This is a genomic window from Actinomadura oligospora ATCC 43269, from assembly GCF_000518265.1.
Classification (GTDB): Bacteria; Actinomycetota; Actinomycetes; order Streptosporangiales; family Streptosporangiaceae; genus Spirillospora; species Spirillospora oligospora.
The window spans coordinates 170,193-226,137 of the sequence record NZ_JADG01000011.1 but is presented as its reverse complement, the minus strand read 5'-3'; the positions used below and the strand labels follow the sequence as shown (position 1 = coordinate 226,137).

54 protein-coding genes and 1 pseudogene (2 of these 55 only partly in view) are annotated in these 55,945 nt (G+C 72.3%); 31 read left to right on the top strand and 24 right to left on the bottom strand.

From position 1 onward, the window contains the following. The 5 genes from P696_RS0119225 to P696_RS52650 form a co-directional block, all read left to right on the top strand. Positions 1 to 80: the 3' portion of a DUF397 domain-containing protein gene (locus P696_RS0119225; RefSeq protein ID WP_026413590.1), read on the top strand. 103 nt of this gene lie to the left of the window's left edge; the window shows 80 of its 183 coding nt (coding positions 104-183); the start codon falls outside the window, past its left edge; the stop codon is at positions 78 to 80. Beyond that, positions 14 to 313: a DUF397 domain-containing protein gene (locus tag P696_RS59085; RefSeq protein WP_342669023.1), complete on the top strand. Its 300-nt coding sequence runs from the start codon at positions 14 to 16 to the stop codon at positions 311 to 313. The genes P696_RS0119225 and P696_RS59085 overlap by 67 nt, the downstream gene beginning before the upstream one ends. A 51-nt stretch (positions 314 to 364) precedes the next feature. Then, positions 365 to 553: a DUF397 domain-containing protein gene (locus tag P696_RS54585; RefSeq protein WP_084337837.1), complete on the top strand. Its 189-nt coding sequence runs from the start codon at positions 365 to 367 to the stop codon at positions 551 to 553. Positions 554 to 604: 51 nt separating this feature from the next. After that, positions 605 to 802 (top strand): DUF397 domain-containing protein, encoded by a 198-nt coding sequence (locus P696_RS54580; RefSeq protein ID WP_084337835.1) that lies wholly within the window; start codon positions 605 to 607, stop codon positions 800 to 802. 66 nt (positions 803 to 868) lie between these two features. Continuing rightward, the gene (locus P696_RS52650) at positions 869 to 1,702 is read left to right on the top strand and encodes a hypothetical protein (RefSeq protein WP_157429807.1); all 834 of its coding nucleotides are present in this window, start codon (positions 869 to 871) and stop codon (positions 1,700 to 1,702) included. A 76-nt stretch (positions 1,703 to 1,778) separates the two neighbouring features. Here P696_RS52650 and P696_RS0119210 read toward each other — a convergent pair whose 3' ends face one another. Beyond that, on the bottom strand, positions 1,779 to 2,237 hold the full coding sequence (locus P696_RS0119210) for a hypothetical protein (protein WP_026413588.1): 459 nt from the start codon (positions 2,235 to 2,237) through the stop codon (positions 1,779 to 1,781). Positions 2,238 to 2,373: 136 nt separating this feature from the next. Here P696_RS0119210 and P696_RS0119205 point away from each other — a divergent pair, with 136 nt between their 5' ends. Continuing rightward, the gene (locus P696_RS0119205) at positions 2,374 to 3,021 is read left to right on the top strand and encodes a TetR/AcrR family transcriptional regulator (RefSeq protein ID WP_026413587.1); all 648 of its coding nucleotides are present in this window, start codon (positions 2,374 to 2,376) and stop codon (positions 3,019 to 3,021) included. 28 nt (positions 3,022 to 3,049) lie between these two features. On the opposite strand, the gene P696_RS46705 is transcribed toward P696_RS0119205, so the two are convergent. Then, positions 3,050 to 4,153 (bottom strand): ATP-dependent DNA ligase, encoded by a 1,104-nt coding sequence (locus tag P696_RS46705; RefSeq protein ID WP_051467916.1) that lies wholly within the window; start codon positions 4,151 to 4,153, stop codon positions 3,050 to 3,052. A 280-nt stretch (positions 4,154 to 4,433) separates the two neighbouring features. Between P696_RS46705 and P696_RS0119195 the strand changes: the two genes are divergently transcribed. Further along, a complete protein-coding gene (locus P696_RS0119195; RefSeq protein ID WP_026413586.1) occupies positions 4,434 to 4,850 on the top strand; it encodes a hypothetical protein in 417 nt (138 codons plus the stop codon). A gap of 31 nt (positions 4,851 to 4,881) precedes the next feature. On the opposite strand, the gene P696_RS0119190 is transcribed toward P696_RS0119195, so the two are convergent. The 5 genes from P696_RS0119190 to P696_RS0119170 all read right to left on the bottom strand — a co-directional run bounded on the left by P696_RS0119190 (position 4,882) and on the right by P696_RS0119170 (position 10,725). After that, the gene (locus P696_RS0119190; protein ID WP_026413585.1) at positions 4,882 to 6,552 is read right to left on the bottom strand and encodes a WD40 repeat domain-containing protein; all 1,671 of its coding nucleotides are present in this window, start codon (positions 6,550 to 6,552) and stop codon (positions 4,882 to 4,884) included. A 34-nt stretch (positions 6,553 to 6,586) separates the two neighbouring features. Further along, the gene (glgX, locus tag P696_RS0119185; protein WP_026413584.1) at positions 6,587 to 8,698 is read right to left on the bottom strand and encodes a glycogen debranching protein GlgX; all 2,112 of its coding nucleotides are present in this window, start codon (positions 8,696 to 8,698) and stop codon (positions 6,587 to 6,589) included. 73 nt (positions 8,699 to 8,771) lie between these two features. Next, positions 8,772 to 9,428, bottom strand: coding sequence for a hypothetical protein (locus tag P696_RS0119180; protein WP_026413583.1), 657 nt, complete (start codon positions 9,426 to 9,428; stop codon positions 8,772 to 8,774). 196 nt (positions 9,429 to 9,624) lie between these two features. After that, on the bottom strand, positions 9,625 to 10,128 hold the full coding sequence (locus P696_RS0119175; protein ID WP_026413582.1) for a GNAT family N-acetyltransferase: 504 nt from the start codon (positions 10,126 to 10,128) through the stop codon (positions 9,625 to 9,627). A gap of 39 nt (positions 10,129 to 10,167) precedes the next feature. Beyond that, entirely contained in the window at positions 10,168 to 10,725 is a 558-nt protein-coding gene (locus P696_RS0119170) for a DUF4262 domain-containing protein (RefSeq protein WP_026413581.1), read from the bottom strand. Positions 10,726 to 10,910: 185 nt separating this feature from the next. On the opposite strand from P696_RS0119170, the gene P696_RS46700 reads away from it, so the two are divergent. The 6 genes from P696_RS46700 to P696_RS0119140 all read left to right on the top strand — a co-directional run bounded on the left by P696_RS46700 (position 10,911) and on the right by P696_RS0119140 (position 22,627). Then, on the top strand, positions 10,911 to 13,853 hold the full coding sequence (locus P696_RS46700) for an ATP-binding protein (RefSeq protein ID WP_051467880.1): 2,943 nt from the start codon (positions 10,911 to 10,913) through the stop codon (positions 13,851 to 13,853). A gap of 313 nt (positions 13,854 to 14,166) precedes the next feature. Next, positions 14,167 to 16,683 carry a hypothetical protein gene (locus tag P696_RS0119160; RefSeq protein ID WP_157429806.1) on the top strand — a complete coding sequence of 839 codons (2,517 nt, stop codon included), beginning with the start codon at positions 14,167 to 14,169 and terminating at the stop codon, positions 16,681 to 16,683. A 13-nt stretch (positions 16,684 to 16,696) separates the two neighbouring features. Next, on the top strand, positions 16,697 to 17,974 hold the full coding sequence (locus P696_RS0119155; protein WP_034485738.1) for a S8/S53 family peptidase: 1,278 nt from the start codon (positions 16,697 to 16,699) through the stop codon (positions 17,972 to 17,974). Between the two features lie 11 nt (positions 17,975 to 17,985). Then, positions 17,986 to 19,266: a hypothetical protein gene (locus tag P696_RS56970; protein ID WP_170026514.1), complete on the top strand. Its 1,281-nt coding sequence runs from the start codon at positions 17,986 to 17,988 to the stop codon at positions 19,264 to 19,266. Positions 19,267 to 19,268: 2 nt separating this feature from the next. Then, the gene (locus tag P696_RS46695) at positions 19,269 to 21,902 is read left to right on the top strand and encodes a S8 family serine peptidase (protein WP_051467879.1); all 2,634 of its coding nucleotides are present in this window, start codon (positions 19,269 to 19,271) and stop codon (positions 21,900 to 21,902) included. 140 nt (positions 21,903 to 22,042) lie between these two features. Further along, on the top strand, positions 22,043 to 22,627 hold the full coding sequence (locus P696_RS0119140; RefSeq protein ID WP_026413577.1) for a TetR/AcrR family transcriptional regulator: 585 nt from the start codon (positions 22,043 to 22,045) through the stop codon (positions 22,625 to 22,627). 75 nt (positions 22,628 to 22,702) lie between these two features. Here P696_RS0119140 and P696_RS0119135 read toward each other — a convergent pair whose 3' ends face one another. Continuing rightward, complete coding sequence (locus P696_RS0119135) at positions 22,703 to 25,663, bottom strand: AfsR/SARP family transcriptional regulator (protein WP_034485735.1); 2,961 nt, start codon at positions 25,661 to 25,663, stop codon at positions 22,703 to 22,705. A gap of 101 nt (positions 25,664 to 25,764) precedes the next feature. Here P696_RS0119135 and P696_RS59080 point away from each other — a divergent pair. The 4 genes and pseudogenes from P696_RS59080 to P696_RS0119120 form a co-directional block, all read left to right on the top strand. Further along, positions 25,765 to 26,217, top strand: a pseudogene (locus P696_RS59080) (NAD(P)-binding domain-containing protein); the annotation flags it as partial. Continuing rightward, entirely contained in the window at positions 26,215 to 26,646 is a 432-nt protein-coding gene (locus P696_RS59075; RefSeq protein WP_342669027.1) for an imine reductase family protein, read from the top strand. The pseudogene P696_RS59080 and the gene P696_RS59075, both read left to right, overlap by 3 nt. Before the next feature lie 235 nt (positions 26,647 to 26,881). Further along, the gene (locus P696_RS0119125; RefSeq protein WP_157429804.1) at positions 26,882 to 27,808 is read left to right on the top strand and encodes an aromatic prenyltransferase; all 927 of its coding nucleotides are present in this window, start codon (positions 26,882 to 26,884) and stop codon (positions 27,806 to 27,808) included. Positions 27,809 to 27,836: 28 nt separating this feature from the next. Next, positions 27,837 to 28,610 (top strand): SDR family NAD(P)-dependent oxidoreductase, encoded by a 774-nt coding sequence (locus tag P696_RS0119120; protein WP_026413573.1) that lies wholly within the window; start codon positions 27,837 to 27,839, stop codon positions 28,608 to 28,610. A 117-nt stretch (positions 28,611 to 28,727) separates the two neighbouring features. On the opposite strand, the gene P696_RS0119115 is transcribed toward P696_RS0119120, so the two are convergent. From P696_RS0119115 to P696_RS46690, 3 genes are read right to left on the bottom strand one after another with little or no spacing between them, the layout of a single operon-like run. Beyond that, the gene (locus tag P696_RS0119115) at positions 28,728 to 29,627 is read right to left on the bottom strand and encodes a hypothetical protein (protein ID WP_026413572.1); all 900 of its coding nucleotides are present in this window, start codon (positions 29,625 to 29,627) and stop codon (positions 28,728 to 28,730) included. Beyond that, positions 29,624 to 29,956: a PadR family transcriptional regulator gene (locus tag P696_RS0119110; RefSeq protein ID WP_026413571.1), complete on the bottom strand. Its 333-nt coding sequence runs from the start codon at positions 29,954 to 29,956 to the stop codon at positions 29,624 to 29,626. Before P696_RS0119110 ends, P696_RS0119115 begins: the two co-directional genes overlap by 4 nt. A 45-nt stretch (positions 29,957 to 30,001) precedes the next feature. Beyond that, the gene (locus P696_RS46690) at positions 30,002 to 31,492 is read right to left on the bottom strand and encodes a sensor histidine kinase (RefSeq protein WP_064744063.1); all 1,491 of its coding nucleotides are present in this window, start codon (positions 31,490 to 31,492) and stop codon (positions 30,002 to 30,004) included. A 210-nt stretch (positions 31,493 to 31,702) separates the two neighbouring features. Here P696_RS46690 and P696_RS46685 point away from each other — a divergent pair, with 210 nt between their 5' ends. Next, positions 31,703 to 32,731, top strand: coding sequence for a hypothetical protein (locus tag P696_RS46685; RefSeq protein ID WP_051467878.1), 1,029 nt, complete (start codon positions 31,703 to 31,705; stop codon positions 32,729 to 32,731). Between the two features lie 4 nt (positions 32,732 to 32,735). Here P696_RS46685 and P696_RS46680 read toward each other — a convergent pair whose 3' ends face one another. The 3 genes from P696_RS46680 to P696_RS0119085 form a co-directional block, all read right to left on the bottom strand. Further along, on the bottom strand, positions 32,736 to 33,137 hold the full coding sequence (locus P696_RS46680; RefSeq protein WP_051467877.1) for a YidH family protein: 402 nt from the start codon (positions 33,135 to 33,137) through the stop codon (positions 32,736 to 32,738). An 88-nt stretch (positions 33,138 to 33,225) separates the two neighbouring features. Continuing rightward, complete coding sequence (locus tag P696_RS0119090) at positions 33,226 to 33,933, bottom strand: hypothetical protein (protein WP_026413570.1); 708 nt, start codon at positions 33,931 to 33,933, stop codon at positions 33,226 to 33,228. 155 nt (positions 33,934 to 34,088) lie between these two features. Beyond that, a complete protein-coding gene (locus P696_RS0119085) occupies positions 34,089 to 34,598 on the bottom strand; it encodes a DUF2231 domain-containing protein (RefSeq protein ID WP_034485729.1) in 510 nt (169 codons plus the stop codon). Between the two features lie 162 nt (positions 34,599 to 34,760). Between P696_RS0119085 and P696_RS0119080 the strand changes: the two genes are divergently transcribed. Together P696_RS0119080 and P696_RS46675 are read left to right on the top strand one after the other, a co-directional pair. Further along, entirely contained in the window at positions 34,761 to 35,186 is a 426-nt protein-coding gene (locus P696_RS0119080) for a hypothetical protein (RefSeq protein WP_026413568.1), read from the top strand. Between the two features lie 178 nt (positions 35,187 to 35,364). Continuing rightward, positions 35,365 to 35,925, top strand: coding sequence for a DUF4142 domain-containing protein (locus tag P696_RS46675; protein WP_051467876.1), 561 nt, complete (start codon positions 35,365 to 35,367; stop codon positions 35,923 to 35,925). A gap of 15 nt (positions 35,926 to 35,940) precedes the next feature. On the opposite strand, the gene P696_RS0119070 is transcribed toward P696_RS46675, so the two are convergent. Then, positions 35,941 to 36,180, bottom strand: coding sequence for a hypothetical protein (locus tag P696_RS0119070; protein ID WP_157429803.1), 240 nt, complete (start codon positions 36,178 to 36,180; stop codon positions 35,941 to 35,943). A gap of 275 nt (positions 36,181 to 36,455) precedes the next feature. Between P696_RS0119070 and P696_RS46670 the strand changes: the two genes are divergently transcribed. After that, the gene (locus P696_RS46670; RefSeq protein WP_034485726.1) at positions 36,456 to 37,907 is read left to right on the top strand and encodes a sialidase family protein; all 1,452 of its coding nucleotides are present in this window, start codon (positions 36,456 to 36,458) and stop codon (positions 37,905 to 37,907) included. Positions 37,908 to 38,065: 158 nt separating this feature from the next. Here the strand turns inward: P696_RS46670 and P696_RS0119060 are convergent, their stop codons facing one another. Continuing rightward, positions 38,066 to 39,232 (bottom strand): MFS transporter, encoded by a 1,167-nt coding sequence (locus P696_RS0119060; protein ID WP_051467875.1) that lies wholly within the window; start codon positions 39,230 to 39,232, stop codon positions 38,066 to 38,068. Positions 39,233 to 39,314: 82 nt separating this feature from the next. Beyond that, on the bottom strand, positions 39,315 to 40,826 hold the full coding sequence (locus P696_RS46665; RefSeq protein WP_084337778.1) for a hypothetical protein: 1,512 nt from the start codon (positions 40,824 to 40,826) through the stop codon (positions 39,315 to 39,317). Positions 40,827 to 41,212: 386 nt separating this feature from the next. Between P696_RS46665 and P696_RS46660 the strand changes: the two genes are divergently transcribed. Continuing rightward, positions 41,213 to 41,797, top strand: a complete 585-nt coding sequence (locus tag P696_RS46660) for a hypothetical protein (RefSeq protein WP_211245798.1) — start codon at positions 41,213 to 41,215, stop codon at positions 41,795 to 41,797. 79 nt (positions 41,798 to 41,876) lie between these two features. Here P696_RS46660 and P696_RS0119045 read toward each other — a convergent pair whose 3' ends face one another. Further along, positions 41,877 to 42,203 (bottom strand): hypothetical protein, encoded by a 327-nt coding sequence (locus P696_RS0119045; protein WP_026413565.1) that lies wholly within the window; start codon positions 42,201 to 42,203, stop codon positions 41,877 to 41,879. A 196-nt stretch (positions 42,204 to 42,399) separates the two neighbouring features. On the opposite strand from P696_RS0119045, the gene P696_RS0119040 reads away from it, so the two are divergent. Then, complete coding sequence (locus tag P696_RS0119040) at positions 42,400 to 43,950, top strand: tyrosine-type recombinase/integrase (protein WP_170026512.1); 1,551 nt, start codon at positions 42,400 to 42,402, stop codon at positions 43,948 to 43,950. Here P696_RS0119040 and P696_RS59360 read toward each other — a convergent pair. After that, on the bottom strand, positions 43,899 to 44,132 hold the full coding sequence (locus tag P696_RS59360; RefSeq protein ID WP_425394158.1) for a helix-turn-helix domain-containing protein: 234 nt from the start codon (positions 44,130 to 44,132) through the stop codon (positions 43,899 to 43,901). The genes P696_RS0119040 and P696_RS59360 overlap by 52 nt on opposite strands. A 322-nt stretch (positions 44,133 to 44,454) precedes the next feature. Next, on the bottom strand, positions 44,455 to 44,757 hold the full coding sequence (locus tag P696_RS0119030; RefSeq protein WP_211245797.1) for an endonuclease domain-containing protein: 303 nt from the start codon (positions 44,755 to 44,757) through the stop codon (positions 44,455 to 44,457). A 388-nt stretch (positions 44,758 to 45,145) separates the two neighbouring features. Here P696_RS0119030 and P696_RS0119025 point away from each other — a divergent pair, with 388 nt between their 5' ends. Then, positions 45,146 to 45,691 carry a hypothetical protein gene (locus P696_RS0119025; protein ID WP_157429802.1) on the top strand — a complete coding sequence of 182 codons (546 nt, stop codon included), beginning with the start codon at positions 45,146 to 45,148 and terminating at the stop codon, positions 45,689 to 45,691. A gap of 50 nt (positions 45,692 to 45,741) precedes the next feature. Here P696_RS0119025 and P696_RS0119020 read toward each other — a convergent pair whose 3' ends face one another. From P696_RS0119020 to P696_RS0119005, 3 genes are all read right to left on the bottom strand, one after another. Further along, the gene (locus P696_RS0119020) at positions 45,742 to 45,933 is read right to left on the bottom strand and encodes a hypothetical protein (protein WP_026413561.1); all 192 of its coding nucleotides are present in this window, start codon (positions 45,931 to 45,933) and stop codon (positions 45,742 to 45,744) included. A 146-nt stretch (positions 45,934 to 46,079) separates the two neighbouring features. Continuing rightward, a protein-coding gene (locus P696_RS46650) for an IS5 family transposase (protein ID WP_425394157.1) occupies positions 46,080 to 46,939 on the bottom strand; the annotation gives its coding sequence in 2 pieces (ribosomal slippage) (positions 46,080 to 46,444 and positions 46,444 to 46,939; 861 coding nt in all). 431 nt (positions 46,940 to 47,370) lie between these two features. Continuing rightward, the gene (locus P696_RS0119005) at positions 47,371 to 47,673 is read right to left on the bottom strand and encodes a hypothetical protein (RefSeq protein ID WP_026413560.1); all 303 of its coding nucleotides are present in this window, start codon (positions 47,671 to 47,673) and stop codon (positions 47,371 to 47,373) included. A 71-nt stretch (positions 47,674 to 47,744) separates the two neighbouring features. Here P696_RS0119005 and P696_RS52645 point away from each other — a divergent pair, with 71 nt between their 5' ends. From P696_RS52645 to P696_RS56960, 3 genes are all read left to right on the top strand, one after another. Then, the gene (locus P696_RS52645; RefSeq protein WP_157429800.1) at positions 47,745 to 48,023 is read left to right on the top strand and encodes a hypothetical protein; all 279 of its coding nucleotides are present in this window, start codon (positions 47,745 to 47,747) and stop codon (positions 48,021 to 48,023) included. 509 nt (positions 48,024 to 48,532) lie between these two features. Continuing rightward, positions 48,533 to 49,582, top strand: a complete 1,050-nt coding sequence (locus P696_RS56965) for a helix-turn-helix domain-containing protein (protein WP_034485718.1) — start codon at positions 48,533 to 48,535, stop codon at positions 49,580 to 49,582. A 307-nt stretch (positions 49,583 to 49,889) separates the two neighbouring features. Next, positions 49,890 to 50,525, top strand: a complete 636-nt coding sequence (locus P696_RS56960) for a response regulator transcription factor (RefSeq protein ID WP_170026510.1) — start codon at positions 49,890 to 49,892, stop codon at positions 50,523 to 50,525. Positions 50,526 to 50,529: 4 nt separating this feature from the next. Here P696_RS56960 and P696_RS52640 read toward each other — a convergent pair whose 3' ends face one another. Further along, a complete protein-coding gene (locus P696_RS52640) occupies positions 50,530 to 51,720 on the bottom strand; it encodes a JmjC domain-containing protein (protein WP_084337776.1) in 1,191 nt (396 codons plus the stop codon). A gap of 251 nt (positions 51,721 to 51,971) precedes the next feature. Here P696_RS52640 and P696_RS0118980 point away from each other — a divergent pair, with 251 nt between their 5' ends. The 4 genes from P696_RS0118980 to P696_RS0118965 all read left to right on the top strand — a co-directional run. After that, positions 51,972 to 52,154, top strand: coding sequence for a thiomuracin/GE37468 family thiazolyl RiPP peptide (locus P696_RS0118980; RefSeq protein ID WP_026413557.1), 183 nt, complete (start codon positions 51,972 to 51,974; stop codon positions 52,152 to 52,154). A 62-nt stretch (positions 52,155 to 52,216) separates the two neighbouring features. Continuing rightward, a complete protein-coding gene (locus tag P696_RS58210) occupies positions 52,217 to 54,919 on the top strand; it encodes a lantibiotic dehydratase (protein WP_026413556.1) in 2,703 nt (900 codons plus the stop codon). 1 nt (position 54,920) lies between these two features. Then, positions 54,921 to 55,898, top strand: coding sequence for a lantibiotic dehydratase C-terminal domain-containing protein (locus P696_RS0118970; RefSeq protein WP_026413555.1), 978 nt, complete (start codon positions 54,921 to 54,923; stop codon positions 55,896 to 55,898). A gap of 3 nt (positions 55,899 to 55,901) precedes the next feature. Next, positions 55,902 to 55,945, top strand: the 5' portion of a protein-coding gene (locus P696_RS0118965; protein ID WP_026413554.1) for a thiopeptide maturation pyridine synthase. The gene runs 1,048 nt beyond the window's last position; 44 of the gene's 1,092 nt are visible here — the first part of the coding sequence; the start codon lies at positions 55,902 to 55,904; the stop codon falls past the right edge of the window.

Here is a 55,945-nt window from a genome sequence, read left to right as displayed (position 1 = left end):
GCAAAGCTCCAGAGTGCGGTCACCTTTCGATCAGCCGCGAGTCTCTGGTGACCCTCATCGGGCAGATCAAGACGAACTAGCCGGTTCATCCGAGGTCGCAGAGTATTCGGCGGAGCTGGGAGGCTTGGTCGTGAAGGTCACCTGGCGGAAGAGCGGCCACTCCGGTGGCGGAAGTAGCACAGGCGAGTGTGTTGAGCTTGCTGAGCTGGGTGCGTCTGTAGGTGTGCGGGACAGCAAAGCGCCAGAGCGCGGTCACCTTTCGATCGACCGCGCTTCGCTGCGGGCTCTCGTTCAAGAGATCAGGGCGAGTTAGCCGCCCGGCGGAGGGCTGTCGAGTCGCTCGGCAGAGCTTGGAGGCGTGGTGATGGAAGTCGTCTGGCGTAAGAGCACTCATTCCGGTGGCGGCGACGGTGGTGGGGGCGGTGACTGCGTGGAAGTCGCCGAGCTGGGTGCGTTCGTGGGTGTGCGGGACAGCAAAGCTGTAGAGCGCGGTCACCTTTCGATCGACCGTGCGTCGCTGCTGGTTCTCGTTCAAGAGATCAAGGTGAGCTAGCCGCCCGGCGGAGGGCTGTCGAGTCGTCCGACAGGGCTTGGAGGCGTGGTGATGGAAGTCGTCTGGCGGAAGAGCAGCTACTCCGGTGCTGGCAGCAGCGCTGGCGACTGTGTGGAAATGGCCGACCTGGGAGCGTCCGCTGTGGGCGTTCGGGACAGTAAGGCTCCGGAGGGTGGGCACCTTTCGGTCAGTCGGGTGGCGTTGGCGGGGCTTGTTCGGCGGGTCAAGGCGGACGAGTCGGGGCGCTGAGTTCTGGGCACGGTTCAGCCCCCTCTTCGGAGGGGGCTTTCGTGTGCGGGGAGGGGGGACGTTGTGATGTATGAGCTTGAGGTGTTCAGGCGTGCGTTGCGTGGGGACGGCGCGAGTCTGGCGGTGTTGCGGGAGGACGCGCAGGCCGTGTGCGTCGCGCACGGGTTGGGGTCGGTGTTCCGCGTGGGTGTGACGGGAGACGGCGGGCAGGACGGGGTCGTGGCCACTGTCGGGGCGTCCGGCGGCGGGGTCGTGTCGAAGGTGGAGATACCGCGCGCGTTCCGGGTGCGGGACATCACCGGCGACTCGACGCACTTCACCCTCACCGACGCCGAGGGGCGCAGCGTGCGGGGTACGCCCTCGCAGTTCGGGACGTACGTCCGGCTGCTGGATCGCGAGTGCAATCCGCGCTACGAGGAGCAGCTGGCGGAGGCGTTCCTGGCGACTCCGACGCTGCCCGACCATGGTTGGGCCGAGGAGCGGACACCGTCGCTGCGCGACGCGGTGCTTGGGACGGTCGCCCTCAGCGGGGAGGGCGGGCGCTACGAGACGACCGTCGCGTTCGGCGAGGCCGAGCTCTGGGTGACGTTCGACGGGGCGGGCACGGAGCGCGTCGCGGAGCTTCTCCCGCATGCGAGGGGGTTGGTCGAGGGGTTCGCGGCCGTTGCGCGGGACGGTCTGGAGTTCCTCTGGCGGGAAGGCGCGGACGGTACGGAGAGCGCCGAGGAGAAGGCGCGCTTCATGGACGCGTTCGAGCCTGGCGCGCTTGAGATCTTCCGTTCGGGCGACTTCGGGGTGCACTTCGAGGACGATTCGGGCGAGTACTTCATGGAGGGCTACTGGCCCGCCGTGCAGTTCCGCGCCGACCGGACGCCCGTCTCCAGCACCGTGGAAGCCTGACGGGCGTAACGCGGTCGCTGAGCTGCGGATATGAGAAGAGCCCCCTCCTGGGAGGGGGCTCTTCGCGTTCGGGGGGTCAGGCGGGGGTGACGGTGGCGGAGAGGGTGCTGATGAGGTTGTCCGCGCCGTTCGGGTCGGCGGACTCCAGCTCGAGGACGTTGCCGTCCCGTAGGTGGATCGCGAAGTTCGCGAGCTTGATGGTGACCTGGGCGCGGGACGCGGCACGGCGCTCGACGCCGGTGACCTGGCGCAGGTCGACCTCCACGACCAGGTCCTTCGCGCGACCCATGACCAGCCACGACTGGGAGAACAGCAGCAGGCGGCGGTCGGTGACGGCGGCGACCATCTTGGCGGGCAGGCCGTTCGCGCCGGTGTCCTCGACCAGGCGGATGCCGGTGACGTTGCCGAGCGCCGCGTAGTAGCCGTCGCGCTTGAGCGTGCCGGGAAGGCTGACCATGCAGCTCGCCAGCAGCGCTTCGCCGGGCTGCGCGGCCTGCTGGAACGCCTTCTTCACCGGCCAGTCGCGTGCGGCCATGGGGGGATCCCTTCTGTGGGGCTGTCATGCGGATGATCGTTGACTGTACAGCCAGCCAGTCAACGGCGTCCGGCGGTTTCCGGGTTCCGGCGGGGGAGAATGGGACGTCGTCGTCCGCCGCCTGAGGGGGTCCGGCTTGTCGCCACGGTCCGAGGAGACCAACCGGGAACTGCGCGAGCAGTCCCGCCGCCGCATCCTGTCGGCGGCGCTGGAGCTGTTCGCCGAGCGCGGGTACGACGGCGCGACCGTCGCGCAGATCGCCGCCCGCGCCGAGGTCGCCCGCGGCCTGGTGCCCTACTACTTCGGGACGAAGGAAGGGTTGCTGGAGGAGCTGCTGACCGAGGCGATGACCGGCGCCTTCGGCCTGGCCGCGCCCGCCCCGGACGAGACGACCGCCGACGAGCGCCTCGCCGGGCTGATCGACCGCGTCCTCGGCGCGGCGTACCAGGCCGTCCCGGTGCAGCGCCTCGTCCTGTGCCTCATGCTCCAGCCCGCGACGCGCGAGGTGTACGCGCGCGTCGAGACGGCCCACGACGCCACGGTCACCGCCTTCGAGGACGGCATCCGCTCGATCTTCGCCGACCGCGGCGCGCCCGACCCGGCCCTGGAGGAGATGCTGCTGCGCAGCGTCCTCGAAGGGGTGCTGTTCAAGCTGGCGGTCTACCCCGAGACCTACCCGCTGGAGGCCGTCCGCCGCCGCGTCCACGCCATGTACGACCTGACGCCCGCCGCGCCCCTGCTACCGGACGGCCCGGAGCGGCCCGCGACCCGCCTCCGCGTCTGACCCACGCCTGACCTGCGTCTGATCCGGGTCAGTTCTTGCGGAGGGTGGAGTTGTTCTCCGCCGTGTGGGGCGTGTGGAAGATGGCGTCGAGGTCGTAGTCGACGGGGACCTCGAGCTGCTCGTAGGTGCAGGACTCGGGGGTGCGGTCGGGACGCCAGCGGCGGAACTGGCCCATGTGGCGGAACCGGTCGCCCTCCATGGCCTGGTAGGCGACCTCCACGACCAGCTCGGGACGCAGCGGGACCCAGGAGAGGTCCTTCTTGCCCGTCCAGCGGGAGACCGCGCCGGGCATGCGGTCGGCGGTGGCCTCGTCCTGCTCGGCCCAGCCCGACCAGGGGTGCTCGGACAGGTCGTCGAGGTTGTAGGGCTTCAGCTCGTCGACGAGCTCGGCGCGGCGCTTCATGGGGAACGAGCCGACGACGCCGACGTGCTGGAGGCGGCCCTCGCTGTTGTAGAGGCCGAGTAGCAGCGACCCGACGATCGGGCCGGACTTGTGCCAGCGGAAACCGGCGACGACGCAGTCGGCGGTGCGCTCGTGTTTCACCTTGAACAGGGCGCGCTTGTCCGGCTGGTAGGGGGTGGCGAGGGGCTTGGCGATCACGCCGTCCAGGCCGGCGCCCTCGAACTCGGTGAACCACCGGCCCGCGACCTCGCGCGACTCGGTCGCGGGCGTCACGTGGATGGGCGGCTTCACGTCCGCGAGCGCCTCGACCAGACGGCGGCGGCGTTCGCCGAGGGGGACGTCCATCAGCGACTCGTCGCCGAGCGCCATCAGGTCGAACGCCACGAAGGACGCGGGCGTCTCCTCCGACAGGAGCTTGATGCGCGACGCGGCCGGGTGGATGCGCTGCTGCAGCCGGTCGAAGTCGAGCCGGGTGCCGAGGCGCAGGACGATCTCGCCGTCCACCACGCAGCGCTCCGGCAGCTCCCGCTTCACCGCCTCGACCAGCTCGGGGAAATACCGGGTCAGCGGCTTCTCGCCACGGCTGGACAGCTCCACCTCGTCGCCGTCGCGGAAGATGACGCAGCGGAAGCCGTCCCACTTCGGCTCGTACAGCAGGTCGCCCTCGGGCATGGTCTTCACGGCCTTGGCGAGCATCGGCTTCAGCGGCGGGCTGATCGGCAGATCCATGCGCACCATCATGGCCCCCGGCACCGACAGAACGTCCCCCCGGGGCTTCTTCTAGGGCGCTCGGAACGCGCCGACCGCCGCTCGAACCCGCAGGTCAGAGTGATCTTTTGGCGCATACGCGGACGTTCCGGCCGAGGGCGTGCCGGGATGCCGGAGAGCGCGGACGGCCCGGTCCGCCCGCTGATCACGGAACGTGCAGCAATCTTCACGAAACAGTCATGAGGGGCAGGGAAACGCGCGACACTCGACGTGGGGGAGCGACCCACGGAGGGGAGCCGGGGTGGAGTTCGCCGCGCTCGGGGCATGGATTCTGGCGGCGCTCGCGGGGGTGTACCTGCTGGTGCGCTGGCTCGCGGCGGGCGGCCTGCGCGGTCAGCCCACCAAGGTGACGCGCTTTCCAGTGGCCGTCTTGGTCGGGCACCCGCTGTCGGCGCTCACCGGCCTGGGCGCCTGGATCCTCTTCTGCGTCACCGGACGGGCGTGGTTCGCCTGGCTGGCCTTCGCCATCCTCCTCGCCGTCGCGTTCCAGGGGTTGCTGCTGTTCACCCGCTGGCTCGTCGGCGTCGACGGCGGCGGACGCCACGCCCGCGACGCCGACCAGCCCTTCCCGGCCGCCGCCGTCGCCGTGCACGGCCTCGTCGCCGTCGTCACCTTCGTCCTCGTCCTCCTCACCGCCCTCGCCGCGACGCGCGCCTAGTCCGCGCTCTCGCGGGCACCGCCACCCGCGCCTAGTCCACTGCCGCCGACAGTTCGGCCTCGGCGGCGTCGGCGTCCTCGACGAGGTTCAGGTCGCTCCAGCGGACGGGCCAGGCGAAGCGGCGGTCCACGACCCACGCGAGGACGTTGTCGAGATCGGCCCGGCGTTCCTCCGGGGCGATCACCAGGTCCGCGCCCGGCCCCTCGGGCGGGCTCGCCAGGGCGCACCACGTGGTCTCGTCGAGCGGGAAGGTGTCGGCGGTGTGGTCGCCGTGGAGTTCGTCCTCCGCCCCCACCGGTCCCAGGCCCTCCTCGTCCTCCATGCCGACCACGAAGTCGCCCACGACGTCGCCGGTGAGCGCGCGGACGAACCGCAGGGAGAACTCGCCGATCGCGGCCAGGACGCCCTCGGCCCCCCACAGCACCGCCGCCGTCCCCTCCGGGACGTCGATGGACCGCACGAGCGCCGGGTCGTCCGCCAGAGACCACACCTCGATCCGGTCGTCGGAGGTGAGGCAGGCCCCGTGCGCGCCCGACGGCGACCACGCCCACGGCCGTTCCGGGCCGTCCCAGTAGCTGACGCCGATGCGTTCGGTGGTGCCGATGTCCAGGTGGTACTCGTGCTGGCCGTCCTCGTCGTACAGGTCGACGCCGCGTCCGTCCCGCGTCACGACCGCCAGCCGCGCGGCCGTCCCGCGCATGCCCCAGTGCAGCGTGCCCGTGAGCTGTTCGACCGGTGCGCACATCGCGCGGCCCGTCCCGGCGTCGAACACGGTGAGCCGACCGACCTCAGCGTCGGGGGTGTCGGACGCGATCGCCCCGAACCGCCGGTCGTCCGGGCTCCACTCGACGAAATCGCCCCCGGTGCGCGCCAGCCAGCGCATCCGCCCACCGGGCACGTCGACGGAACACGCCCATGCGCCGTTGAACCCCAGCAGCCGTGTGCCGTCCCGCGACCAGCGCACCCGCCGGAAGGACCACGTGTCCTTGCCGAGCCGCCGCCTGAACTCGTCCGGGATCTCCTCGGGGAACGTCTTCACGAGAGGACTCGAGTCGGTCTCGAAACCCCCGACATACCAGAGCGGCCCCTGGGTCAGGGGCGCGATACAGCCCATGACCTTCTGGGGCGAGTACGTCGAGATGTAGGCGCGGCGGCCGTCCGGCGCGAGCGCGAAGTCGGGGGCGCAGTCCAGGCCGTCGGTCACGTCCGCGTTGCCGATCGGATCGGTCGGTTCGCCGAAAGGGTCCCAAAGCCCGACGCTGTTGGTGTTGTTCACGACCGCGAGCAGCGTCCCGTCCGCCGACCACTGGATCGTGTCGCGGTGGCCGCTCCAGCCGACGCCCATCTCGTCCATGTCGATTTTGTTGACCCCGCGGCCGGTGGCCATTTCCCAGATCTGCAGCGGGCCGTCGTCACCTCCCCACCTTCCGGTCGCGAGGTGACGGCCGCACGGGCTGAGCGCGTAATCGTTGAATTCGCTGTCCCACCCGATATGCGGGTGCGTCAGTTTCGCGCCGTGCTCCCGAAGGCGCGCGGTCGCGAACCGGTGCGCCTCGGTGACGCCGTGCTCGCGCTCAAGCGCCAGCAGCCACCCGCGCAGTCGCTCAAGCTCCCGTTCCGGAACGAAAGCGCTCCAATCCGCGCCCTGGAGCAGCGCGAGCGCATTCTGAGGATCGGTGTTGTCGGTCAGGTCCACGTCCATGGCCGTGGACGGTAACGGGCGCCTACGACCGAAATCAGAGGCGGCGCAGGACGGTCAGGGAGTGGTCGGCGATCTCCAGTTCGTCGCGGGCCTTGACGCGGGGGCGTTCGCCGACGGTGCCGGGGGCGGCGGTGTCGAGGGCGACCTCCCAGCGCTCGCCGTACTCGGGCCCGGGGACGGTGAAGTCGACGGCCGACGAACCGGCGTTGACGAGCAGCAGGAACGAGTCGTCCCGGACACGGCGTCCGCGCGCGTCCGGCTCGGTGATGGCCTCGCCGTTCAGGTAGACGCCGAGCGACTTGGCGAAGCCGGCGTGCCAGTCCTCGTCGGTCATCGGCTCGCCGGACGGCGTGAGCCACGCGATGTCGGCGTCGTGGCCGTCCGAGCCCGGCCCTGCGCCCCGGAAGAACCGCCGCCGCCGGAACACCGGGTGCTCCAGCCGGAGCCGCGCGGCGATCCGGACGAACTCCAGCTCGTCCGCGGCGTCCTCGGCGGCGTCCCAGTCGATCCAGGTCAGCTCGTTGTCCTGGCAGTAGGCGTTGTTGTTGCCGCGCTGCGTCCGGCCGAGCTCGTCGCCGTGCGACAGCATCGGGACGCCCTGGGACAGGAACAGCGTCGCGAGCAGGTTCCGCCGCTGCCGCGCCCGCAGGTCGGCCACCGCCGGGTCGTCGCTCGGACCCTCGACGCCGCAGTTCCAGGACCGGTTGTCGTCGGTCCCGTCCCGATTGTCCTCGCCGTTCGCCTCGTTGTGCTTGCCCTCGTAGGCGACGAGGTCGGCGAGCGTGAACCCGTCGTGGCAGGTCACGAAGTTGACCGACGCGAACGGCCGCCGCGCGCTGTGCTCGTACAGGTCCGACGACCCGGTCAGCCGCGACGCGAACTCCGGCAGCGTCGCGAACGACCCGCGCCAGAAGTCCCGCACGGTGTCGCGGTACTTGCCGTTCCACTCGCTCCACAGCGGCGGAAAGTTCCCGACCTGGTAGCCGCCCTCCCCGACGTCCCATGGCTCGGCGATCAGCTTGACCTGCGACACCACCGGATCCTGCTGGACGAGGTCGAAGAACGCCGCCAGCCGGTCCACGTCGTGCAGCTCCCGCGCCAGCGCGCTCGCGAGATCGAACCGGAACCCGTCCACGTGCATTTCGAGAATCCAGTAGCGCAGCGAGTCCATGATGAGCTGCAACGCGTGCGGACTCCGCACGTTCAGCGAATTACCGCAGCCCGTGTAATCGAGGTGATAGCGCCGGTCGTCGTCCCGCAGCCTGTAGTAGGACGAGTTGTCGATCCCCCGGAACGACAGCGTCGGCCCCAGGTGGTCGCCCTCGGCCGTGTGGTTGTAGACGACGTCGAGAATGACCTCGATCCCCGCCTGGTGCAGCGTCCGCACCATCGCCTTGAACTCGAGGACCTGCTCACCGCACTGCCCGGACGCCGAGTACGCGTTGTGCGGCGCGAGGAACCCGATCGTGTTGTACCCCCAGTAATTGGTCAGCCCCCGCGCCACCGTCGCGTGCTCCGGCACGAACTGGTGCACCGGCATCAGCTCGACCGCCGTCACCCCGAGCCCGACCAGGTGGTCGACCATCACCGGATGCGCCAGCCCCGCGTACGTCCCGCGCTGCTCCTCCGGAATCCCCGGATGCCGCATCGTCAGCCCGCGTACGTGCGCCTCGTACACGACCGTCCGGTGGTACGGCGTCCGCGGCGGCCGGTCGTCCGCCCAGTCGAAGAACGGATTGATCACCACGTTCTTCGGGATGAACGGCGCCGAGTCGGCCGTGTTCAGCTCGTCCGGATGCCCGAACCGGTACGAGAACAGCGCCTCATGCCAGCGCACCCCGCCCTCGACGGCCTTCCCGTACGGATCGAGCAGCAGCTTCGCCGGATTGCACCGGTCCCCGGCCTCCGGCGCGTACGGCCCGTCCACGCGATACCCGTACCGCTGCCCCGGCCCCACGCCCGGCAGGTACCCGTGCCACACGAACCCGTCCACCTCGGGCAGGACGATCCGCTCCTCGGCCCCGTCCGCCCCGAACAGGCAGACCTCCACCCGCCGCGCCACCTCGGAGAACAGCGCGAACCCGGTGCCCGACCCGTCCCAGGTCGCCCCCAGCGGATAAGCGTCCCCCGGCCAGACCTCCCGCATCGCCGCCCACTCCCCAACCCCGACCCGCCCTCTCCCGACCCCCCACACCTACCCACCCACCAACCCCGACACGTCACCCTTCCGGAGGAGGCGGAGCCGGCCGGTGCGTGAGCACCTCCGGAACCCGGTCCAGCGAGCGGGCCATGTCCACCAGGCCCTGGTCGATGTGGGCGAGCAGCCGGTACACGGTGGCGTGCCGGTGTTCGAGCGGCCTGTCGTGGACGGGCTCGTAGTGCATGACCCGGTTCCTGAACAGGAGCATGGTGAAGAGCGGGTGGTGGAGGTCCCTGCGCGAGCCGCGGTAGGACGGGAACGCCGCGTGGAGTGCGGGCACCCAGAAGTGCCGGTCGGCCGTCGTGCTCAGCAGCGAGACCCAGAAGCCGAAGGTCAGCTCGGCGACGACGTCGTCGGGGCGGACCGGACGCCGCCCGCCGCGAGCGCGCCGGGCCTTGCGCTGCGCGTCCTCGACCTTGCGACGGGATTCGGGGAGCAGCGGGGCCACACGCCACCAGTCGTCGCGGGCGTGGTGCTCGCGGAGCCGGTTGTGCAGTGAGTTGCGCAGCCCGATCTCCAGGCAGTGGAGCGGGCCGTAGAAGGCGGCGGAGATCTCGACGTTCCACGAGTAGAGGCGGACGGCGGCGTCGACGTCCCCGTTCGTCGCGGTGAGGTACGGCGTGAGCCGGGGTGTGGAGAAGATCCGGTGCAGCCAGGCGGGGGGTGAGTCGTTCATTTCGCGCTCCGGAGGGGGAGGGGGTGCTAGAGTGGCCGATGTAAGCCCCGGGTCCGCCTCTGCATCGCATGCCGCCCGGGGCACAGTTTTTTCTCGGTGAGACCGTGTGACGGTCTCACCGTTTTCCTTTTCCGCTGGGAAAACCCTACAGTCGCCGGAGATGTGCTGGCGTAAGGACAAATCCCCGCCTAATTGGTCATAGCGGGAATTGCCAGATGGTTTCGTCGCCGGAGGTTCTTTGGGTGGGGTGCATGCCTAGTTTTCTGGCGACGGATTCGGACGGGGTGTTGTCCGGGTGGACGGCGGCGGCGATCGTCTGGACGTTGTGGGCGCGGAGCCAGGTGACGAGGGCCTCGGCGGCCTCGGTGGCGAAGCCGAAGCCCTGGTACGGCATGCCGATGATCCAGGCGATCCAGGTCTCGGTGGGGGTGACGGTGGCCTGGACGGTGCCGACGGCGCGGCCGTCGCGGGCGCGGCGGACGATCCAGTTGAGCCAGCCCTCCTGGTGGAAAGGGGAGGGGCCCTCGGCCAGGCGCGCGTAGCGGGCGCGGAGGTCGGGGAGGGAGAGGGGCTCGCCGCCGATGTGGGTGTGCAGGCGCGGGTCGTCCAGGACCTCGGCCATCTCGTCCGCGTGGTGGACGGTCAGGGGTTCCAGGACGAGACGCTGGGTGCGGAGGGGCTCCGCCAGGGGACCGAACACGCGGACGAGCTTAGGGGGTCACCGGGAGTGGCGGGCGCGTCACGCCGGGCGGAGGCGGTGGGCCCAGACGCCGTCGGGGTGCTCGCGCGGGGAGAGCCAGAGCCAGGGCTGGGTGCGGCGGAAGTCGAGGGTGGTGCCCGGCTGCCAGGGGAACAGGTCGCCGCCGTCCGGCCAGACGACCTGGAGGAAGGGGAGGGGCGGGCGGCGGTAGAAGGAGACGGCGCCCGGGAAGGCGCTGCGGTACCAGGTGGGCTCGACGGTGCGGAACGACGCCGGATGGCCGCGGGCCGCCTCGGGGGCGACCACGCCGTCCTCGGACGGAGTGCCCTCGGCGGCGCGGCGGCCGAGGGTGTTGAGGGTCTCCTCCATCTCGTAGACGTCGCCGCCGAACATGGCGAGCTCCGGGGCGCGGAAGCTGTGCCAGAGGCCGATGCTGTAGACCCAGCCCGGGGTCTGCTCCTCGGGCTGGACGAGGACGACGCTGAAGCCGTACTGGGCGATGTGCACGATCGTGCGGAGGTTGAAGGTGTCCAGGCGGTCACGGTCACCGTAGTCGTGGTCCAGTACGCAGTGGCACTCGGGACGGCCGTCGGACATGTCGCAAGCTTACGATCATTTCCGGGCGGTGGTCGTGCGTGTGCGGCCGGTTCCCGGGCGGCGGCCCGGACGGGGATTCCGGGCATGGCTTTATCGATCTTGCCGTGGTTCACTGGCGGGGACGGGGCCGTTGTTGGAATCCGAGCCCATGGGGCACACGGGGTCACAGGACGGACACACGGCCTATGCGCGCGGACGGTCGGACGGTCGTCGGACGGGTCGTCTCTCCCCTGCTGGTGGGACGGGACGAGGAGATGGGCCGGCTGGTCGCCGCGGTCACGCGGGCCCCGGCGGTCGTCGTCGTGACCGGCGAGGCGGGCATCGGCAAGACCCGGCTCGTCGCCGAGATGACCGCCCGCCCCGAACTCGGCGGACGCCGCGTCCTGGCCGGAACGTGCCGCCGCATCCGTGAGCCCTTCCCGCTCGGTCCCATCGTCGAGGCCCTCCGGGACATCGCCCCCGCCCTCCGCGTCCCGCACGGGCAGGGCCCTCTGCCGCGCGCTGGTGGGAGCGTTCCAAGGGAGGGCGGGCTGTCGCGGGTGGCGGGGGCGCTGCGGCCGTTGCTGCCGGAGTTGGAGGACGTCCTGCCGCCCGCGCCGCAGCCGCTCGGCGACCGGCTGGCGGAGCGGCACCGGATCTTCCGGGGCCTGGCGGAGGTGGTCGCCGCGCTCGGCCCGACCGTGCTGGTCGTGGAGGACGCGCACTGGGCGGACGAGCAGACCCTGGAGTTCCTCGACTACCTGCTCGCGGGCCCGCCGCCCGCGCTGTCGGTCGTGGTGACCTACCGGGGCGAGGACGCGGGCCCCGACCTGCGCCTGGTCACGGCGCGTCCGGCCGCCGAGGTGACCCGCGAGCGGATCGAGCTCGCCCCGCTGGACGTCGCGCGCACCCGCGAGCTCGCGCAGGCGATCCTCGACGCCGACCGCATCACCGACGAACTCGCCGCCTACCTGTGCGAGCGCGGCTCGGGCGTGCCGCTGGCCGTCCAGGAGCTGCTCGCGCTGCTGCGGCAGCGCGGCACGCTCGCGTGGCGGCACGGGCGCTGGGCCCGCAGGACCGTCGCCGAGCTGGACGTCCCGGTGCGCGTGCGCGACTCGGTGCTCGAACGCGTCGCGCGGCTCTCGGACGGCGCCCGCGCGGTCGCCGAGGCCGCCGCCGTCCTGATGACCGCCGTCCCGCAGGCCGTGCTGTTGGACGCCGCCCGCGACGGCACCGCGGGCGGGCTGGACGAGGCCGTCGAGTCCGGGCTGATCGGCGAGCGCGGCGGCGACTTCGGGTTCCGGCACGTCCTCGCCGCGCAGGCGGTGTACGAGGAGATCTCCGCAGCGCGCCGCCGCGACCTGCACGGACGCGCCGCCGACGCGGTCCGGCACCTGGACCGGGTGCCGCTCGGCGTGCTGGCGCACCACCTGCGCGCGTCCGGCCGGGTGGCCGAGTGGGTGGAGGTGGCCGTCCGCGCCGCCGCGCAGGCGATGGAGCTGCGCGACGAGGCGGAGGCGTTCCGGCTGCTGGAGGGCGTCCTGCGGGACGCCGACCTCGAGCCGCTCCGGCGGGCGGAGCTGACCGTCCTGCTGGGGAAGGCGGCGTTCGAGATGCTGCACGTCCCGGACCTGCGCGGGGTGTTCGCCCGCGCTCTCGACGCCGACCTGCCCGGCCCGCTGCGCGCCGAGCTGCGGTTCCGGCTCGGCCTGTACCTGGACTCGGTCGGCCTCGACCCGGACGAGAAGTGGGTGAGCGTCCGCGAGTCGGTGGAGGACCTGGACCAGCGCTCGGGCCTCGCCGCGTGGGGGATGCTCGCGCTCGGCATGCCCACCGAGCCGACCGGCCTGTCGGTCGCCGAGCGCGCCGGGTGGATGGACCGCGCCGTCGCGACCGTCCCGAACATCGAGGAGCCCGCGCAGCGGCAGTTCGTGCTCGGCAAGGCGTCGATGGCCCGGCTCATCACCGGCGACCCGCGCTGGACGGACCTGCGCGACCGGCTCCGCGCCGGGCCCGCCGAGATCGACTCGCGGCGCGCGAACGCGTTCTACTCCCTCGGGCTCGGCGCCGGGTTCGCCGGACACCACGAGCTCGCGCGCGACTCGCTGCGCACCGCGCTCGGGATCGGGGCCGAGATGGACCGGGCGGGCGGCATCGCCTACCGCAGCCGCGCCGGGCTGCTGCTGGTGTCGTACCTGCGCGGCGAGTGGGACGGCCTCGCCGACGCCGTCCCCGAGGTGCTGGACGGGTTGCGCGACCGCACCGAGAGCATGTTCGCCGAGGCCGTCGCCGCGTTCCTGGACCTCGCGGCGGAGAACCCGCCGGGCGTCGTGGACCGGTTGCGCGCGGTCGCCGCCATGGCCGTCCCGGGCGACGGGATGCTGCTCGCGGTCATCGTGGAGGCGTGGCTGCGGCCAGCCGTCGCGGACGGCTCGGCTGCGGCGGCGCTCGCCGACACGGCCGCGCACGTCGATCTCTGGGAGGCTCGCGGGATGTGGGCGGTCGGCGTCCGGGCCGTCCCGTCGCTGGTCGAGGCGCTGATCGCGGACGGCCGGACGGACGACGCGCGCGAGCTGACAGAGCGGTACACCGACCGATTGGCCGGACTTGACGCGCCGCTGGCCCAATGTGCGCTACCGTACGCGCGCGGGTTGCTGGCCGCCGCCGACGGCGCGTGGTCAGTGGCGGGCGCCGCCTACGCGGTGGCCGCCGAGGCCTACGAGGGACTCCCCGCGCCGTACGAGTCGGCGCGGGCGCGAGAGCACGCGGCCGGGGCGCTACGTGGGGTGGACGCCCCGGCCGCGTCCGCCTTCCTGACCGGGGCGGCGGCGGCCTTCGGACGGCTCGGCGCGACCCGCGACCTCGACCGCGTCGCCCTCACCGCCCGCCGTTGGGGCATCGATCTCGCGCCGCGTCCGGCGTCCCGCCGTGGACCGCGCGGTTACGGCGGAGCGCTGTCGCCGCGCGAACGCGAGGTCGCCGAATTGGCGGCGTCCGGCCTCACCAACCGCGACATCGCGGGACGCCTGTTCGTCTCCCCGAAGACCGTCGAGAAGCACCTCGCGTCCGCGCTGCGCAAACTCGACCTCCGGTCCCGCGCGGGCCTCGCCGCCCGCCTCACCGAGGGCCCCGACGCCGCAACCGGCTGACCCGCACCCCACCCCCAGAGGTTTCGGCCTCCCACCCCCGGGTGCGCGCATCCGGGGGTGGTTCTCCGGGGACCCCCATCGGTTTCCCGGGGTCCCGCCCGCCCCGTGAATGGGTGATCTTCCCCATCCCGCCGCACACCGTCGCCCGCCGATCCTTGCCGCATGTCCAGTTTTCACCCTGCTCGTCCGGTCGAACCGCGTCCGGTCGAACCGGACGAGCCGGAAGAGCCGGGCCCGGAGGACGAGGAGTGGGTGGACGCCCGAGTCCGCCCCGAGGCGAACCCGAGGACCGGCAGGACCGACAGGAGGACCCGTGTCCAGATTCCGACTGACCGCCGCGCTCGCGCGGGCGCGGCAGGCGAACCGAGCGGGAAAGCGCAGAACGGGCCGGGGGCGGCGGGGGACGGGGGCCGCGTTCGGCGTGACCGTGGTGCTCGCGACGGCGGGGGCGGCCGTCGGGACGGCGACGGCGGGACCGGGCGGGCGCGCGGCTGAGCCGCCCGCGCCGCCGGTGGGCCCGAGGCCCGTGGCCCCGAGGTCCGCGGCGCCCGCCGCGAAGGTGGTCAAGAGCGCGGACGTGACGCTCGTGACCGGCGACCGCTTCCGCGTGGACGTCGCGGAGGACGGCTCGCAGCAGGCCAACCCCCTGGACGCCGTCGGGAAGAACGGCGGCACGTTCGCGCAGTTCGGCTACAACGGCGACACCTACGTGATCCCCGCGAAGGCCGCGCCGTTCGTCGGCACGACCCTCGACCCGCGCCTGTTCGACGTCGGCTACCTCGTGCGGGCGAAGCTGGACGACAAGCACGCCGCGTCCCTGCCGGTCACGGTGAGGGCGACGTCGGCCAGGGTGGAGGGCCTGCCCGGGACGAGCGTCACCTCGTCGTCCGGCGGGACCGTCCACGCGAAGGTCGCCAAGAAGAAGGCGGCCGGGTTCGGCGCGCTGCTCGCGAAGAACTGGCAGGCCGCGAAGGGCAAGGGCGGCGGGGCGACGCCGGGGTTCTCCGGCGTGGAACAGATGACGCTCGCCGCTCCGAGCGGCGCGCCGAAGCTCCCGCCCGCGCCGCCGCTCGTCCAGTCGGCGGCCCCGAAGGCCACGGCGCAGAGCGGCACCAAGTTCCACAACCTGACCGTCGACTCCGTCGACCAGGACGGCAAGCCCGGGGTGATGATCGGGTTCGTCCACAACGTGGACGACGCGAACCTCGGAAGCTTCGGCCTGAACTACCCGGGCGGCGGCAGGCGGGCGTTCAGCGTCCCCGAGGGCACCTACAGCATCGAGGCGAGCGTGCTCACCGGCCCGGGCGACGACCTGGGCAGCCGCGCCGCGCTCGTCATCGAGCCCGAGGTCAGCGTCACGGCCGACACCACGGTCGTCCTGGACGCCCGCAAGGCCGTCCAGTACAAGACGGACCTCGCCGCGCCCCCGAAGCCGGACATGCCGCGCGTCGACTTCATGTCGTTCATCCGCACGGACACGCACGGGAAGGAGACGGGCGTCCCGCCGAACGGCATCGGCGCCCTGATCGGCTTCTACAACATGCGGCTCGGCTCGGCCGTCTGGAACGGCTACCCGAACCTGTACGTCACCCCGACCAAGGCCGTGACCAAGGGGAAGCTGCACTTCCTCGGGACGACCTCGCTCAGCACCGGCACCGAGGACGTGATCGGAGCGGGCCCGACCTACAAGGCGGTCTTCCCGTACGAGGGGTCGATCCCGGCGAACCAGACGCACACGCTCGCCGAGTCCGACTTCGCGATCGTGAAGTCCCGGCTGTACAACAAGCCGTCGGACGACGCGTCCGCCGGTCCGATCGGGTTCTTCACCAACGCCTTCCTCCCCTGGTCCTACACGTCCGTCGGGTTCTCCGGCCAGGTGCCCGCCGGTGACCGCACCGACTACCTCTACAGCAGCGACCCCGACCAGGTCGTGTGGGAGACGGCGTTCAACCCCGACAAGGGCGAACGGCTGAACGACCTGCGCCGGACGCTCAGGCCCGGCCAGGTGGTGCAGCAGGACCTCGGCGGGTCCCCGCTCACGCCGTCGGTCTCGGCCGACTACGTCCTGACCACAGGGTTCAACCTCGGCGGCGGAGAGAACGTCCCCGTCAGCAACGACGCCGTCGGGCAGGCGTGCGCCGCGTGCCGCCAGGGCGATCTTGCGGCGCTGTTCCTCAAGGGCGGCGCGGACGCCGACCCGACGCACCACTACTACTACAACCCCCCGGGGAACGAACTGCGGTTCTACCGGGACGGCAAGCTCGCCTACTCCACCGAGGCCGAGAGCCTCAAGTACAGCCCGGACCCGACGAACCTGCCGCTGAAGCCGGGTCCCGCCGACTACCGGCTCGTCTGGGAGTCGTCCGACCCGGACGTCCCCGACGTCACCAGCAGCACGGACTGGCGCTTCCGCTCCGCGCCCGGCGGCGCGAACGCCACCCTCCCGAAGACGGCGTTCTGCGGGCTGGACCCGTCCACGTCCTGCTCGTTCCTGCCGCTGCTGTTCGTGAACTACGACCTGAAGCTGGACGTCGACTCGCGCGCCAAGGCCGGGCAGCCGTTCGACATCGGGTTCCGGGTCTCCCACCAGCAGTACCAGGCCGCCCCGGCCGGGGTCACCGCCACCGTCGAGGTCTCCTACGACAACGGGACGACCTGGTCGAAGCCCGTCGACGCCACGGCGGGGACGGGCGGCGTGTTCCACGCGTCCGTCACGCACCCGGCGTACGACCAGGACCACCGCTGGGTGTCGCTGCGGGTGACCGCGCACGACGCGGACGGCTCGTCCGTCACGCAGACCAACGTCCACGCCTACCGGCTCGACGGCTGAGCGGGGAGCAGACATGAGGATCACCAGAACCAGGCTGGCCACGCTGGCCGCGGCGGGGACGCTGGCCGTGCTGGCCGCCGTATCGCCGTCCGCGTCCGCCGCGCCGTCCGCGCCGTCCGGTGAGGCCGCCAAGGCCCCGCGGGGGCGGACGACCTGCGCCGTCGCCGACGCCAAGGCCGACTGCATGTTGCGGATCGCGGCCCCGAAGGCGGGCAGGGCGCGCACCTTCACCGCCAAGTCCGGCCTCGCCCAGGCCGGGCCCGGACGGACCGCCGCGCTCAAGGCCGCCGACGAGGGCATCCCGCCCGGCGGGCTCACCGCCGCCGACCTCCAGGACGCCTACAAGCTGCCGAGTGACCTGCTCGGCGGCGGGAGCACGATCGCGGTGGTCGTCCCGTTCGACGTCACCGCCGCCGAGAAGGACCTGAACGCCTACCGCGCGGCGAACGGCATGCACGTGTGCGACGCCGAGTTCCCGTGCTTCCGGAAGACCGACCAGCGCGGGACCGGAACCCTGCCGCCCGCCAACGCCACCTGGGGCCTGCACGCGGCCGTCGGCCTGGACATGGCCTCGGCCGCCTGCCCGAACTGCGACCTGCTGATGGTCGAGGCCGACGACGACACCCTCGCCAACCAGGCCGCCGCCGTCGACCAGGCGGTCGCGCAGGGCGCGCGGACGGTCGTCGTCATGGACGGCTGGTTCGGCGAGTACGAGGGCCAGGACGCGCTCGCGCCGCACTTCGACCACCCCGGCGTCGCGATCGTCGCCGCGTCCGGGTCGTCCGGGTTCAACGGCGGCGGACAGGAGTCGCTGCCCGCCGCGTACCCGACGGTCGTCGCCGTCGCCGGAACGAACCTGCACCGGGACGCGTCGGCCAGGCGCGGCTGGAACGAGACGCCGTGGCGCGACACCACGTCCGGCTGCTCGGTCTACGAGAAGCGCCCGGCCTGGCAGCGGAAGGGCGACTGCGGCGACCGCCGGACGGTCGCCGACACCGCGGCCGTCGCGTCCGACTACACGCCGGTCTCGGCCTACGACTCGGGCAGCGGCGGCTGGGTGAACGTGTCCGGCGCCCCCGTCGCGCCCGCGCTCGTCGGCGGCGTGTACGGCCTCGCCGGGAACCCCTCGTCCACGCCCGCGCCCCAGCGGCTCTACGCCCACCCCAAGTCCCTGTTCGACATCACCTCCGGGACGAACGGCTACTGCGCCGGCGGCTACCTCTGCACCGCGGGCGCCGGATACGACGGCCCGAGCGGTCTGGGCGCCCCCAACGGCACCGGCGCCTTCTAGGAGACGACACCATGCGAATCCCCCTGCGCATCAGGCAAGACCGGCCCACCCCCGGCGCATCCGGGCGGAGGCGTCGCACGGCGGCGCTGCTCGGCCTCGGCACGGTGATCACCGGGACGTTCACCGGCGTCCTCGCCGCGGGCCCCGCGGTCCCGGCGAACGCGGCCTGCACCCCGGCCTGGAAGATGGTGCCCGCCGCGGTCGAGGCCACCGAGGTCCAGGACGTCCAGGTGCTGTCGCCCAAGGACGTCCGGTTCACCGCGAACGTCGCCTCGGACTGGGGCGCCGGAATGTCCGAGACCGTCTGGAACGGCTCGAAGAACACCGCCGCGGGCCCGCAGATCCCGCTGCAGCCGAAGCGCTCGACGTTCTCCGGTTCCCGCAGCTCCTACGACTCGGCGTCCAGCGGCTGGGTCATCGTGTCGCCCGGCGGAGGCTGGGGCGACATCGCCACGGTCACCATGGGCCGCTGGGACGGGAGCAAGTGGACGCTCGTCCCGACCGCGCCCTCGCCCGACCCGGAGCACAGCCGCGTCCGCCTCTCGGACGTGGCGTCCGTCGCCCCGGACGACGCCTGGGCCGTCGGCGCACTCGACGGGAACGGCGGGCTCATCGAACACTGGGACGGCACCGAGTGGACGGTCGCCGACCACCCGTCGTCCTCGACCGCGGGCACGCAGCTGATCCAGATCAGCGCCGCGTCCGCGAACGACGTCTGGGCCGTCGGGCTCAAGCGGCAGTCCGAGAGCGGCGGGGCGTTCCTGCCGTACGCGGAGCACTACGACGGCACGAGGTGGACCGAGGTCGGGCTGCCGTCGGTCGCCGCGCCCGGCATGCCCGACGGGATCGCGAGCACCGTCGTGGCGAAGGGCCCGAACGACGTCTACGTCGGCGGCTGGCGCGGCACCTGGGCCGACTGGAACGGGTACCGGGGCCTGGTCATGCACTGGGACGGACAGAAGTGGTCCGTCGACACCGGGCCGGGTGACGTCGTCCAGGGCGGCTTCATGGACGGCGTCTACTCCTCCGGGCCGGACGACCTATGGGCGATCGCCGACTCCACCCTCCTGCACCGCACCGGCACCACCTGGACGAAGGTCGTCCCCGAGGGCGCCCAGCCCGGCGGAGGCGGCGCGGGCGTCGGCTACTACTACCGGGCCGTCGCGGGATCCGGCCCGGACGACGTCTGGGCGGTCGGCTCCCTCATCTACACCGAGCCCGCCCCCATCCCCGGCCTGGCCTACGCGAACACCCGCACGGTGCTCGCCCACCTGACCTGCGGAGGACGGTGACCATGCGGCTTCCGACCATGCGACTTCCGAGCATGCGGCTGTCGAGCGTGCGGCTTCCGGGCACGCGGCTGTCGAGACTGGCGGCCGGGACCACCGCGGCGGCGCTGTGCGCGGCGTCCCTGGTGACGGCGACGCCCGCGTCCGGCGCGGCGCAGGCGGCACCCGGCTCCGCGACGTTGGACGCGGACGTGCGCGCGGCGTACGCGAAGTCCGGCACGGCGAACATCTGGATCCGGATGTCCGACAAGGCCGACCTTTCCGGTGCGGCGAAGGTCAAGGACCGCGCCGAGCGGGGCCGGGCGGTCATGAACGGCCTCAAAGTCAAGGCCGACAAGACACAGGGCCCTGTCCAGAAGGCGCTGAAGGACGCCGGACTGACCGGCAGGTCCTTCTGGGCGACCAATGCGATCTACGTCGCGAACGTCCCGGAGAGCGTGGCGAAGAAGGTCGCCGCGATCCCGGGCGTGGCCGAGATCCGTCCGTCCAGGACGTACCAGCTGCAGAAGCCGGTCGAGGCGGCCGAACCGAAGGCCGTGGCCAAGCCGAAGGCGGTGGTCAAACCGAAGGCGGTGGCCGAACCGAAGGCGAGGGCCACCACGCGGGCGGCGGCGGTCGCCTGGGGCGTCACCGACATCAAGGCCGACCGGGTCTGGACCGAGACCGGACGGCGCGGCGAGGGCGTCGTCGTGGCGAGCGTCGACAGCGGCGTGCAGTACGACCACCCGGCGCTCGTCCGGCAGTACCGGGGCAACAACGGCGACGGGACGTTCACCAACGACTACAACTGGTTCGACCCGGCCGGGATCTGCAAGACCGCGACGCCCTGCGACAACAACAAGCACGGCACCCACACGATGGGGACCATGGTCGGCGACGACGGCCAGGGCAACCAGATCGGCGTCGCGCCCGGCGCCAAGTGGATCGCGGCGAAGGGCTGCGAGACCGACGGCTGCTCGGACACCAGCCTGCTCGCCTCGCTGCAGTGGATGCTCGCCCCGACCGATCACGGCGACGCCAACCCCGACCCGGCGAAGCGCCCGGACATCGTGAACAACTCGTGGGGGTCCCCGCCGTCCAACGACCCGCTCTTCGAGGACGTCGAGCTGGCCTGGGCCGCGTCCGGGATCATGGGCGTGTGGGCCAACGGCAACAACGGCCCGAACTGCGAGACGTCGGGCGCGCCCGGCAGCCGGACGATCAACTACTCGGTCGGCGCGTACGACTCGGCCGGCAGGATCGCGTCGTTCTCCAGCCGGGGCCCGGGGCAGGACGGCCTGGTCAAGCCGAACATCTCCGCGCCCGGCGTGGACGTCCGCTCGTCGGTGCCCGGCGGCGCGTACTCCGAGCTCAGCGGCACCTCGATGGCGACCCCGCACGTCGCGGGCGCGGTCGCGCTGCTGTGGTCGGCGCGTCCGGAGTACCAGCGCGACCTCGCGAAGACGCGTGAACTGCTGAACCTCACCGCCGTGGACACCCCCGACGCCCAGTGCGGCGGGACGCCCGCGAACAACCCCGTCTACGGCGAGGGCCGTCTGGACGTCCTCGCGGCCGTCAACACCGGCGCGTCCGGGCTGGGCGACCTGTCCGGGACGGTCACGGACGCCGCGTCCGGCCAGGCCCTCGCGGGCGCGACCGTCCACGCGTCCGGCCCGATGGACCGCACCTTCACCACCGGCGAGGACGGCGCCTACAGGTTCCGCCTGTCCGCCGGTGACTACAGCGTCAGCACCACCGCGTTCGGCTACCTGACCGGCACGACCACCCTGACCGTCGCCAAGGACGGAAGCGTCACCCAGGGCATCGCCCTCGCGCCCACCCCCCGCGTGAACCTGACCGGAACCGTCACCGACGCGTCCGGGAAGGGCGGCGGCCTCCCGGCGAAGGTCGTCGCGAACGACGGCAACGGCCACACCTGGTCGACGGCCGCCGACGCGTCCGGCGCGTACACCCTGCCCCTGCTGCCGAACCTCGCCTACACCGTCACCTACACGTCCACCGAACCCGGCTACGACCCCGCGACCCGCCAGGTCACCCTTGACGGAACGGGCAGGACCGAGGACGTCGGCCTGACCGTCGACCTCGCCTGCGTCGCGAAGGGCTACCAGGTCACCCGGGACGGCGTCACCGAGGGCTTCGACACGACCCGCCTCCCCAAGGGCTGGCAGGTCACCAACCTCGACCCCGGCATCCCCAACTACGCCTACCAGCCCGGATGGGAGTTCACCGACCCCGGAAAGCGCGGCAACCACACCGGCGGCTCCGGCGGCTTCGCCGTCGTCGACTCCCAGCACAGCGGCCCCGGCCACGTCCAGGACACCTACCTGACCAGCCCGTCCTACGACCTGTCCAAGCGCACCAAGGCCACGATCGAGTTCGCCCACGACCTGAAGCCCGCCATCAACTCCACGACGTCGGTGGACGTCAGCCTCGACGGCGGCCGGACCTGGACGAACGCCTGGACCGCCAAGGGCTTCCCGGGCGCTCCCGGACCGTCCGTCCGGGTCGTCCCGATCCCGCAGGCCAACGGCAAGGCGAGCGTCCGCTACCGCCTCCACTACCGGGGCCAGTCCTCCGGCTGGTGGGCCGTCGACAACGCCTTCACCGGCGACCGCACCTGCACCCCGTCCGCCAACTAGAGGAAGTGACCAAGGCGCCCGGACGACTCGTCCGGGCGCCTCGCCCTTGCCCAGTGTCACCCGAAGGGGTCGGCGGTCCCCTCGCCTATGGCCAGGGTGTGGTCGAAGGTATGCCGGGCGGCCGGTGGGAGGATGGGCGCATGACGAGCAGGCCCACGCGCCGGCGCGGCGCGGCGCTGGAGGACGCGATCCTCGGGGCGGCCGTGGACGAGCTGACCGAGTCCGGCTTCGCGGGCCTGACCATGGACAGGGTCGCCGCCCGCGCCGGGACGAACAAGAACGCGATCTACCGCCGCTGGCCCAACCGGCTCGCGCTCGGCGTCGCGGCCTACCAGCGGCTCACCACGACGGTTCCGGTTCCGGACACGGGCAGCCTGCGCGAGGACGCGCTGGAGCTGCTGCGGGGCGCGAACCGGCACTGGAGTTCGCCGCTCGGCGCGATCCTGCGCGAGCTGATGGCCGCGGCCGGGGGAGCGTCCGAGCTGGTCGGGCGGTTGCAGGACCGGTCCGCCGTCGCCGCGCCCTGGCTGACCGTCCTCGGACGGGCGGTCGCGCGGGGCGAGGTCGCGCCCGAGGCGCTGCACCCGCGTGTCGCGACGGTCGCGATCGTCCTGCTGCGGGACGAGTTCGTGGTGCGCGGCGCGCCGTCCGCGCCGGACGACGTCCTCGTCGAGATCGTGGACGAGGTGTTCCTTCCGCTCGTCGTCGGCCGCGCGCCGGGCTGACCCGGGCGGTCCATCGGCCGCGCGCCGGGCTGATCCGGGCGGTTCACCGGCCGCGCGCCGGGCTGACCCGGGGGTTCAGCGGCCGCGTGAGGTGCCGAGGCGGGCGGTGACGCGGTCGACGTCGAAGCGTTCGGCGGGCGGGAGGGGAGCGCCCACGGACGTCCGGATCGCGTCGGCCTCGGCGAGCAGCCGGGCCGCCTCGGCCGTGTCGCCCGCCAGGGAGCGCGCCCCGGCGAGGCCCTCCAGCGCGAGGGCGACGGCGCGCGGGTCGCCGGTCTCGCGGGCGGACTCCAGGGCCGTGGCGTGCAGGTCCGCGGCGGACGCGGCGTCGCCGCGCTGCTCGGCGACGAAACCGAGCTGGGTGTGGATGAACGCGATGCCCGCCGTCCCGCCGATGCCGCGCAGCCACGGCAGGCGGCTCCGCAGGTGCCCTTCGGCGGCGTCCAGGTCGCCGCGCCGCCGGGCGACCAGGGCGAGGCCGATCGCGGCGAACTCCTCGGCCGACCGCGACGACCGGTCGCGGGCGAGGGCGAGGGCGCGTTCATGCAGGTCATGGGCCTCGTCGAGGTCGCCCTCCAGCAGCGCGATCCGGCCGAGGCCCGACAGCGCGAACGACACCTCCGCCCACATGCCGAGGCGTTCGGCGCGGCGCATCACCTCGCGCCGCAGGTGGGCGGCCCGTCCGTAGTCGGCGACGATCTCGGCGTGCCGGGCGGCGGCGTCGGCGGCCTCGAGCTCGCCCCACGCGTCGCCCAGGTCCCCGAAGAGCCGGAGGCTGCGTTCGGCGTCCCGCCGCATGGCGGACAGGTCGCCGCCGACCATGAGCAGTTTCGCGCGGGTGCTCAGGACGGCGGCCTCGCCCCAGCGGTCACCCTCGTCCTCGAACATTCCGAGCGCGCGCTCTAGGCGAGCGTGGTTGGCGGGCAGGTCCCCATAGGGCCAGTGGACGAACGTGAGGAACCACAGCGACCAGGCATCCGCGTCCGGGCCGAGGGCCTCCTTCCGAAGGGATTCGGACTCGTCGCCCTCTCCCGACAGCATCGTCAGGCCGTTCAGCCATACGCGCGTGCGACGCAGGACGTGCGCGGGCGCGTCCTGGGTGAGGGCAAGGGTCAGGTAGCGGCGGGCCTCGTTGAGTCGTCCGCGTAGGAACCAGTACCAGCCGAGCGCGTTCGCCAGGACCGGGTCAGCCCGGTACTCCAGCGCGGCGCGGAAGTTGGCGCCCTCGCGATCGAGCCGCTGAAGCCAGCGTTCCTGATCCGGTCCGCGCAAATGTGGGACGGCCCGTTCGGCGAGTGCCGTGTAGTAGCGGGCGTGCCGCGCGCGCACGAGCTCTTCCTCGCCCGCTTCCCGGAGGCGTTCCCGGCAGTAGTCGGAGACCGATTCCAGAAGCCGGTACCGGCGGTCCTCGGTGAAGACGACGAGCGAGCGGTCGACCAGCCGCGTGAGGACGTCGATGTCCGGATCGCCGCACACCTCCTCGGCCGCCTGGAGCGTGCAGCCGTCCCCGTGGACGGCCAGCCTGCGCAGCGCGACCCGCTCCGGATCGCTCAGCAGTTCCCAGCTCCAGTCGATGACGGCGCGCAGCGTCTGCTGCCGCGCGGGCCCGCCGCGCCGCGTGAGCAGCCGGAACCGGTCGTCCAGCCGCTCGGCCAGGTCGTCCACGCCGAGGGCCCGGACGCGCGTCGCGGCGAGTTCCAGCGCCAGCGGCAGGCCGTCCAGGCGGCGGCAGACGGCCGCGACGGCCGCCGCGTTCTCGCCGGTCAGCGCGAACCCCGGCGCCGCGGCGGCGGCGCGCGCCGCGAACAGCCGCTCGGCGTTCCCCGGCTCCAGCGGCGGGACGGCCCGCACCCGCTCGCCCGCGATCCCCAGGGGCTCCCGCGACGTCGCGAGGACGGTCAGCCCGGGCGCCGCCGCCAGCAGCCGTCCGACCAGGTCCGCGACGGCGTCCACGACGTGCTCGCAGTTGTCGAGGACGAGCAGCGCCCGGTGCGGGCGCAGCACCGCCGCGAGCCGGTCGACCGGCGAGGACGCGTCGGTCTCGTCCCTGTGCCCGAGCACCCCGGCGACCAGGTCGGCCAGCTCGGCGGCGTCGCGCGGACGGCCTCCCGCCAGCTCCACCAGCCACGTCCCGTCGGGGTGCTCCCGCGTCGAACGGGCCGCGACCTCCAGCGCCAGCCGCGTCTTGCCGACCCCGCCCGGCCCGGTGAGCGTGACCAGCCGCTCTCCGCGCAGCGCCGCCCGCGCCTGCGCGACGTCCCGCTCCCGCCCGATCAGGTCGCCGACGACGGCGGGCAGGTTGGACGTCGGGCACGCGGGTTTCAGCTCGTCCGCCTGCCGCAGGATCGACCGGTGCAGCGCGGCCAGCTCGGGGCTCGGATCGACGCCCAGCTCGTCCGCGAGGAGCCGACGCAGCGCCTCGTAGTCGGCCAGCGCCTCGGCCTGCCGTCCGGCGCGGTACAGGCCGAGGATGTGCGCCGCGCGCAGCCGCTCCCTCAGCGGATGCTCCGCGACGAGCCCGCCGAGGGCCGGAAGCTCACCGATCTCCAGTCGCGCCTCTGCCTGCTCCTCGATCGCGCTGAGCCGGGCCTCCTCCAAAGCCGTCCCACCGGCGATGTCGAAATCGGCGAACGCCGCTCCGCGCCATAGGGCCAGCGCCTCGTCGAACAGCTTCACTCGTGCGCGTACGTCGGTCTCTCCTCGTGCGCGCGCGACCAGCCCGGTGAACTCGATCGCGTCCGTGGCGCTTGCGGCCAGGGCGTATCCGGGTGGTTGCGAGCGGACGAGCGCGCGCCCGCCCGGCTCGGCGTCCTCCAACACCTTGCGCAGTTGGGACACGCGCGCCTGCAACGTCCCCGAGGGATTACGCGGCGGACGGTCTCCCCACAGCTCCTCAACCAGACGGTCGGACGAGACGACGTCGCCCTCAGCGGCCAGCAGAACCGCGAGCAGCAACCGCACCTTGGCCTCGGGCACCCGGACGGCCTCGCCACCGTCCGTCCACACCGCGAGCGGCCCGAGAACCCCGAAACGCATGAACCCCACCCTACGGACGAATCCGTAGTGCGCCCGAAGGGATTCCGTAGCGCCCCACCCGAAGCTGAGGCCATCGAGCAGAACCAAGGGAAACAAGGAGAAACACCATGTCGGTGACTGTCATCGGACTCGGCTCCATGGGCACGCGCATGGCCGAGGTCTTCATGGAGAAGGGCCACGAGGTCACGGTCTGGAACCGCACGGCGAGCAAGGCGGAACCCCTCGCCGCCAAGGGCGCGACCGTCGCGGCGAGCGCCGCCGAGGCCCTCGCCGCCAGTGAGCTCGTCGTCCTCAGCCAGACCCACTACCAGGCGATGTACGCCTCGCTGAAGGGCGCCGAGCACGCGCTGGAGGGACGCGTCCTGGTCAACCTCAGCTCCGGCAGCCCGGACGAGGTGCGCGAGGCCGCGAAGTGGGCCGAGTCCCACGGCGCGCGGCTGCTGGCCGGGGGCATCATGACCCCGGTCCCCGGCATCGGGACGCCCGCCGCCGAGACCTACGTCGCGGGCCCCGAGGCCGCCCTCGAACGGCACCGCGCGACCCTCGCCGCGATCACCGACACCTCCTACGTCGGCGCGGACCCCGGCCTCGCGGCGCTGTACTACCTCGCCGGGTTCTACCTGTTCGCCGCGATCATGCAGGCGTTCATGCAGGCCACGGCGCTGGTCGCGAGCGCGGGCGTGACACCCCGCGACTACGCCGAGGTCGCCGCGCCGATCGTCCGCAGCATCGGCGAGGACGGCCCGATGGGCTTCGTGAAGATCTGCGCCGAGCACATGACGAACGGCACCCACCCGGGCGTCGCCGACACCGTCCTCATGGAGGCGATCAGCGTCGGCCACGTCATCGAGGCCACCCGCGCGGCCGGTGTCGACGCGACCGCCCCGGAGGCGCTCAAGGCCCTCTTCGACCGCGCCCTCGCCGAGGGCCACAGCGACGAGGGCCTGAGCGCCCTCTACGAGGTCATCCGCCCCACCGCCTGACGCGCCACCGCCTGACGCGCCACCGCCTGACGCGCCACCGCCTGACGCGCCGCCGCCTGGTGCGCCGCCGCCTGGTGCGGCGCATGCCGATCACCCTGGTCCCACACCGGCCCCGGCCGTGTGGGACCAGGGTGATTCCGGCCTCGCGGGTGTCCAACCTGGCGTCGCCGACGATGTACACACGCGAGGCGGTTTGCGAAACTCGGAGCTCACGCACCAGCCGATCGGAGTGTTCGTGGCCGCTTCTCACCGGTTCTCTCCCGAACAGTTCCTCCTCGACGCGAAGATGACGGCGGACGCCATCGGCGCACCCTTTTCCGAAACGGCGACCCGGGCCGTTCTCGACGCCTATCCGGAAGGATTCCGGGACGGCGCGGTCCTCTTCCGCACCACCGACGTTCCCGGCGCCCCGCTCAACTACCGCTTCTACGAACGGCGTCCCACCGACTCGATCGGCACGGCCGTCCGCGCCGGACTCCTCGACGCGGACCACCCGCTGATCAGCCTGATCTCGTCCTGGAGCTCCCTGTACGGCGACGCGTCCACCGAACTGGTCGACTTCGACGCCGGACGCGGAATCGCGAAGACGTGGGTCTTCCTCGGAGGGAAACGTCCCGTCGGGGAAGTGCTCCACGCGCCCGGTGTCCCGGAGGCCCTCCTGAGGGACGAGGAGCGTTTTCGCGCGCTGGGCCTGACGTCCGTCCGGCATGTGGCGGTCGACTACCTGTCGAACACCGCGAACCTGTACTTCAGAACGTCCAAGAGAATCACCCCGGACGTGGCCGAGGGCCTCATTTCCCTCGCGGACGGGAATTCGCCCACCCCGGAACTCCTCGCGGACATGATGGAGTTCACCCCGCGCGACGGGCACACGTTCAACGTCACGGTCCGCCCGTCCGACGGGGAGGTCCAGCGCGTCGGCGTCTACGCGCTCAACCTGCCCGAGGACCACCGTCCCGCCCTCGGCGACCGCCTGACCGCGTTCTTCCGCGTCTCCCCGTCCCGCGACGACGAGGAGATGAGCGCCGTGGCCTGGTCGTTCGGCCGCGGCGGGCGCGACTACGTCAAGGGCGAGCACGGCTACAGCGGCCGGGTGGTCGAACTCATGCGGTCCTGGGACAGCCCGCTGACCGCAAGCCCCGGACCCGCTATACCTGGATGAACCACCCGCCGCGCGGCACACTCGGACCATGATCAACACGACTCCGGGCCTGCTGACCGGCAAGGTCGCCTTCATCACCGGCGCGGGACGCGGCATCGGCGCCGCCTCGGCACGCCTGTTCGCCCGCGAGGGCGCCCACGTCATGCTCGCCGCGCGCACGGAAGCCCAGCTCGAGGAGGTGACCGAGACGATCCGCGCGGACGGCGGCGTCGCCGAGCACGTCGTCTGCGACATGGCCGACCCGGACGGCGTCCGCGCGGCCGTCGACCGCGCCGTCGAGGTGTTCGGACGGCTCGACGTCGCCTTCAACAACGCCGCGACGACCACCCCGGCCGCGTCCTTCGAGGACACGACCGGCGCCGACTTCGACGCCCTCTACACCGTCAACCTCAAGGGCCAGTGGCACGCCATGAACGCCGAGGTCGCGGCCATCCGCGCGACCGCCGGACGCGGCGCGATCGTCAACAACTCCAGCGTCGGGAGCCTGCGCGGCAACCCCGTCCTCCCGGCCTACGGCGCGCTGAAGCGCGCGCTCAACAGCCTCACCGAGACGGCCGCCGTCACCTACGGCCCCGAGGGCATCCGCGTCAACGCCATCGCGCCCGGCACGACCCTCACCGACCTCGTCACCGACTGGGACGAGCGGTCCCCGGGGGTCATCGAGGGCCTCAACGCCCGCACCCCGCTGGGCCGCGCCGCCGACCCCGGCGAGATCGCCGAGGCCGCCGCCTGGCTGCTCAGCGACCGCGCCTCCTACATCACCGGCGTCATCCTCCCCGTCGACGGCGGCCGCGCCGCCTGACCCCGCGACCCTTGCGCCCGCCGTCCGTCTGGAGTCCGGCCAGTTGTGTCCGTCCGGGGCTGGCCCGCCGTATCCGGAGCCAGGGCCCCCGTGTGGCTCCGGAGTCCGGGCTTCGGGTCAGGTGGCCGGGCGGGAGCGGGGGCGGGAGCGCACTCCCAGGGCCAGGACCAGGACGAGCGCGAGCGCGAGCTCCGCCGTCCGGGGCGAGGGGACCGCCACCAGGTGCCCGAGGTCCAGCAGCGGCGCGACGAGCAGCGCGCCGAAGCGCCGTCCGGACGCGGTGCGCAGGCCGTTCAGCAGCAGGACGCCCAGCATGATCACCCACGCGTACTCGTAGTACGGCGTCTCACCCGAGATCAGGTGCAGGTCCAGGGGGTACTGGAGCCCGGCCAGCCCCTGGGCCGCGAACGTCAGGGCCGCGACCGTGACCATGGGGACGGTGACGCGCCGTCCGAGCACCTGCGCGCCGCGCCGGGGACCGTCGGAGAACGCGAGCCCGGCCAGCGCCACGACCGGCACCACCAGGCTGAGCGCGATCGTCCCGTACATGGACACGGTGAGCGGCGTGTGGCCGGTGAACATGTAGGCGCAGAGCGCCAGGAGGGCCACCATCGCGAACCGCCGTCCGTGGAGCCCGCCCCACCAGGCGGCGGCCGTGATGACGGCCCCGGACGCCCAGACGGGCACCCACCCCGCGAAGCCCGACCAGTACCCGGGACTCGTCGCGAGCTCGCCGGTGAGGGCCCTGACGGTCGAGTCGGCGAACCACACCGTCGAGATCGTCATCAGCAGCGGCGCCACCAGGCTCGCCACGGCCAGCGCGTCCCGCCACTCGGGGGTCGCGTAGGGCGCGCCGAGCCCGCCCAGCCGCGTCCTCAGGCCGCCGAGGACCAGGGTGAGGGACTCCCGCGGGCCGCCGCCGCACTCGGCGAGGACGTCCAGCATCTCCTCGCCGTACTCGGCGCGGTGCCGCTGCGGGTAGGCGTGCAGCAGCCGCCGGTTCCACCTCTCGCTCACGCCGGGCCTCCCGCCGTGCCGAGCCGGAGCGCGGCGGTCTCGGCGCGGTGCCGCATGCGCCGGACCTCGGCCGCGAGCGCGTCCGCGCCCGCGGCGGTGATCCGGTAGTAGCGCCGCATCCGGGTGTCCACGACCTCCTCGCGGTCCACCTCGATCAACCCCTCTCCGCGCAGCCGGTCCAGGGCCGTGTACAGCGTTCCGGTGCGCAGCCGCACCCGGCCCCCCGAGATCTCCGCGGCATCCGTGATGATCCCGTAGCCGTGCTGTGGCCCGGCGGCCAGCGCGGTCAGGATCAGGAACGTCGGTTCCTGCATCGCCCGTTCATTCATGTGATCAACATATGTCGATGATCTACCTATGCACAACCCGGCCCGTCAGGACGACTCGGTGCCGGACGACTGCGAGCCAGGCGACTCCGAGCCGGACGACTGCGAGCCGGGCGGCTCCGTGCCGGGCGACTCGGTGCCGGGCGGCGGGGCGAGGGGGAGGCGCATGACGAGGCGCGCGCCGCGCGGGCTGTCGGCCGCGTGGAGGTCGCCGCCGTGGATGCGGGCGATCTCGCGCGCGATGGGGAGGCCGAGGCCGGTGCCCGCCGGGTCGCGGCGCTGGGACTCGGCGAGCCGGGCGAACCGCTCGAAGACGCGTTCGCGCGCGTCCTCCGGGATGCCCGACCCGTCGTCGCGGACCTCCAGGACGGCGTCGTCGCCGTCCCGCATCACGACGACCTCGATGCCCGTCTCGGCGTGCCGTTCGGCGTTGTTGAGCAGGTTGCCGAGGACGCGGCTCAGCCGGACGGGCGCGCCCATCACCTCCACGCCGTCCTCGAGCCGGGTGGTGATCGGCACCCGCCACGGCCGGACGCCGATCTCCCGCCGGGTCAGCGCGGCGAGGTCGACCCGGTGCCGGGCGGCGGGGGAGCGGGCGTCCAGCCGGGACAGTTCCAGCAGGTCGTTGACGATGTCGTTCAGCCGCCCGGCGTCGCGCAGCGCGCCCCGGACCATCGGCTTCCAGTCGTAGTCGTCCGGCTCGTCCAGCGCGACCTCCAGCCGGGTGTGCAGCCCGGCGATCGGGTTGCGCAGGTCGTGGGACGCCTCGGAGACGAACCGCCGCTCCCGGTTGGTGGCCCGCTCCAGCCGCTCCAGCGCGTCGTTGACCGTGATCGCCAGATCCTGGAGCTCTCCGCCGGTCCGCGGCACCGCCACCCGCCGGCCGAGCTTCCGCAGCCCCGCGCTGGTGATCTCGGCGAGCTGCCGCCGGATCTCCTCGACCGGACGGAACGCGTCCCCGATCGTCCGCCACGTCCACCACGACATGAGCAGCAGCAGCGCCAGCGCCACCGTGCCCGCCTCGAGGAACAGCCGCGGCTTGGTCAGCGACTCGGGCACGGCGTCGGCGACGTACACGACCGCGGTGCGCGGGAACCGCTGCCCGCCGACCCGCAGCCCGACCAGCTGGACGCAGGACGGCAGGAAGTGCCGGCACGCGGTCTTGCCGATCAGCAGGTCCGTCATCCGGGGCGGGGCCGGGTTCAGCGGCGGCTCACCCTCCAGGTCGGGCGACGCGGCGAGGATCCGCGCGCCCGGCTCGACGATCTGGATCAGGGGCGCCTCGCCCGGCTCCGGGATCACCGCCGCCAGGCCGTGGCCCGTGGTGATGTCGTACACGACGCGCTGCAGCGTGGCCGACGCGTGCTGCCGCGCCGAGGACCGTCCCGCGTACGCGAGCAGCTCCACCGTCAGGAAGGTGGACAGCGCCAGCACCGACCCCGTCGTCACGACCGTGATCACCGTGGCGCGCCCGCGCACCGAGACGAACGCGCGGAGGAACCACCGCAGCAGCGGGCTCTCGTCGGGGTCCTTGCCCACGCGTCCTCCGCACGGTGGCCGGGCGTTCCAGCGAACGACCACGGGCGAAGGCCAGAACGGTGACCGCCTCTGTCTAGCCGAACGGGAGGCGGCGGTTCGAGCCGTCCGTGGGCCATATTGCGGAACCATTGGGACGGGTTGACCGGACTCCACCGGCCGCGCGGACGGCTCGGTCGCGGTGGCGCTCCCGCGCGGTGAGCGTCCTATAGCGTGACGCGGACGGAGGCCGGGCGCCCGTCGTTCCGTCCGGCCGGGGGAGACATGGTGAGCGGTCAGCCGAATGAACTGATTTCCCGGGACGCCGAGCGCTTCGGCTCGTTCGCCGCCGCCGGAGGCTGGACGTTCGGGCTCCTGGTCGCGAGAAGCGTCACCAAGGACGACCCCGCCGGGGCGGTCGCCGAGGGGAAGGTCTCGGCGAAGGCGTTCGCCGAGCACGCCGGATGCGCCGTCGGACGCGTCGACCGCCACTGGAAGGCATGGCAGGCCGCGGCAGCGGACGGCCTCGTCCCGGACGCCGCGACCCTCGCTCCGGGAGCCGAGGTCGACCTCCCCGAGGCGGACGTCTGGCCCGGCTACTACGCCGCGCCCGGATCGTCCGGCGACAAGGGGCAGCGCGTCGTCGCCGAGGCCGAGGCGATCGGCGCGAGCCACAAGAAGGCCCTGGAGATCACGGGCCACCGTCCCGCGATGCGGGCCGCGATCCTCGGCGACCGTCTCACCGCCGAGGCCGCGCGGGAGGCGCTGCTCTCCCGTCCGGAGGAACGCGACGCGACCCTGGCCAGGGTCCTCGCCGACCCGGACGCGCGGAGGGCCGCGAAGGCCGGGCAGCGCCGCGCCGACCACCTCGAGTACGTCTCCCGCGTCCTGGACGAGGGGACGGCGAAGACCCCCGGCGGGCAGGTCGTGTCGCTCGCGCTGTCGCCCGCCGAGCTCTCCGACGAACGCCTCGCCCGCGTCCGCTCGGACGAACCGGACGAACCCGGCGGGGACGCCGTCGAGGACGCCTACGAGTTCGTGCGGGAGCTCGTCGACCGCGCCGTCCGGTCCGATCCGGACGCCTTCGTCCGCGAGCAGCGCGCGAAGTTCACCAGGACGCTGACCGCCACGTCCAGGAACATCCTGGCCATCGACCCCGACGACCTGGTCGCCGTCGCGGACGAGACCCTCCTGGAACGGCTCGTCGAGCTCCAGGCCCGGGTGAACGACCTCGCCGCGACCCTCCGGGCGGTCGGCGTCTGACCTGCTAGGAGCACACCAGCAGGACGGCCAGCGCCAGTCCGACGGCCACCATCAGCACCATGAGCACGAACGGCAGGACGTGCCGGGGGAGCGCCGTCCCGGTCCGGATGGCCCGCTCGGCGGTGCGCCAGTGCAGGAAGGCGAGCGGCGTCAGGACGATCCCGGACACGAAGACCAGCAGGACGATCGCCGTCCGCAGCCATTCGAGCCCGGACCGGACGGACAGCTGGCCCAACGCGACACCGCCGACCAGGAACGCCAGGCACGTGCGCGTCCAGGCCAGGTAGGTGCGCTCGTTGGCGAGCAGATACCTGGCATCCGGCTGCGCGTCCCCCGCGGCCTCCGGCCCAGCGCCCGGCTCGGCGCTTGGCCCGGCGTCCGGCTCGGCGTCCGGCTTCTGCTCCACCGCCCCGGCATTCCCGCCCCGCCGCCGGACGACGCGCCGACCGGCGAAGCCTTGGCCCACGCTTGAGCCGGGGCTGCCGAATCCGGACCTATCCTGCCTCTCCGCAGTAGAGCTCCTCGGTGAAGGCCGTCCAGTCCGGATCGGACAGGCTCAGCTGCGCCGCCGCCTCCGCGAGCCGCGCCGAGGCCATGTCCACCAGCCACGAGGCGTTCCGCAGGACGGCCGCCGCGCCGTCCGGATCGTCCCGGACCCCGGCCGGTGACAGGTCCAGCCCGCGCAACCCGGTGACCGCCGTGGTGAGCAGGTGGGCGACCAGGTCGTACGCCTGGCCCGCCGCCGTCGTCCGGGCGAGGGCCGCGAACCGGGGACGCGCCGCGTCGGCCGTCTGCGGCGCGAGCAGCACCGACAGGCGAGGCCACTCGGCGGCCATGTGCCCGGCCAGCCACTCCGCCAGCCGCCGGTACCGCCCCGCCGCCTCGTCGAACCGTCCGACCATCGCCGCCAGCTCGGCGGGCTCCGCCGGGCCCTCCATGAACAGCACGCCGGTCGTCGCCACCACCGCCGGTCCGTTCAGGTCGGGGCAGCCGACCGCGCCGTACGCCGGGTCAGGCGTCCCGGTCCCGCCGCCGTCCAGGGTCGTCCAGTGGTCGGCCAGCACTTTGAGCACGTTCGAGTCCCGCCGCCACGCGGTCGCGTCGTCCAGCTTCAGCATCGAGTGGTACCGCTCGTGCTCCCGGTGCGCCCGCGCCACCGCGACGAACCCCCGGGCCTCGTCCGCCGAAACCCTGTCACCCACAACGCCTCCGTCCCGTCCCGCACCCGCCCTGATCATCTCCCCTGGACCCCTCGCAAGATCACTCACCCCACCCGGAACGCCGCCCGGCCAAAGGCGGAGGACGGCGGAGGACGGTGGGCAGGACGGCGGAGGTCGGTCGGCAGGGCGGCGCGGGGTCAGCGCCCGGGCTTCTCCTGGCCGACGTCGTGCCAGACGGCCTTGGCCCCGCTGTGGCCGATGCGGACGACCTGGACGCCCGTCGCGACCGACGCGCCGACGGCGGCCACGGCGGCGGCCACGGTGACCACCGTGGTCCACCGGGCCGCCCCCGCTCCGCCGCTCCCGGCGTCCGTCCCGCGTCGCGAGTACCAGGCGACCGCCACGATGACGGCCAGCGCCAGCCAGACCCCGGCGACGAGCGGGAGCAGCCCGTCGGCGAGTTCGGCGTGCCGTTCCACGAGCGCCGTGTGCGGGACGCGCTTCTCCAGCCCCTCACCGCTGGACGTGGCCATCGGGACGGACACGACCCCGGCCGTGGCGAGGCCCAGCGCCCAGGGCGCGGCGACCCTCCGCGCTCGCGGCCAGACCGCCACCACGAGAGCGGCCAGCGCGACCAGCGGAACGAGGAACACGACGAGATGGACGATCAGGGGGTGGACGGGGAGTCCCCAGACGGTGGCGGGCATCAGAATCCTCACAAATCGGTGACGCCCAGCAGTGAACCCCCGCCAGCCGCCCTCGCGCCCCCCTCCAAGGGACATTCAGAGGATCTTCATAGGGCCCGCTCGCCGTCGGCGATTCCCTCCAGGGAATCGCGTGATCGCGGCCCGGCCCGGGACACTGCTTGCATGAGCAACCGACGTGATGTGGCCGAGCGATTCACCGCCCTGTGGAACGAGCCCGACGCGGCGCGCCGGAGCGCGGCGATCCGCGAACTGTGGGCCGACGACGGGGTCCAGGTCCTGGTGGACCCGCCCGTGGAGATCCGGGACGCGGCCCGCGGCCTGGCGTTCCCCGTCCCGACGCTGGACGTCCGGGGCCACGAGGCCCTGGACGCCCGCGTCTCCCGCGCCTACGAGATGTTCGTGGCGCCGGGGGAGCACGTCTTCGAGGCGACCGCCGAGCCGGTCGTCCTCATGCCGGACGTGCTCGCCGTCCGGTGGTCGATGGTGTCGAAGGAGACGGGCGAGCCCGCCGGGAGCGGCCTGGACGTCCTGACCCTGGACGCCGACGGCCGGATCCGCACCGACCACCAGTTCATCGGGGGGAGCTGAGCCCGGCCCGAATCCGGATCGCCTGGAAACGGCGGCATCCCTTGCGGGGCCGCCCGTCCGCGAGGACGGGCGGCCGGACGGCTCCCCTCCGACTCGCCTGGGCGTGTTTAAAACCGGTGTTTCGGTCGGACTACAAAGGAGGGGGGTAGGGCGGTGCGGCGAGTGGGGAGATCGGATCATGTCCATCACTCGGTGGCCGGCGGTCGTGGCCGCCGCCGCGGCGGTCGTGGTGACGGGAGCGGCCTGCGGGGCGTACCACCACGAGAAGAAGGCCCCGCCGGCCACGTCCTCGGCGAACCCCTCGCCCGCTGATCTGACCGGGCAGGACAAGAACTGGCTCGCGCAGACCCACCAGGGCAACCTCGCCGAGATCGAGGCGGCCCAGCTCGCGCAGGACAAGAGCGGCAGCCGGCAGATCCAGCTGGAGGCGGGCACGCTCTCGACCGACCACACCCGGCAGGACCAGACGGTCGTCAGCACGGCCGAGCGGTTCCACGTCGGCCTGCCGACCAGCCCCTCGGCCGAGCAGGCCGCGGAGCAGCAGCGGCTCGGCGGCCTCACCGGATCGGCCTTCGACAACGAGTTCATCGCCGGTCAGATCACCGCTCACGAAGAGGCCCTCGCGGCGACGCGCTACGAGGTCGCCCACGGCTCGGACCCGACGGTCGTCGGAGCCGCCCGCCAGGCGCTCCCCGTCCTGCAGAAGCACCTGGCCATGCTGAAGCAGAGCCAGCACTAGTCGACAGGGGGACGCCTACGAGGAGCCTCCGCGCCGCGCGCCCCGCGAGGCGCGGCGGCGCAGGCCGACCAGCACGAACACCACCTTCACCGCGAGCAGCCCGGCGACGACGTCGACCGTCCTGCCCGTCCAGCCCGACCCCTCGGCGACCGCGCCCGCCGGCCCCAGATGGACGCCGACGAGCGCCACCGCCGCGAGGCCGAGGACGACCACCGAGGCCCTGCCACCCAGCAGGCCTCGAACTCCCGCATGCAACGAGCCCCCGAGCGCGCCCCCACCACCCCGCACCCCGTCCGCCTGAGCCCCCCGACCGCCTGAGTCCCGGCGGCCCGAGCGCCCTGTCCTCTGCCGCCCCAGGCCGTCCCGGCCGTCCGCCGTGCCTGCGGTTCCCGGTGGATGTGGTCCGTCGCCAGCGTCGCCCTCTTTCACGCGGGACGCAACGGACCGCAACCGGACAGTCGCTCCCCATTGACGACTCTTGCGTACTTGATGGAGCTTTGGCCTGCTTCGTCCTGTTACGGGAGACTCTCATGCCCCTGCGCCTCACCCCGCGCCGTCTGATCCCCCTCTCGGCCACCGCGCTCGCGGGCGCCGCCGCGCTCCTGCTGGGCGGCGGACCGGCCCTCGCCAACGTGGCCCTCACCCAGGTCAGCAGCGATCCGTTCACCAACACCACCAGCCAGCACCGCACCCAGGTCGAGCCCGACACCTTCGCCTACGGCACCACGATCGTGTCGGCGTTCCAGACCGGCCGCTTCTTCGACGGCGGATCGTCCGACATCTGCTTCTCCACCTCGTCCGACAGCGGCGCGACGTGGACGAACGGCTGCCTGCCCGGCGTCACCAAGTTCCAGGGAGGCGGCCCCTACGACCGGGTCAGCGACGCGGCCGTCGCCTACGACGCCCGGCACGGCGTGTGGATGATCTCCGGGCTGGCGCTCACCGACACCAGCGGGGTCGTCGGCAAGGCCGTCGTCACCAGCCGCTCCACCGACGGCGGGCACACCTGGGCCAACCCGGTCGTCACCGCCAACGCCACGGGCTCGGCGAACCTGGACAAGAACTGGATCGTCTGCGACAACACCGCGTCCAGCCCGAACTACGGACGCTGCTACACCGAGTACGACGACAACGGCGCGGGCAACCGCATCCACATGTCCACCTCGTCCGACGGCGGCCTGACCTGGACGGACAAGTCCACCAACTCCACGGGCCTCGGCGGTCAGCCGGTCGTGCGGCCGAACGGGACCGTCCTTGTGCCCTACGAGAGCAACACCGGCCAGATCCGCTCCTTCCGCTCCACCAACGGCGGGAGCACGTGGGGTTCCTCGGTGCTGGTCTCCAGCGTCCAGTCGCACACCGTGGCCGGGAACCTGCGCACCAGCCCGCTCCCGTCCGCCGAGATCGACGCCGCCGGGACCGCCTACGTCGTCTGGCAGGACTGCCGCTTCCAGTCCGGCTGCACGGGCAACGACATCGTGATGAGCAAGTCCACGAGCGAGACGACCTGGGGCTCGGTCACGCGGGTGACCAGCGACGGAGGTGACCACTTCATCCCCGGCGTCGGCGTGGACGCGACGACGTCCGGCGCGTCCGCCGACCTCGCGGTGACCTACTACCGCTACCCGTCGTCGAGCTGCACGGCCTCCACGTGCCAGCTGACCGTCGGCTACACCTCCTCGGTGAACGGCGGCTCGTCGTGGAGCGCGCCGACCCAGCTCGCCGGGCCGATGTCGCTGTCGTCGATCGCGAACACCAGCCAGGGCGTCATGGTCGGCGACTACATCTCCACCTCCGTCCTGGGCGGACGAGCCTGGCCGGTCATCGCCGTCGCGAACCCGAAGAGCGGCACCACCTTCGACGAGGCCATGTACGTCCCGACCGGCGGCCTCGCCATCACCGGCGGCGCGCGCGGCGCCGCCGCCACCCCGGCGGTCACCAGCGGCCACCAGCCGCCCGCCTCCGCCGGTACGAAGCGCTGACTGATCACGGCCAGAAGGGAGGCGCGGTCGCGCGCCTCCCTTCTCACCTGCCGACCGCGATCGCTCTCACCCGTCGACCGCGACCGCTCTCACCTGCCGACCGCGACCGCTCTCACCCGTCGACCGCGACCGCTCTCACCTGCCGACCGCGATCGCTCTCACCTGTCGACCGCGATCGCCGACGGGACGGCCAGCAGGACGACGACCAGCGCCAGCGCGAGATATCCCCAGCCGAGCGTGAGCGCCGCCGCCACCGCGGCGACCAGCAGCGGGCCGCCCGCGTCGCCGAGTTCGCGTCCGAGTTCGGCCGTTCCCATCGTCCGCCCGAGGTGTTCGGGCGGCGTCGAGGCGGCCAGCGCCGTGAACGCCAGTGGCGTGATGAGACCCGTCCCGACTCCGATCAGGACGGCGGCGGGCAGCAGCGGGACGGCCCCGGGCAGCGCCGCGACCGCCAGCCCCGCGCCGGTGACGCCGAGCCCGGCGGACAGCCCGGCCCGGACGGTGATCCGGCCCGCGTCCAGGGATCGTCCCGCCCAGGGCTGGACGAACGCGGCGGACGCGGCCGGCGCCGAGATCATCGCCCCCGTGACCACGGGCGTGAGCCCGCTGGACGCGCCCGACAACGGAAGGAATCCGACGCCCGCCGACAGCGCCGCCGTCGCCGCGGCGAGCGCCGCCACCGGCCTGAGGAACGCGCCGTTCGCCAGCCCCCGGACCAGGTCGACCACGGTCTGCCGCGCCCGGGGCAGCGGCGGGACGGACGGCACCGCCGCCGCGGCCCAGACCGTCACGCCGACGGCGAGCGCGGCCAGCACGCCGAACAGCAGCGTCAGCCCGCCCGCCCAGACCAGCGCGCCGCCGAGCAGCGGCCCGGCGGTGTACCCGATGCTCTTGAAGAACCCGTAGGACCCGAACGCCCGGCCGTGCCCGCCTCGCGGGTTCAGCCGCGCGACCAGCGCGGACGCGGCGGGCGAGAACGCCGAGGCCGCCGCCCCCTGACCCAGCCGGGCCACCCACAGCAGCCCGGGGTCGCGCGCCCACACGAACAGCGCCGAGGCCGCCGCGAACGCGACCAGCCCGCCCAGCAGCACCGGCCGCGCTCCGATCCGGTCCGACAACGTCCCGAAGACCGGCTTGAGCACCACCTCGGCGCCGTCGTACAGCGCCAGCAGCAACCCCAGGTACAGGACGGACCCCTGCAGATCCGGATCGCCCTGCCCCAGATTGGCCGCGATGCCGTGCGCGCCGAACGCGGTGGTGAACCCGGCCGCGTACAGCGGCCACGTCCGCCGCGCCGTCCCGCGCGATGCGAGCTGATCGTCCATGCCGCGTAGTCTCCACCCGCCCGGCGAACGACGACGGTCACCACGGGGCAACGCGTCCGGACGTCGGCCTGACGGGACGCGCTCACGCCCGCGGGGCGGGCATGCGCGGCTGCGGCGAGACGTACGCGCTGAAGCCACGGAGACCGTAGCGGCCCGAGAGCAGGTGCCTTGACCAGGCGCGGGCGTAGGAGGGCGGGGTGCCGCCCGGCCCGACGAGCACCGCGACCGGCTGCCGCCGCGACAGCGCGACCAGGCCCCGGACGGTGATGGACGTGTTGGGCCCGGCCGTCTGCGCCCACGCGCAGCGCGCCTGGTACGAGACCGGGGCGGCCTGGTCTCCGGTGATGGTGCACGGAGCCCGGACGCCGAGCGCGTTCAGATCGGCGGCGAGCCGGACGTACTCGCCGTGAGAGCGCTGCGAACCCGTGGTCATCCGCGCCAGCACCGCCTGCTGGACGCCCAGGTGCGCCACGAGTCCGACGGCGGCCAGCCCCACCAGCCACGGACGCAGCCGCGCCGGAGCCTGGGTCCCCAGCCACCACAGGCCCATCGCCACGGGGACGGCCAGCAGCGCGTAGACGGGCAGCAGGAACCGGGGCGCGGCATAGTCGATCATGAACAGGTAGGGCACCGAGACCGCCGCCGCGCACAGCGTCGGCATCAGCGCCCGCGACAGCCGTCCGGACGCGCGCGCGGCCACCAGCCCGCCGAGGACGGCGAACGGCAGCACCGCCCACCACATCGCGGCCGGACGATGGCGCCAGGGCCGGTGGCAGGGGCGGCACAGCTGCGGCCCGTTCAGCGCGCGCAGCTCGTCGTCCAGCGCGAAGTGCAGGCCCATCCCGCCCTCGACCCGGCTGGACACGTGCAGCCGTTCGGGAACGCCGCCGAACCGGACGTAGGCCTCGACCACCCACTCGGCCGCCCCGGCCGCCAGCCCGGCGACCATGACGGCCACCAGGACCGGCCGCCGCCACGACCGCACCACGAGCGCCGCGACCAGCAGCGGGAACGCCAGCCAGGCGGCGTCCCCCGGACGCATCAACGCGGTGAACCCGAGACTCAGCGCGAGCCCGGCCAGCGCCCGCCGGTCACCGGTGTCGCCCGCGGCGCGCAGGAAGCAGCCGACCGCGGCGAGCGCGCCGAAGGCGACCCACAGGTTCGGCATGGCCTGCGAACCGCTGATCAGCGTGATCCACAACCCGGCGAACAGCACCCCGACGAGGGCCAGCGCGCCGGGCGGCAGCAGCCGCCGCCAGATCCACAGCGTCCCGGCCAGCGCGAGGCTGGAGAGCACCGCCATGTAGATCCGCAGCGCCTCCGTGGACAGGGTGACCTGGGCGACCGGCGCCACCAGGAGCGTGATGCCCCGGGCGCGCGGCGCGCTGAAGTACCCGGCGGGCACGTGCGGGCTGAACTGGCTGACGTACAGCGACTCGTCCCAGCCGAGCGGGATCCCCGGCGACACCAGCAGCAGCTGCGCCAGCAGGAACACGACCCCGGCGCACACCACCACCAGCCGCGCGCGCCGCCGGGCATCGGTCACCCCACCGGACGCCACCGCCGGCCCCACGAGCCGAGAACGCAGTTCCATCGGACACGCCTCACGATCACGACGGACGAGGCGGGCCCCCGTCCGCCCTGAATTGTGTAAGGCCAAGGCCCCCGGACCCCGCCCCCGCCATGACGGGTTCGGTAGCGGCTCGGCAAAGAAATCCCACGCACGGCAAGGGCGAACGCCTCTCGCGGGCATCGTCCGGGCGGCGACTCTTCCGGGACGTCGTCTACGCCGCAGGACGTAGCCCGGGAGTCGCTCGCCGGACGACGCGTCCCGGCCGTCCGATCCGGGACGCTGACGGTCAGGCGCTCACGCCGCCGACGCACCGCGTGCGGCCCGCCCGCCCGCCCGAGGCGAGCCGGGCCGCGCCTTCCCCCGACCGGCGAGGACCCCCTGAGCGGGTCGGCGCCAAGGAGATGATCTTGATGACACCGTCCCAGGGCACGATCGAGGGCACGCGGCGCGGGACCGGCGGTGGCGGGCCGCCGGTCCCGCGGTGGCGGATCTCCCGCGGGGTGCGGCGCGCCACGCTCGTCCTCCACCTGGTGTCGGCCGGGGCGTGGATCGGCATCGACGTGATCGTCGCCGTGCTGGTGCTGACGGGCTGGTTCGCCGACGACGTGGACCTGCGCAGCCTGGCCTACCGGGCCCTGGCCGCGTTCGTGGTCTGGCCGATGCTCGTCTGCGCGCTGGTCTGCCTGGTCACGGGCGTGGTACTCGGCCTGGGCACCAAGTGGGGCCTGGTGCGCTACTGGTGGGTGGCCGTCAAGCTGGTGCTCAACCTGGTGCTGTGCACGCTCATCGTCGTCCTGCTCCAGCCCGGCATGCACGACGTCGCCGCGTACGGCGAGCAGCTCCTGACGGGGAACCCGTCCCGCGCCCGGGTGCAGAAGATGTTCTTCCCGCCCGCGGTGTCACTGTCCGCCCTGACCCTCGCCACCTGCCTGGCGGTCTACAAACCCTGGGGCAGACTCCGCCGCCGCCCCACACGGGACCGCCAGGCGTAAGCGCCTCGCGAAGCGGCCGTACGGGAGGGCGCGTCCGGCGGCTGCCCCCGCGGGCCGCCGGACGCACGCGGAAGGCGGGTCAGGAGACCTTCGGGGTGGCGCGGTCGATCAGCGGGGTGAGGTCGAGCCCCGCCGGGAGGGTGCCGAACGCGTTGCCCCAGTCTCCGGAGAGCCGGGTGGCGCAGAAGGCGTCGGCGACCGCCGGGTGCCCGTGGCGGACGAGAAGCGAACCCTGGAGGATCAGGGCGAGCTGCTCGGCGATGCGGCGGGCGCGCAGTTCGACGGTGCCGAGGTCGGCGAGGGCGTCCTTGGCGCGGCGGACGGCGTCGTCGAGACGGGCGTCCGCCCCGGCCGCGAGGCCGACCTCGGTGAAGAACGCCTCGACGGTCTCGGGCTCCTTCGCCATCGCGCGCAGGATGTCCAGCGCGGCGACGTTCCCTGAGCCCTCCCATCTGGTCTACGAGTGCGAAACGCGCCTACCATGTCAATGAATCCGCTGCTCAGAGGATTTTGATCTTGGAGTAGTGGAGTTCGGTGGAGGGCCGTGGGGAGCCGTCTGCTAGCCGATTTGCTAGCCAGACGATCGCATGAGGGATCAGGCGATGAAGCGACCCTATGTCGCCAAAAAGACCAGCAGGCAGACCGGCCAGACCCGCTACACGGGCATGTACTACGACGCGACGGGAACTCCGCGGTCTGCCGGAACCTACGACGCGGAGGCCGAGGCCCTCGCGGCCGCTCAGAGAGAGCAGAAGCGCAAGCCGGACGCCCTCGGAGGCCGACTCTCCCCGGCGCAGAAGCACGCGATGACGTTCGACGAATTCTGGCCACTGTTCCGACGGCACCACCGGGTCGAGCCCAACACCATGCAGGAGTATCACTCGACCTGGCGGAACCACATCAGGCCCTTCCTGCGTAGCGCACATGTGTCGGACTTCGACGCCTTCGACGCGATCACTTACTTCACCAACCTGGCTGAAAACGGCCGGAGCGTCACCTCACGCAGGTCTGCTCGAAGGACTCTCTCCGCGATGCTCGGCCTGTCCGTCACGATGGGCTTTCGGGAGGACAACCCGGTCCGCGGGCTCAACGTCGGTAAGCAGGCCGCCAACAAGACCATCAAGGTCATCAACGAGACGGTCTTCTGGGAGCTGTGCAAGCAGCTTCCGCTGGAGACCCAGCGCCTGTTCAGCGAGTACATCTTCTCCACAGGAGTCCGCTACTGCGAAGCCATCTCCCTCGAAGAAGGTGATCTCGACTACGAGACCTGCATGCTGACGGTCTGCCGTTCGACCGTGGAGGTGTCCCGCGAGTTCCACCCGACGGGAGGGCGCTTCTATACCAGGCAGTACACGAAGAACGGCGAACACCGACGCATGAAGATCGGCCGCCCCTTGGCGGAGAAGATCAGGGCACACGTCCAGAAGCACGGCATGAAGAAGGGAGACCTGGTCTTCCCCGTCCGCCTCTTCATGCCAGACACCGCCTGGGTCAACAAGCCGCGCTGCTCCGAGGAGGAGATAGAGCAGGCGCGTAAGTACACGTTCATCTCTCCATTCACCGGCCGTCGAGTCGCTCACGGCAGGTTGAGCACCTACACCAGGCACAAATGCCGCTGCGCCGCTTGCGTGCAGAACTACCGGGACTGGCGCTCGGCCGCACGGGTCCGGGCGATGGCGCGCAAGGGCAAGGTGACACGCCAACGAGTCCGGCGCGACGGAAACGACCACATCGCCCCAAGCGAGTGGAGCAAGATCTGGCTCGCCGCACGCCGAGTGATCGGCATCGACATCACGCCCTACCAACTGAGGCACTCACACGCCTCGCTCCTCCTGGCCAACGGAGTCCCTCTACCAGAGGTCCAAGCACGTCTCGGGCACAACGACCTGACCTCAACGACGCGCTACGTGTGGGCGCTGTCCGAGGAGAGCGACGCCGCCGCCAACGTCATCAACCAAGTCCTCGGATACGCGCCCGTACCAGCGCGCGAACAGGAAACTCTGGCGCGGCTGACAACGCTACTCGAGCGGCTGGAGACGGTCATAGACCCCACGCTCGCCTGGCACCTCACACAAGAGCAGACTGCATCAGGCCAAGACCTTCACGTACTCCGCGACACATTGTCCGCGATGGAGTCCCGGCTGCCGCGGTGACCGGTCCCGGCCTCCTCAAGGAAGGCATTCAGGTCACTGGCCCGGAACCGCAGCTGCCTTCCGAGACGAACCGCCGGAAGCCGGCCCGCCTCAACCTGGTCACAGACCCAACTCTTCTTCACACCCCACATGAGGCAAAGCTGGTCGACGTCGATGAGCCGAAGCTGAGCCAGCTCCGGCATACCGTTGTCCATGATCTCGCCCTCGCACTGCTGGACGACCGTCACTCGATAACGCCACAAGCCCACAACAGCCGCCTCGCGGCGACCCGTCAGTTAACCAGCCGTGGGTGTTCTGATGGACTCCGTCCAGCGGGGCCCGGCGGACAGCCGCGCGGATCCCAGCCCACCAGGGCGCGGCATACGCGCAGACGGTGGCCGCGCGGGCAGTTCGTCGGGCCGCCGAGCGGTACGACCGGCCAGCCGTCTCACTGGGCTGGGGAGGCATCGGGCGGTCACGCTCAGATTTTGCTGGAGCTCCGCGCGCCCAGACCGCACCTGAGCGTTAGGGCCTCACGAGCCTCTTCGCCGGTGAGGCAAGGTGCCGCTGGGTGCTGTTGCGGACCGAGCGGTAGCTCCACTGTCGATCACCGGCGGGCGGCGAGGCGGTGTAGCGGGGGAAGCAGCAGAAGGGTTCGAGGCGGTTGCAGCGTCCGCAGAGCAGGCCGCGGATGATACCTGAGGCATGGTCGTGGTCGATGACGTGGGGCGGGTTGATGCACAACGCGCACATCCCGTGCTGTTCCTCGAACAGCGTCCACCACACGTACCAGGCGGGCGGCGCCTCGTCTGGCCAGGCGCTGGGCATCGGCCCGATGGGGCGGACGGCGCCGCCGGTGCCCGGCCAAGCCCAAGACCGGTTGCAGCGTTGCGCGCCCGGCACCGCCAGCACGTGGACGGCCGACCCGGCCAGGGGCTCAAGTAGTCCCCGGGCGTGGCAGAGCGCGAAACACGCGTGGTCCATCACGTGGAAGCGGCCATCAGGGCCGCGCCCGGCTTTGGTCACGCCTTCGTCGCCAGGCTGTCGGACGGTATGGAGAAAACAGCCGAGCCTGTCTGCGTCGGGGCGCTCACGGTCCGGAGCACGGTGGCCGCTTGCCCAGTACGTCCGTTCCTGTTCAAGCCTCACAGCGAGATCATTCCAGGTTCGGCCTGTCGAGTCGCTGCACGTGTCTGCCACCGGCACGCTGCTGAACATGGCTGATGAGGTGGTGCTCGGGATCGATCCGGGGCGGCGATGGACGGCTGGGGTGGTCCGGCTCGGCGATGAGGCGTTGTACGGGTGGACGGTCGGTCCGGTGGATGAGTCCGGACGGCTCTCACCCGCAGCGGTCGACAACGTCGTCGACATGGCGGCGTTCGGGCGATACCTGATACGCGTCATGGGGGAGATTCAGACGAGCGCGCGGCATGCGCCAGGCGGTCGGATCAAGCTGGCGTGCAAGGTCATCACCCCGCCCGTTGGGCGGATCACACTGGCTGCCTGGCTGATCCCGCGGCAGGTCGTCGCCGGGGTACTGGGCTTTGCCCCGGACACAATGCTGATCCGGCCCGACGGGCACGGGAAGCGGCGTCCGGTAACCGAGCACTACCCGACCGCGCTGTGGCCCGCGTGCGGCCCCCGAAGGAACCGCCCAGCCACCTGGGGGCCGTGTGAAGCGCCGCGCGGCGAGCGTGACCATGAGCGCGCCGCCTATGACATCGCGGGCGTGGCCGCTGGACTCCTCGAACCGAGGTACTGAACAGGGTGTTGTGCATGAGGTTGTCGATAGCGGCTCCCGCGCGATCGATGTCAGTCGGTGGAGTGCTTCTTCGTCACCCTTTTCTCCTCTTCCTTCATGAAGCGGTCGACGTAATCGCGGAGCCTGCTGTTGCCCGGATCGCCAGGGGACGGGCCGCCGATCACATAGACCTCGTACTTAGTGTCCGGTGAGCCGGTGTAGATGAGCCGGGGGCGGTTGTCGCCAGCCCAGAGGATCCGCAACTTGGGGAACTCGGTGACGCCGGTGCCGTGGAGGCGGAACCCCCATCGGGCCGCGTCTTGGACGACTTGCTCGAGCTGCTGCTGGTAAGCGGAGTCGGGCTGTCCGTCGTCCGGTTCGGTGTGGGCTAGAGGGTGTCTGAGAAGGGTCAGGTCGGGGAGCCGGTGAGGCGGTGTAGCAGGATCATGCTCATCGCGAGGTAGATGACGTTTTCCGAGGTGGCGGCCAGGTATTCGTAGTCCTTGGAGAGTCGGTGGTACTTGCCGAGCCAGGCGAAGGTCCGTTCGATCACCCACCGGCGCTGCACCAACGCGAACTGCGGAATCGGCGGTGGTGGTGCTCCGCCTTTGGTCCAGGTGCCGCGTCTGCCGCCGTCACGCCGCACCACGATCTGGATGTCGACCTTGAGATGGTCGCGGGTCCAGTCGTGGAACGCCTGCCCGCGGTAGCCCTGATCGGCCCAGACGCGTCCAAGCCGGGGCAGGTCGGGGCGGGTGCGTGCCAGCAGCACCATGCGCCGTCCCGGTCGCTGACATTGGCGGGGCTGACGCAGGCGCCCAACACGGTGCCGAACGTGTCGGTCAGGACGTGTCGTTTGATCCCAGGTACCTTCTTGGCGCCGTCGTACCCGTGCCGGCCGCCCCGGTCGGTGGCTCGCACGCTCTGGCTGTCCATGATCGCGGCGCTGGGCGTCGCCTCCCGTCCCCGGTAGCGGCGTTCGTGTTCACGCAGGTGGGTCAGCATCCGTTCCCACAGGCCGGCGATCCGCCAGGTCCGCCAGTAGTGGTAGACCGTCTGCCACGGCGGCAGGTCACGCGGGAGCATCCGCCAGGCACATCCGGACCGCACCCAGTAGGCCAGCGCGTTCACGATTTCCCGACGTGGATGCCCGGGTGGGCGACCGCGTGGTTTCGGAGGTGGGATCAAGGGCGCGACCAGCGCCCACTCGTCGTCAGACAGGTCGGTCGGATACCGGTGACGGGGCAACGTCACGCCCTTCACGCTCAGAGCGCGGCACTACCAGCATGCCCGACCTGACCCTTCTCAGACACCCTCTAGACCTGTTGTAGGGACGGCACCACCAATCTCCGTTTGTGAGCTGGAAGGCGTAGTGGTCGTACCCAGCCTGCTGGTTGCCGTTGTTCACCACGTAGTAGGTGCCCCCTGAGAGCCTCCACCAGTGCATGGTGGCGCTTGAGGACCCGATGAGGTCGTCGTTGGCAGGCGACCCCTTGTAGAGGCAGACCGAACCGGAGGGACAATCCATCAGGGCGGGGCCGGCATAGGACGGGGTGGCGGTCAGGGTGAGGCCAGCCACCAGGGTGGCGGCCATTGCGGCGCTCACGGTGGTGCGGGCGGATCGGCGCATCCGGGCTCCTTCGGGTCAGCGTGACTGTTCCGCCACGGTAGGGACCCGGGTTATCGATCGCTTATCCGTCCTATATCGCTGCCGAGCTCGGCAACCGGCGGCGGTAGGCCACCACCAGGGCCAGCTGCGCGCCCACGGCCGCGACGGTGCCCAGCACGAACTTCAGGAGGAAAGGTTCTCCCCGGTGGCCAATGGCCAGGGCGCTGTCGTTGCTGCATAGGTCCGCGAGCGCGTGACGTCCCACAGGACGGTCCTTGGAGTACTCGCCCGGCACCGTGATCATCACCGGCATGGACACCCGCAGGACGTCGCGCTCGTCTTCGTCGGAGAACAGCGGGGCCGCCGCGAACAGGTCCGGGAGCCGGTCCCTCACCTGACCGGGGAACGGTCGTGGTGGTGAAGGTCGTGTAGGCCGGTGCCGGAGCAGCCGGTATCGGATCGGTCATGACGGTGGGCAGGCCCTTTCAGAGGGAGATACGGGCGTCCCCCCGAAACGTGGACACCGGTTTCAGGCAGCGGCCGAAGTTCGTGCGTCACCGGTCAGGTGGCGGACACGAAGTCGATGTGGTGGCCTCCGACCAGACGGTCCCGGACTGGAACGTCCAAGACCGCGACCGGGGCTGGCACACCTCGGGCTGTGGGGTGATGGAACGTGGGTACAGCGGTCAGGAGTTTGACGTCGAGGCCGGTTTCCTCTTTGACCTCGCGGACGACGCTGGGTAGGTATCCCATCGCCTGGTCGGGACCGCCGCGTTCCCCGCCCCGGCCGCCGCACGCGGTTACCGTGACGCCATGACCGCCCTGGACCCGGGCGCGGAGGCCGCCACCGCCAGCGGCACCCGAGCATCGAGCGGATGGCCGACGACCAGGCGTCCGCCCACGATGCCACTGGCGGTAGGGCCGTGCTCGGCGCCCGCATCGCCCGCGCGCTGGACCCGCCCGGCGGCCGGTGAGCCCCCGCAACCCACCGCGACGCCGCCGGAGTCGCTCGCCAAGGCCGTCCCTTGGCGAGCGACCCATTGTCGCGCTTGAGGGTGTCCTTGACGGTGGGTGCGCAGACGCCGAGGGCTTCGAGCCACGGGTCCCGCTCTCGGGCCGTTGAAATCTTGCGGGGGGCGCCGCACCCCTGCCAAGATCCTTTTTTGTCGATCTTGTGTGGATGTGTCCGTGCCGGCCAGTGCTGTTGTCAGCCGGGTTCGGTCGGGATGGCGAACGAGAGCGGTAAGGAGACCATGGACGTTCCCACTGCCCCTGTCGGTGTCCCGGACAACGTGCGTACGGTCGCCGAGCTGGTCGCCGAGATGCGGCAGCTGAAGGCCCGGTCCGGGTTGACGGTGCGCAAACTGGAGGCGCGCGCCGCCCGAACCGGGGCGAGCCTGCCACGCAGCACCCTGACCGACGTGCTCAACCAGGAGCGGCTGCCACGCAGGGAACTGCTCGCCGCGTTTGTGGCCGCCTGCGGCGGAGACGAGCAGGCCGTGACGGGCTGGCTGGCCGTGCGCGACGACCTGGCATGTTCGCTCACCTGCGTGTCGGAACCTGACCCGGCCGACCTGGCGCTCCCCGACGCCGATCCAGGCGAACAAGCCCCTGCCTCCGTGGCCGATCCAACGGGATCCCCGTCGGCCTCAAGCCCCTCTCCGCCACCGGTGGCGGCCGACCACGACGTTGGGCGCCGGTTCCGCTTCTGGCAGGCCACACTGCTGGGCGGCATCCTTCTTCTGGGCCTGCCGGTGGCGGTGCTGGGCCTGGCCCCCTGGCGGACGCCCCCGTTGGGGCTTGATTCCCAGGCGGCGGTCACGGTCGGTCCCACCTCCCCGTCCGCGGGGTCGCCGATCTCGGGCCGCTACCGGTTCCGTGGCGCTGCCAGCGGGCGGTGCCTGTCGGAACGCGCGACCAGCAACGACGGCCAGATCGTCCAGGCCCCCTGCGCCGACGCCCGCCCCGCCCTCGGCCTCCAAGCCCAGTCCGACGGCACCTACCGCATCACCGCGCACCACCCCGAGCTGGGGCCCGGATGCCTGGGCGTCCGCTATGCCACCCGCGACCCCGGTCCCTGGGTCTACAACGACTACTGCGGTCGGCAGGGCGCCAATCTCGGAGGGGAGAACTTCCGCCTGGTCCCCGTCGCCGCTCCCGGCCGCGGTCACCAGATCATCGCCGTCCACAGCCTGTTGTGCCTCAGCATGCCGGACGATGCGGGAACTCGCGCCCTGCCCGTTCTGCAGCGCTCCTGCGACCCTGCCGACCCTCACCAGACGTTCCTCCTCGAACGGATGTAGTTCCCGGCCCTCGCCAAGACCTCCGGGGGAGCCGTTCGCGACCCCGGTGACCCACATGGGCTCCGGGCTCGGATCCTCGTGCGGGACGCACCGCGCGGGCGGCTCGAACCGCGACCGGCGGTCAGCGCCGGACAGCCGCTCTGACCAGCGCGGACACATCCGGACAGACTCGACCGGAAGAGGATCTTGGCGGGCCGGTTCCACCCCAGGCAAGATCTTTTCTACCCTGGGGGACGGCGGCGACGCGACACCCCCACCGGTCATCGTGAGGAGATCTGATCTGGGTGGGAGCTCCATGGGACAGGCCGTGACCATCGCTGTGATCGACGGACAGGACGTGGTGTTGTCGGGGATCCGGGCGTGGATAGCCGCGGACCCCGAAGCACGGGTCGAGGTCGTCCACGCCGGGACCGACCTCGATGATCTGAACGCGGGACCGGGGGCGACGGCCGACGTGCTCGTCATCGATCCGTGCATGCGCGGCGAGCTGGTCTTCGAGCGGATCGCCGCCCTGTCCGCGCAGGGCCGCCGGATCGTGGTGTTCTCCCGGCATACCGAGCCCGACGCCATCCGGCGGGCCGAACTGGTCGGCGCGCGCGCCTACATCGTCAAGGAGGCCAAGGGGGGGCGGCGGCGCTTCATCGAGGCCGTCCTCGCGGCGGCCGCCGACGGGGCGTGCCCGCCCCCAGGGCGCGCGGGCGCGGCGACCGCCGCCCTCCGCGACGCGAGGCCGAGCTTCTCCGAGCAGGAACTGCGCTCCATGCGGCTGTGGCTGGACGGCCTCACCCGGGTCGAGGTGGCCCGCCGGATGGGGATCAGCGAGCACACCGTGAAGCAGTATCTGGACAGGGCCCGGGAGAAGTACGCCAGGGCGGGCCGTGACGTCTCCACCCGGCTGGAGCTGTACCGCGAGGCGAGGCGCGACGGGATCGTGGCCGACTGAGCGGTCAGACGGGGTGGACGACCCCCTCGTCGATCAGTTCGCGCAGCAGGTCGGGGCCGATGGACTCGGCGATCTCCGCGGCCCGCAACACCTCGCCGGGGCGGCTCGTCAACCGTGTGACCATGCGGGCGGCCGGGGCCGGCACCTGCAGATCGTGATCGCCGAGATGGAGGACGACGCCGCCGTCGTCGCCGTCGCTGGTCGCCAGGACCGAGCCCGCCGCGTACGTCACCGCGTCGGCGCCGTCCAGGGCGCCGATCGCGGAGCTCACGGCGGGGCGGCGCGGTCCCGACTGGGCGCGCAACTGCTCGGCGCGCAGCGTCGGCGCGAAACGCTCGATGTCGAGGTCGGTCAGCCACCGCGCGAAACGGCCGGTGACGTCGTCGAGCTCACCGTCGAGCCCCCGGCCGTTGAGCCGTGGCGCGAGCGCGGTGCGGAACTCGGGGGTCTCGGCGGCGAGGTCTACCAGCCGTTCGAGCAGCCAGTGCCGGGTGAACTGGAGGACTCCGAGGCTGACGTGAAGTGACGCGCCGTCCTCCGCGTACCCGTTGTGGATCCAGCCACGGGGCACGAAAAGCACGTCGCCGGGCGCGAGCCGGACCCGCAGGAAAGGCTCGCCCTTCTCGTAACGGGCCCGTTCCGCCGGGGGCACCGGAACGCGGCCCCAACGGTGCCGGGGGAGCGGGTCCGGCAGCACCGGCGCGTGAAGTTCCCAGGTCTTGTGCCCCGAGGTCTGCGCGATGAATACCGCCTCGGTGTCCCAATGATGGGCGAAGCCCTGGCTTTTCGGCGGTGTGAGGAAAGCGTGCGCGTAGAGGGGGTGGCCGAGTTCCGCCGAAAGCAGCCGGCAGAAGTGGGTGAGCGGCTGCCAGCTGCGGTGCAGGCCCATGAGCAGGAGGGTGTGCCCGGAACGCAGGTGGGCGCCGACCCGCCGGGGGTCGACCGCTCCGGCCGCGCCGGGGAACGCCGACAGGTCGTCGGTCATCAGGCTGCCCGGCCTGGCCATCACGTTGTCCCGGGTCATCGTGACCGACGATCCGGGAAGGCCCTGGTCGCCGATCAGCCGGTCGATGTCCTCGACCGTCAGCAGGGCGGCCAGCGCGGCCGGGTCCCCGTGATGGACCTCCGGCTCCCGTGGCCATTCGTCAAGGAAATCATGAGGTCGTCGGGCAAGCAATGCCAGTGCGCTCTCCATGCCGCCTCCGAAATGTTCTCTTCGCGCCGCCAGGTAGAAATCATGTGTCCTTCTCCTGGTGGATACAAGGTGGCGGGCCCGGAGCGGTTGACCGTGCGCCCTTGGGTGTACACCCGGGGCGTAGCCGCCATGGCACCTTTGTCCAGGTCTTCGGTCGCGACAGCTCTTCCCCTTTTCTGAAGTGGTTTTCCTGGCCTAGCTTTCCTCTCGGAAGGTCTTCCGGAAATGCGGATCCAAGGAAAGGAGACGAAATGAACGGCCCCGAGGAACTCGATTTCGATCTGCGGGACGTCCCGATGGACGTGTTCGACCTGGCGGAGAGCGGTCTCACCATCGAGTCGCTGACGGCCGGGCACGGCATGCCCGAGCACGGTGCGTCGCTGCCCTTCTGCTCGTGCAGCGCGACCTGCAGCTGCTGCCCCAGCAGCAGCTGACCCGACGATCGAGACGGTGCCGCCGGTCAACGGCCGGCGGCACCACCCGGCCAGGAGGAACCATGGGCGAGAGCGTTGGCACGGTGACGGACGAGGGTGTGGCCCTCCCGACGGGCGCGCGCGTCAAGGCGCCCCCGGTCCTGCGGCTCGCGGGCCTGCCCGCGGCGACCCTGGACGGGCTGCGCCTGAAGGAGACCTTTGGGCTGGCGGAGGAGCAGGTACGGCTGCGGCAGTGGCTGGCGGCCGAGGGCGGCGCGCTGTCGGACGCCCTGTTCACCGCGATCGGGGCCCTCCGCGACGACGCCCTGAAACCGCGGCTGGTGGGGCTGCGCAGGGCGGTGTACCGGTCGCGACGGCCACGGGCCGAGGAGTGGAACCCGACGGTCGCGGCGATGCTCGACCCCCGCCTCGCCGAGCGGATCGACGGCTGGCTGTCGGAACTGGACACCGTGGAACGGTTGGCCGCCGAGCTGCCGCCGGTCCTCGCGGCCGAGATCAGCGACCGGGAACGGACGCTGCGCGAGGTGGCGGCGGATCCGCGCCTGCGCCGTGCCCTGTCGCAGGCCAGCCCCGCGCTGTCCGCCGAACTCGCCAAGTGGCTGGCGGACCCGGGGCGCCGGCCCCGCCCGCAGACCCTGGCGCAACTGACGAAGTACGTGGCCCGTGCGGCTGCCAAGACCAGCCCGTACAGCACGTTCACGGTGAGCGGCGTGGCGGCCTGGACGGACGGCCCGTCCTCGCGGGCGGCGGAGAGCGGGCCGCCCGTCGCCGGGGTCCTGGAACTGGACGGCTTCCTGCTCCAGACCGTGATCCGCGCCCTCTGCGCGCACCCCGTGCTGGAGGACTTGCTGCGGGTGCGCGCCAACCCCAGCGTGTCCAGGGCCCAGGGCATGATCACCTTTTCCGGCGCGCCACCCCGCGAAGCGATCGTGACCATGCGGGAGACGCCCGCCGTCCACGCCTGCCTGCGCCTCCTGGAGGGTCGGCCGGCATGGACGCTGACGGGCCTCCGGGACCGGCTCGCCCCGGACGAGGGCGCGCGCGGGAAGGTCCGGGTCTTCCTGGACGGCCTGGTGGAGGCTGGCCTGCTGATTCTCGAACCGCCGGTCGAGGACCAGTCGCTCGACGCCTTGGGGGACCTGTCCGCCTGGGTCTCGGCCAGGGGCGGCCCGGAACTGCTCGATGTCGTGCCGCTCCTCGACCGGTTGCGCCGGGAGGTCCGCCTGCCGGTGCCCGTCGAGGACGTCGACGGGCACCGCGCCCGCCAGGACCGGCTTCGCGACGCAGCGGCCGACCTCGTCGCCCGGCTCGGGCTGCCCTCCTACCCGGTCGCGGAGATGGGCAAGGCCGTCTTCCACGAGAACGCGGTGTTCCGGGATGTGCCGGTCCGGTGCGCGGCCGAGGAGTGGCGCCCCGCGCTCGACGACCTCGACGCAGTGCGGCGGTGGCTGGCGGTCTTCGATCCGGCGCTGCCGTTGCGGGTCGCGCTGGGGGCCTACTTCCGGGAGCGGTTCGGCGCGGGGGAGAGCGTGACGTTCCTGAGCCTGTGCCGGGCGGTCCATGAGGAGATCGCGCGCGAGGGCGGGCCCGGCGGTCCGGTCTCCGGCCTGGAGGTGGCCCGGTTCCTGCGCGCCTCGCCGCTGGCCAGCGGCGCCGCCCTGGCCGCCAGCCCGCTCGGCCGGCTGCGGGAGCTGGGCCGGATCCAGGAGGAGGCACGCCGCGCGGTGCTCGGGCCGCCGGACGTCGACGGCGTCGTCCGCACCCCGGCCGCGCGCCTGCGCGCCCTGGCCGCGGGCTGGCCGGAGTGGATCGCGCCCGCCGAATCGCTGGGCTGCTACGTGCAGACGGTCGGGAGCGGGCACCGCATGGCGCTCGCCCTCAACGTGGCCCACGCGGGGTACGGGCGCGGGCGCAGCAGGACGACGCGGTTGACCGCCCTGGCCGACGGGGCGGGCCCGCTCCACCGGGACCGGCACGAGGACCGAGCCGGGACGGTGTTCGCGGAGCTGAGCGGCGTCTTCTCCTCGGCGTTGAACGCCCGGACCCCCAGCACGGACTACGAGATCGACTACCCCTTCACCGTCAGCGGCCGACCGGCTGGGGAGCGGCTGCCCGTCGGGGACCTGATGGCGGTCCACGACCCGCGGACCGACCTGGTCGACCTGGTCTCCACACGGCTGGGGGCCAGGGTCGTCCCGCTGCACCTCGGCATGATGGCCGACGTCCTGCTGCCCTCCCTCGCACAGTTCATGACCTGGGCCTTCGGGGTGACCTACTACCTGCACCCCAGCTTCTCGCCGCTGGCGACCGAAGCTGACCTGACGCCCCCGGCCGCGCTGTCCGTCCAACCCCGGGTGGAGACCGGCCGGGTGGTGCTCCGCCGGGCACGGTGGCGGGTCCCCACTGCGCAGGTGCCCACGCGCGGCAAGGGAGAGGGCGACGCCGACTACCTGGTCCGCCTGCTCGGGTGGCTGCGGGCCAACGGGATCCCCGACCGGTGCTACGTCCGGATGTGGACCGAGGGCCTGTGGGACACCGACCCGGAGGACAGCGCCTGGGGGAAATGGGTGCTGGACAAGTCACGGAAGCCCGTCTATGTGGACTTCTCCAACTGGTACCTGGTCGCCGTCTTCGAACGGATGCTGCGCGCACCGGGGCCGGTCATGGTCTTCGAGGAGGCGCTGCCGGCACCGGCGGACGCGACCACGCCAGCGGAGGCGCCGGCCGTCGCCGAGTATCTGGTCGAGATTTCGAACGAGAGATGAGATGACCGAGAACAGATGGGTCAGCGCCCATGCCTTCTACCAGGGCGACCAGGACCACCTGCTGGTGAACGCGGTCGCTCCCTTGACGGCGGAGCTGACCGCTGAGGGCCGGGCCCACGGCTGGTTCTTCCTCCGCTACTGGGACGGCGGCCCGCACGTCCGGCTGCGCGTCCTGCCCGCCGGGGGCGTCGATCCGCACGAACTCGAAAAGAGCATCGACGAACGCTTCCACGCCTACTTCCGGAGCCACCCCTCGACCGCGGTGCTGGGCCCGGAGGACTACGCCGAGAGCGCCGCCACGCTGGCCGACTGGGAACAGACGGAGCCGGGCTTCGCGTCGTTGCAGCCCAACGACTCGCTCGTCCACATCCCCTACCGGCGGGAGCACTCCCGCTACGGGCACGGGGCGGCCATCGAGGCGGTGGAACGCCACTTCGTCGACTCCAGCGAACTGGCGATGCGGCTGCTGCTTCGGAATGCCTCCGCGCGGGAGCGCTCGACGGCGGGCTGCGCCATGCTCCTGATGGCGTGGCTGATCTGCGAACCGGACCTCGCCCGGCTGGCGGACCGGCTCAGCGTGGGCGAACGGCCCGACGGCGACGCCCCCTTCCCGATCTCGGAGCCGACACCGGACCAGGTGGGAAAGGCGGTGGCGCTGGCACGGCAGATGCGACGGCTGGTGGCGTCGCCCCGACGGCACGACGCCCCCGGCACGTTGGCCGACTGGGCCCGGTCGGTCGAGGCGCTGCGCGACGCCCTCCAGGACCAGGTGGGCCTCGGCGCCCTGCGCCCGCCGGCCCCGGGCTGGGAGGGGCCGGACGGCATCGCCACCGCCGACCGGGAGGCCGCGGTCCTGTCCATCGTCGACCTCTGCGCGCACCTGGTCTGCAACCGGCTGGCCGTCAGCCTCCCGGAGGAGATCTCCCTGCGGCGGCTCGCGGGGGCGGCCGTCGCGTTCCTCGCCGAGCGGGAGGGCTGAACGATGCGCTGGCACAGCTTCCGGATCCACTACCACGCCGACGACAA

Bases quoted from the DNA above. Each gene is read 5' to 3' on its own strand.
- P696_RS0119210 (WP_026413588.1), bottom strand. From the start codon at position 2,237: ATGGCCGCACGCGACTGGCCGGTGAAGAAGGCGTTCCAGCAGGCCGCG.
- P696_RS0118970 (WP_026413555.1), top strand. From the start codon at position 54,921: ATGACCGAGAACAGATGGGTCAGCGCCCATGCCTTCTACCAGGGCGAC.
- P696_RS0119040 (WP_170026512.1), top strand. From the start codon at position 42,400: ATGAAGCGACCCTATGTCGCCAAAAAGACCAGCAGGCAGACCGGCCAG.
- P696_RS56970 (WP_170026514.1), top strand. From the start codon at position 17,986: ATGCGAATCCCCCTGCGCATCAGGCAAGACCGGCCCACCCCCGGCGCA.
- P696_RS56965 (WP_034485718.1), top strand. From the start codon at position 48,533: ATGGACGTTCCCACTGCCCCTGTCGGTGTCCCGGACAACGTGCGTACG.
- P696_RS0119060 (WP_051467875.1), bottom strand. From the start codon at position 39,232: ATGGACGATCAGCTCGCATCGCGCGGGACGGCGCGGCGGACGTGGCCG.
- P696_RS46665 (WP_084337778.1), bottom strand. From the start codon at position 40,826: ATGGAACTGCGTTCTCGGCTCGTGGGGCCGGCGGTGGCGTCCGGTGGG.
- P696_RS0119025 (WP_157429802.1), top strand. From the start codon at position 45,146: ATGGCTGATGAGGTGGTGCTCGGGATCGATCCGGGGCGGCGATGGACG.
- P696_RS52650 (WP_157429807.1), top strand. From the start codon at position 869: ATGTATGAGCTTGAGGTGTTCAGGCGTGCGTTGCGTGGGGACGGCGCG.
- P696_RS0119085 (WP_034485729.1), bottom strand. From the start codon at position 34,598: ATGCCCGCCACCGTCTGGGGACTCCCCGTCCACCCCCTGATCGTCCAT.
- P696_RS46675 (WP_051467876.1), top strand. From the start codon at position 35,365: ATGTCCATCACTCGGTGGCCGGCGGTCGTGGCCGCCGCCGCGGCGGTC.
- glgX (WP_026413584.1), bottom strand. From the start codon at position 8,698: ATGCGGGAGGTCTGGCCGGGGGACGCTTATCCGCTGGGGGCGACCTGG.
- P696_RS46705 (WP_051467916.1), bottom strand. From the start codon at position 4,153: ATGGATCTGCCGATCAGCCCGCCGCTGAAGCCGATGCTCGCCAAGGCC.
- P696_RS0118980 (WP_026413557.1), top strand. From the start codon at position 51,972: ATGAACGGCCCCGAGGAACTCGATTTCGATCTGCGGGACGTCCCGATG.
- P696_RS46695 (WP_051467879.1), top strand. From the start codon at position 19,269: ATGCGGCTTCCGACCATGCGACTTCCGAGCATGCGGCTGTCGAGCGTG.
- P696_RS54585 (WP_084337837.1), top strand. From the start codon at position 365: ATGGAAGTCGTCTGGCGTAAGAGCACTCATTCCGGTGGCGGCGACGGT.
- P696_RS0119170 (WP_026413581.1), bottom strand. From the start codon at position 10,725: ATGTCCGACGGCCGTCCCGAGTGCCACTGCGTACTGGACCACGACTAC.
- P696_RS52645 (WP_157429800.1), top strand. From the start codon at position 47,745: ATGACGGTGGGCAGGCCCTTTCAGAGGGAGATACGGGCGTCCCCCCGA.
- P696_RS0119045 (WP_026413565.1), bottom strand. From the start codon at position 42,203: ATGGCGAAGGAGCCCGAGACCGTCGAGGCGTTCTTCACCGAGGTCGGC.
- P696_RS54580 (WP_084337835.1), top strand. From the start codon at position 605: ATGGAAGTCGTCTGGCGGAAGAGCAGCTACTCCGGTGCTGGCAGCAGC.
- P696_RS46670 (WP_034485726.1), top strand. From the start codon at position 36,456: ATGCCCCTGCGCCTCACCCCGCGCCGTCTGATCCCCCTCTCGGCCACC.
- P696_RS0119190 (WP_026413585.1), bottom strand. From the start codon at position 6,552: ATGGACGTGGACCTGACCGACAACACCGATCCTCAGAATGCGCTCGCG.
- P696_RS52640 (WP_084337776.1), bottom strand. From the start codon at position 51,720: ATGGAGAGCGCACTGGCATTGCTTGCCCGACGACCTCATGATTTCCTT.
- P696_RS0119135 (WP_034485735.1), bottom strand. From the start codon at position 25,663: ATGCGTTTCGGGGTTCTCGGGCCGCTCGCGGTGTGGACGGACGGTGGC.
- P696_RS58210 (WP_026413556.1), top strand. From the start codon at position 52,217: ATGGGCGAGAGCGTTGGCACGGTGACGGACGAGGGTGTGGCCCTCCCG.
- P696_RS0119140 (WP_026413577.1), top strand. From the start codon at position 22,043: ATGACGAGCAGGCCCACGCGCCGGCGCGGCGCGGCGCTGGAGGACGCG.
- P696_RS0119180 (WP_026413583.1), bottom strand. From the start codon at position 9,428: ATGAACGACTCACCCCCCGCCTGGCTGCACCGGATCTTCTCCACACCC.
- P696_RS59360 (WP_425394158.1), bottom strand. From the start codon at position 44,132: ATGCCGGAGCTGGCTCAGCTTCGGCTCATCGACGTCGACCAGCTTTGC.
- P696_RS0119120 (WP_026413573.1), top strand. From the start codon at position 27,837: ATGATCAACACGACTCCGGGCCTGCTGACCGGCAAGGTCGCCTTCATC.
- P696_RS46700 (WP_051467880.1), top strand. From the start codon at position 10,911: ATGCGCGCGGACGGTCGGACGGTCGTCGGACGGGTCGTCTCTCCCCTG.
- P696_RS0119155 (WP_034485738.1), top strand. From the start codon at position 16,697: ATGAGGATCACCAGAACCAGGCTGGCCACGCTGGCCGCGGCGGGGACG.
- P696_RS0119030 (WP_211245797.1), bottom strand. From the start codon at position 44,757: ATGCCCAGCGCCTGGCCAGACGAGGCGCCGCCCGCCTGGTACGTGTGG.
- P696_RS0119080 (WP_026413568.1), top strand. From the start codon at position 34,761: ATGAGCAACCGACGTGATGTGGCCGAGCGATTCACCGCCCTGTGGAAC.
- P696_RS0119110 (WP_026413571.1), bottom strand. From the start codon at position 29,956: ATGAATGAACGGGCGATGCAGGAACCGACGTTCCTGATCCTGACCGCG.